The following is a 52139-nucleotide window of genomic DNA, read 5'->3' as shown; positions in this document are numbered from 1 at the left end:
CGAAGGATCACACGGTGACCGCGCCCACGTTCACAACGGGGCCGGCCACCGAGCGGTTACACCACTATGCGGGACGCCACTCTGCATGGAAGTCAGCGAGACGCTAAAGAAGGCGTGGACCGCGGTCGAGGATGCCGGTCTGCCAGAGAAGATTCAGGAAGTCGCGTTCCGCGAAGCGGTGCGACTGCTGGCCCCTACTCAGGTCGTGGCAGTTGCCCCTGCTACCGCACCGCGTACGTCTGGCCAGACGGGGAAGCCTGGCGCCACGAGCGGGTCCCCCGGGAGCGGCACGAACGGCGGGGACTCCAACGGCGATGGGTCCAAAATCACCGAGGCTGAGAGCACGATCCTCGACAACGTCGAGCAGCACACGGGCGTCTCCCGCGAGAAGCTGGAAGAACTGGTCCACCTCGACAACGGGGTCCTGAAGGTCAGCCTCCCCGGCATCAAGCTGGGCAAGAATAACGCCGACAAGACGCGGGCGATTGCACAGATCCTCACCATCGTGCGCGGTTTCGGTTTGAACGAGAGCGAGACCTCCCTGGAACTCGTGCGGGCCGAGGCCCAGCGACTCAAGTGCTACGACTCGGCGAACTTCTCGTCGCAGATCAAGGCGCTGAACGGCTACCTCATCACCGGTAGCGGCACCAACCGCCACATCCGGGCGAAGTCCGCTGCCATCAACGGGTTCCCCGCTTTCGTGGACAGCCTCCTGGACGAGTCGTGACCGCGCTCGACGATCGCGTCCAGCAGGGCTTCATCGCCGCAGGTATCCCCGCGGAACTGGTGAAGGAATTGCTGGAGGCGTTCACCGAGGCGAAGCGGCGGTTCTACCGCGACGACCTGCGGCCCTCCGAGATCGAGGGTGCTCGCTTCTCGGAGGCCGTGTTCCGGATTCTCGAGTGGGCGACGACACAGCAGTACACGCCGCTCGGCGGCAACCTGCCCAAGGTCCCAACCCTGATGGGCAAACTCGAGCAGGCTACGGCTGCGCCTGAGAGCATCCGCTTCCACATCCCGCGCACGCTCCGTCTGATCTACGACATTCGGAACAAGCGGGACGTGGCGCACCTTAGCGACGGTATCGACCCGAACCAGCAGGACGCCACGATGGTCGTCCGGAACATGGAGTGGGTGCTCGCCGAACTTGTGCGCCTCCACCACAACGTGTCTGCGACCGAGGCGCACGGGATCATTGTCGCCCTGGTGTCGAAGGACGTGCCGCTGATCCAAGTCTTCGACGGCTTCCCACGCGTGCTGAAGCAGTTGAAGGCATCGGACCACATGCTCGCCCTGCTTTACTGGCGCGGTGTCGATGGTGCCAGTTTCACCGAGCTCCACTCCTGGGCGAGGGCAGGGATGCGCGCCAACCTGAAGCGCACCCTGAACGCGCTGGACACCAAGGATCTGATTCACCTCAACGGCGACCGCTACGTTCTGACGCACCTCGGCGAACGGGACGTCGAGCAGCGAAAGTTGCTCGAACCGCAGTAGGTCGTTCCCCGGAGCCCCCTAAGCGAGTCATGCCGAACGTCTCGTGGGCTCCGGCCGTTCAGGTAGCGGGACCGAGTTATGAGCTGGATGTGATGCCCAGCCAGGTCGTTCAACCGCCTGAGTATGTGAGCACTTAGTCAGACAAAGGACCCGGCCGCGCTACTCCCACCGTCAATCGGCTGCACTCGGTGCGTGATTCGGCTGCCCAGGGACGTCGACCGATGTCCAGATCTGCCGCGATCCGCTTCTGAGACTTACACCACACGCCAAGTCGAGCGGCTACCGTCGCGGCATGGCCCAGAAGACCACTGTCTACGACGATCCGATGCTGGAGTGGTCGGACTCGATGTACGCGCTCGACACCGTCATCGCAGGGCTGCGGCAGCATCCAGCTACTAGGGTCAGAGATGGCACCTTGTCTTGCCTGCTCCGTTGGGACCGAGCACGCCGAACACCGTGCCGGCTTCGACCACCAGGTCGACGCCGTCGACAGCGCGGTGGCCGGCGAACGCCTTGACGAGGCCCTCCGCACTGACGGCGGGGGTGGATGCGGTCATGATGCCTCCTTTCCGAGACACCAGGATCCGTCCGGCGCGCTGCCGCGACGCTGTCACGGGCGCAGCAGCGCTGTCACGCTCCTGTCACGGTCGGTGACTCCGGCGCGGGATCAGCCCCCGAGGCGCTCGGCGAGGTAAGCGCGCAGGCCGTCGAGCGGCACGCGCTCCTGGCCCATCGTGTCCCGGTCGCGCACGGTGACCGCCCGGTCGTCGAGCGAGTCGAAGTCGATCGTCACGCACAGCGGCGTGCCGATCTCGTCCTGGCGGCGGTAGCGGCGGCCGATCGCGCCGGCGTCGTCGAAGTCGACGTTCCACGTGCCGCGCAGATCGTCGGCGACCTCGCGCGCGAGCGGCGAGAGCCGCTCGTTGCGCGACAGCGGCAGGACGGCCACCTTGACCGGGGCCAGGCGCGGGTCGAGCTTCAGCACCGTGCGGGTGTCGGTGCCGCCCTTGGCGTTCGGCACCTCCTCCTCCGTGTACGCGTCGATGAGGAAGGCCATCATCGAGCGGGTGAGACCGAACGACGGCTCGATCACGTACGGCACGTACTTCTCGCCGGATGCCTGGTCGAAATAGGTGAGGTTCTGGCCCGAGGCCTCGATGTGGTTGGTCAGGTCGAAGTCCGTGCGGTTGGCCACGCCCATGAGCTCGCCCCAGCCCTTGCCGGGGAAGCCGAACTCGTACTCCACGTCGATCGTGCGGTCGGAGTAGTGCGCGCGCTCACCGTCGGGGATGTCGAGCTTGCGCATGTGCGCCGGATCGATCCCGAGGTCGACGAACCAGTTCCAGCACGCGTCGACCCAGTGCTCGAACCACTCGGCCGCCTCGGCCGGCGGCACGAAGTACTCGATCTCCATCTGCTCGAACTCGCGCGTGCGGAAGATGAAGTTGCCCGGCGTGATCTCGTTGCGGAACGCCTTGCCGATCTGGCCCACTCCGAACGGCGGCTTCTTGCGCGAGGCGGTCAGCACGTTGGCGAAGTTGACGAAGATGCCCTGCGCGGTCTCGGGCCGCAGGTAGTGCAGGCCGCTGGCGTCGTCCACGACACCGAGATAGGTCTTCACCAGGCCGGAGAACGACTTCGGCTCGGTCCAGCGGCCGCGCGTGCCGCAGTCGGGGCACGGGATGTCGGCCATCCCGTTCTCCGGCTCGCGGCCCTTCTTGTCGACGTAGGCCTCGATCAGGTGGTCCTCGCGGTGGCGCTTGTGACACTGCAGGCACTCGACCAGCGGGTCGGTGAACGTCGCGACGTGGCCGGACGCCTCCCACACCTTGGACGGCAGGATGATGGACGAGTCGAGGCCGACCATGTCGCCGCGGCCGCGCACGAACGTCTGCCACCACTGGCGGCGGATGTTCTCCTTCAGCTCGGTGCCGAGGGGCCCGTAGTCCCACGCGGAGCGGGAGCCGCCGTAGATCTCTCCCGCCTGGAAGACGAACCCGCGGTGGCGGGCGAGGCTGATGACCTTGTCGAGGCGGGAGGGCTCGGCCACGGTGGCTCCAATGGTCGCAGGGCGGGAGGGCGCGCTGGTTCGCCGAGGCGCCGCGCGGATGCCTCAATCCTAGTTCCTGCGCGGGACGCTCCCCCTTCGCGCAGTCTGGATCCGCTGCGAGCCCGCTCAGACGATCTCGAGGTCCACGCCGAACTGCGCATAGGTGCCGACCGCGCGACGATCGCATGTCAGGAGAGTCAGGCCGGCCTCGGCGGCGGCGAGCGCGACCAGCCCGTCGTACGCCGCGCCGCCCGCGATGCCGCGCCGTGCGAGCAGGTCCGGCGCGTCGGCCGCCGTCGCTGCGGCCAGCGCGTAGGTCAGAGGGAAGTTCGTCCGGATGATGCGGGCGGCCTCGGGCCCGGAGACCCGCTGCGCCCCCGGAAGGCGGGTGAGGACGGAGTACGTCTCCACTGCGGCGTGCCCGGCGAGGCCAAGACGGACCCCGCGCACCCGCCGGAACACCGCCTCGTGCTTCGTATGGGACGGCTGCACGAGCGCGATCGCGGCGCTCGTGTCCAGCAGCAGCCGAGCGTCGCCGTCGTCCGGTTCACCGCTGGTCGGCAAGCCGCAGCTCCCGCACGTCGTCTGGAGTGAGCGCGGGTCCGTCGTCCGCCAGCACCAGGAGCCCGTCGCGCTCCTCGACCCGGTCGGACGTCGGGATCTCGATCCGGATGCCCGCGCCATCCATCACCATGTCGAGCGGCCCCGGCACCATGCCGAGCCGCTCGCGAATCTCCGCCGGGACGACGATTCGCCCCGCCTTGTCCATGGTCACCCGCATGCCATCAGGATACCATCGCGATGGCATGCCGTCCGGTGGCCTCCTCAGCCCCAGGGCGCGGTGCCCTCGCCGGCTCGGGCCGGCCGGAGCGATGCGGGCGGCGGCCACGGCAGCTCGTACAGCGTGTACGGCACGTCGATCGCCCCGAAGTCCTCCGTCTTCACGACCACGCGCCCGGGCGAGCCGTTCGGCGCCGTGGGCGACACCTCGACGATGCGCACGCGCAGCGGTTCCTCGCCGTCGCGCTCGAGCGCCCACGGCTCCGCGAGCCACGACAGCCCGCGCGCTTCGAGCGCCTCCTCGGCGTCCGTCCATTCCAGCGGCTCGCTGACGTCCGCGCCGAAGAGCGACACCGCGACCCAACGCTCACCCTGGGGCCGGATCCAGCCGAGCAGCTCCCGGTCCTCGGGGCGGCGGTGCGGGATCCAATCGTCCGCGAGCACGGTCAGGCCGACGTGAAGAGGTATCCGCGCGGGGTGTCGAAGCCCGCGATCCGCAGCCCTCGCCCGAGCAGCTCCTCCATCTCGCCGCGAAGCCTGGTGCGCCACTCGTGGGCGGCCGCCGGGTCCTCGACCCGCATGGCCTCGACGTCCGAGGGGATCTCGAGCGTCGCGACCACGTCGGCATCCGCAGGCGGCTGGGCGATGTCGGCCAGCGCCCACTCGACGTCGAGGCGGTCGCTCTCGTCGCCCGCGTCGCCGCCCCCGAAGATCCCGTACTGATTCACGGAGTAGCCGGTGACGCGGGCGCCCAGCACGGTCAGGAAGAAGTGCGCGTTGCGCGCGACGAGCGGGTCGAACGTCCACGTGATGTTGCCGACCTCGCGCGAGAACGCCCACTGCCGCTGGTGCTCCTTGAGCTCGCGCCCCCACCCGCGGCCGCGGTACTCGGGCAGCAGCGCCGTGATGTGCGAGTGCATGGTGCGTCGGGCGGGCACGCCGAAGAACGCGATCGACGCGCCGACCATGACGTCGTCGTCGAACAGGCCGACCACGTAGTTCCCCGACTGCTGCAACGCGCGCAGCGTGCCGGCGTCGATCACGCGCTCCGGGCCGCGGATCGCGTCGAGCACCCCCTGCGCCTGAAGGATCAGTTCGACGGTGTCCAGGTCGCGGATGGTTCGCATGCGTTCAGTCTGCCGCATGCGCTCGGCCGGGCGCGGCGCGGGACGAACGCCCGCGCCGCGCCGTCACAGCTCCAGGACCAGGCGCTTGCCCTTGCAGCGGGACACGCAGATCATCATGACCTCGGACTCCTCCCGCTCCTTGGCGTTGAGCACGGCGTCTCGATGGTCGGGCTCGCCCTCCAGCACGAACGTCTCGCACGTGCCGCAGGTGCCCCCGCGGCACGAGGAGGGCGCGGGAACGCCCGCCTCGACAACCTTCTCCAGGATGGTCTCGCCCGGCTTGACGGTGAGCGTCGTTCCGGTCAGCTCCAGGTGCACCTCGAACTCGTGGTCCGTCTCCAGCGTCACCTCGTTGGCGTTCTCGAACCGCTCGACGCGCAGGTCGGTGTCCTGCCCCGCCGCCTGCTCGAGCGCGTCCAGCAGGCGCGCGGGACCGCAGGCGTAGATCGGCGCGCGGCCGGCCTCCGCGACGATCGCCGGCACCGCCATGCGCTCGCCGCGGCTGCTCGCGTAGACCGTGACGCGCTCGCCGAAGCGGGCCAGCGACTCGCCGAAGGCCATCGTGCCCGGCTCGCGCCCCGCATAGTGCAGGTGCCAGTCGGTTCCCGCGGCCTCGGCGGCGTGCAGCATGGGAAGCAGCGGCGTGATGCCGATCCCCCCGGCGACGAAGACCACCCGCTCGGCCGGCTCGAACGCGAAGTGGTTCCGCGGCGGCGAGACGCGCACGAGCTGGCCCGGCCGAACGCTCTGGTGGATGTGCGCGCTGCCCTCGCCCTGAGGCTCCAGCAGCACCGCGATGCGGTAGCGGGACCGGTCGGCGGGATCGCCGCACAGCGAGTACTGGCGCACGATCCCGGGGCGTCCGGGGCGGTCCAGGTGCACGTCGACGTGCGCGCCCGGGGTCCATTCGGGCAGGGGAAGTCCCTGCGGATCGGTGAGGATGAGCCCGGCAACGCCGTCCGCCTCATCCACCCGCTCCGCCACTTGCAGCGTGAGCACGGGCGTCACACCCCCCTGCGCGTGGCCGGCGCGGGCGAGCGGCGGCCGGAGCGGTAGTTGGTGTGCTTCGCTTCCTGGATGCGCTCGTACACGCGCGTGCGCAGCTCCGCGAACCGCGGCAGGGACCGCGTCGACAGCTGATCGCGCTCCTCGGGCAGATCGATCTCGATCTCCTCCATCACGAACGTGGGGGCGTGGGACAGCACGATGACGCGCTGGCCGAGGTAGACGGACTCGTCGATGTCGTGCGTGACGAACAGCACCGTGACGCCGAGCTCCTTCCACAGACGGCGGACGAGGTCCTCCAGGTCGGCGCGCGTCTGCGCGTCGACGGCCGCGAACGGCTCGTCCATCACGAGGATGTGGGGCTCGTACGCGATCGCCCGCGCGATCGCGACGCGCTGCTGCATACCGCCCGACAGCTGCCACGGGTACTTGCGTCCCGCCTTCTCGAGACCGACCTCCGCCAGCGCACGCGCCACCCGCTCGGCGCGCTCCGCCTTCGCGACGCCCTTCGCCTTGAGCGGCAGCGCCACGTTGTCCTGGACCGACATCCACGGGTACAGGCTGCGCCCGTACTCCTGGAGCACGACGGCCATCCCCGCGGGCGGCTCCGTCACGGTCTCGCCCTCGAGGACGACGCGGCCGTCCGTGGGCGCGAGCAGACCGGAGACGCAGCGCAGGAAGGTGGTCTTGCCCGCGCCGGACGGGCCGACGATGCACACGAGCTCGTTGCGGCCGATCGAGAAGTCGAGGTCCCCGATGGCCTCCACCGCGGTGTCGCCCGTGCCGTACACCTTGCGCAGGTTCTCCACCCGCAGAATCGGGTCGTTGCTGCCTTGAGTCATTGCTACCTCTCCTGGGCCTGCATGCCGAGGTACCAGCGCAGGACGCGCCCCTCGACGAGCTTGAAAAGGGCGTTCGCGAGGACGCCGATGATCCCGAGCAGGACGATGCCCGTCCACATCGGCGTGAACTGGAACAGCCGCTGGAACTGGATGACGTTGAACCCGATGCCGTTCGTCGAGGCGAACATCTCGCTGATGACCATCATGATGATGCCCACCGAGAGCGCCTGCCGAGCGCCGGTGACGATCTTCGGCGAGGCGGCCGGGATCATGATGCCGAACGTGCGGAGCGGCCCCTTCACCCGATACGAGCGCGCCGTGTCGAGCTGCGTCATGTCGATGCCGCGCACGCCCTCGATCGTGTTGATGAGGATCGGCCAGAGGCACCCGAACGCGATCACGGTCACCTGCATGTTGGTGCCGATGCCGGTGATGAGCAGCACGATCGGCACGAGCACGGGCGGCGGGATGGCGCGGAAGAACTCGAAGACGGGCTCCAGGAACATCCGGAGCCGGCGCAGCGAGCCGACCACCAGCCCGAGCAGCACGCCGATCACCAGGGCGCAGACGTAGCCCAGCAGCAGCCGCAGCAGGCTGGGGACGACGTCGTCGACGAGCCGGCCCTCGAGCCACGTGCCGGGGAAGGCCCCGATGATGCGGACCGGCGAGGGCCAGAACATGCTCTGCGAGATCTCGGCCGCGATGGTCCACACCGCGAGGATCACGACGGGGACGAGGAAGGTCGTCGCCGTCCAGCGAAGGGCGGTCCTCATGTCACACACCTTCCGATCGGACGGAGGCGTGCCAGAACAGCACGCGCCGCTCCGCCGCCCGGGTTCCGACGTTGATCGCCACGCCCAGCAGCGCGGTCACGAGCACGAGCGCGTACATCATGGGCGTCGCCGCGGACGCCGATGCGTTCACGATCAGCCGGCCCAGGCCCGGCGATCCGATCACGAGCTCCCCCGTGACCTCGAGGATGAGCGCGATCGACGCGGACAGGCGCAGTCCGACGACGAGGTACGGCAGCATGCTCGGCGTCACGACCGAGCGCACCGTGCGCGCCAGGCCGAGCCGGTAGGTCCTCGCGGTGTCGAGACCGACGCGGTCCACGTCGCGGACGCCGTAGACGACCTGGATCAGGATGGGCCACAGGCTCGCGTAGACGACGAGCAGAAGCGTCGCCTGCAGCGTCGTGCCGAAGAGCATGGCCGCGAGCGGCACGAGAGCGACCGAGGGGATCGGCCGGAGGAACTCGATCGTCGAGGAGAACATCCGGTCGACGATCGGGATGCTGGCCACGACGATCCCCAGCGCGACGCCGAGGACGGTCGCGATCGCGAGTCCGAGCAGCCAGCCGAGGACCGTGCTGCCCAGGGCCGCCCAGAAGGTCTGGGTCTGCACCAGGCCGCCCAGAGCGCCCAGCATCTGGTGCAGGGGCGGGAAGTAGGTCGGGTTGACGAATCCGAGCCGCGGCAGCACCTCGAGCGCGAGCGCGAGCGTGGCGATGCCGGCGGCGCCCCAGCCCACGGGCGCGAAGCGCGGGCCGAACAGGGCCCGTCGCCGCGCGACGACGATGACGTTCGTGGTCGTCACGGGGCCTCCTCCTGGGAGTCGGTGCCCACGGCGGCGAGTCCCTCGAGGAGGGCGGCGACCGCGATGGCGCCCGGATCGGGCGTGCCGATCACGCGATCGCCCACGTAGCTGCTGCGGCCGAGGTTCGCGCTGATCGCAGCGGTCCCCTCGGCGCCGGTGCGCGCCGCGGCGGCGATGTCCCGGATCTCGTGACCCGCCGTGGCGGCGTCGGCGGCGGGCACGAGGGCGTCGACCATCGTGCGGTCTCCCGGTGCCGCCCCGCCGATGTCGCGCAGTCGGGACACGCCGGCCGCGAAAGCACCGGCCCATGCGTCCGCGCCGGGCGACGCCGCGCCCTCGAGGGACTCCGCCATACCGAGCAGGAGGATGCTGTACAGCGGTCCGGATGTGCCGCCCACGTGGTGTCGCACGAGCTGCGACACGGCGCGCAGGTATCCGGATGCGTCGGACTCCGCCTGCAGGTGGGCGCGAGCGTCGAGCACGGCGCGCGCGCCGCGTGCGAGGTTGATGCCGAGGTCGCCGTCGCCGACCCGTCGGTCGAGGGCCGTGAGCTCCTCCTCGGCGTCGATCAGCACGCGCGCCAGTCGCGCGGCGACCTGGTCGAGCGCGGCGACCGCCGCGGGATCGGTGACCTCCCGCTCGGCGCGGTCGGCGAGGGTGGGGGCGGGCACCGCCTCGGGCCGGCCGAGGTCCGTCGCCGGGATCGTGCGGGGGAACGCGGCGACGCCGTGGTCGTCCGTGAGCAGCTCGGCGAGCTCGTCGTCGAGGACGGCGAGCGTCACCGAGGCGCCCGGCATGTCCAGGGAGGTCAGGAACGGTCCCGCCCAGGACAGGCGGGGACGGATCCCGAGGCGCGCGAGCTCGGCGAACACGTCGCCCTGCAGGATGCGCAGCTCGAGGTCCGGGGTGCCGCCGAGAGAGTTCACGAGCACCGCCACCTCGGCGCCCGCGGGGATGCCCCGGTCGGCGACGACACGGGTGACGAGCTCGCGCGCGACCTCGCGCGAGGAGACCAGCGGACCCCGCTCCCGTCCCGGCTCGCCGTGGATGCCCAGGCCCCACTCGACCTCGTCGGCGCCCAGCTCGAAGTTCGCCGCGCTCGCACCGGGCACGTGGCACGGGCCGAGGCCCACGCCCATCGTCGCGGCGCCCTCCAGCAGCCTGTCGAGGACCGCGACGATCCGTTCGATGGGCCAGCCGCGTTCGGCCGCGGCGCCGGCCACCTTGTGCACGAGGACCGTGGACGTCAGCCCGCGGCGGCCCGCGCCCGCGGTGTCTCCGAGCGCGGCGTCGTCCGCGACGACGACCGTCTCGACGCGCACACCGTCGGCGCGGGCCATCTCCGCGGCCAGGCCGAAGTTCAGGCGGTCGCCCGTGTAGTTCTTGACGATCAGGAGCACGCCCGCGTCGGTTGCCACCGCGCGGATCGCGGCGTAGACCGCGTCGACGGACGGCGAGGTGAACACCGGGCCGAGCACGGCCGCGTCCAGCATGCCGGCGCCGACGTAGCCGGCATGCGCCGGCTCGTGGCCCGAGCCGCCGCCCGTGACGAGGGCGACGCGGTCGTTCGCCTTCCGGGTGGAGGAGGACCGGACGACGACCGGCCATCCCTCCACTCGGGCGAGGTGAGGCAGTGCGCCCACAAGACCGTGGATGTAGTCCTCGATCACATCAGTCGGGGCATTGATGATCTTCTTCATTGCACGCGGTCCTTCTCGGCTGATGGCGTGGTGCGCACTGCCTCGGCGCCTTACTGGCTTTCGAGGTAGCGAGCCGCGTTCGCGGCGGCGGTCTCCGGGTCCTCGAGCGAGCCGGCCTCGGCGGCGAGCTCCGCGATGAGGAACAGGTCGTCGTAGCTCAGGCCCCAGTCGAAGTTCGTGAGGATCATCGTCTCGGCGAGCTCGGGGTCGATCTCGGTGAAGTTCCCGAGCTCGGCGCGCACCTCGTCGGGGTTGGCGTTCGAGTACTCGAACGACTTCTCGAGCGCCCGGGTGAACTTCTCAATGAGCTCGGGGTCGCTCTGGATCTTCTCGGAGGCCGCGAAGTAGATCGCGGTGACGAACGCCGGGTCGGCGTCGACGTACAGGCTCGCGATGAGCCTCGCGCCCTGACCCTCCAGCACGCCGAGCCACGGCTCCGAGGTGCTGGCCGCGTCGATCTGACCGCTCTCGAGCGCCGCGCCCATGTCCGGCAGCGCCATCTCGACGAACGAGACCTTCGTCGGGTCGCCGCCCGCCTTCGAAATCGACGCGTACAGGGCCGCCTCGTGCAGGCCGCGCAGCGCGTTGACGGCGACGGTCTTGCCCTCGAGGTCGCCCGCGTCCTGGATCGGGCTGTCGTCGAGCACGAGCAGGCCGCCGTGGTCCTCGCCCTGGACTCCGGTCGTGCGCCCGCCGACGGCGATCGCCTCGATCGGGATGCCCGAGTCGACGGCCTGCAGCACGTTGATGGACCCGCCGTACTGGATGTCGTACTGACCGTTGAGCAGCGCGGGGATCATCGCCGCGGTGCCCTGACCGAATTCGATGTTGAGCTCGAGACCCTCTTCCTCGAAGTAGCCCTGGTCGATGCCGACGTACAGCGCCGCCATGTCGACGACGGGCACGCCGACGACGTTGACGGTGCGCAGTCCGCCGTCGCCGCCGGCGTCGCCGCCGCCGTTCGCGGGCGCGGGGCCGCCGCAGGCTGTGAGGGACAGAGCGAGGGCGGCCGAACCCAACAGCGCCATTGCTGATCGCTTCATTTGTGACTCCTGGTGTGTGAGGGGATGAGCGGCGGACGGGCGCCGACGCTCGAGGGGTTATCGGGTGGTGACCCGCATGGGCAGGTCGGTGAATCCGCGCAGCCAGTTCGAGAAGAACGGCTGGGACTCGCCGATCAGCTCGATCGTGTCGACCTGTCGAGCGAGCGCGGAGAGGAGGCACGTCGCCTCCATGCGGGCCATCATCTGGCCGACGCAGCCGTGGATGCCGGTGCCGAACGCGAGGTGGCCGCTGGTGTCGCGCGCCAGGTCGTACTGCTCGGGACGCTCCCACCGGCGCGGGTCGCGGTTGGCCGCGCCGAGCGCCATGATGACCTTCTCGCCCGCGGCGATCCGCACGCCGCCGACGTCGGCGTCACGCGCCGCGGTGCGGCCGATGTAGGGGCTCGGGGCGTTCCAGCGCAGTCCTTCCTCGAACGCCTTGCGCGCGATCGACGGGTCGGCGCGCAGCGCGGCCCACGCCTCCGGATTCTCGGCGAGCCCCTTCAGCGCGAACTGGATGCCGAAGATCGTCGTGTCGACGCCCGCCGAGAGGAAGGTCCGCACGAGCATCCCCGCGTCCTCTTCGGCGATCTCGCCCTCGTCCACGTAGCCGTAGATCGTCTGCCCGAGACCGCCCGGTGCGAGCGCCTCACGGCGCATCTGCCACGCGACGAACTTCCCGGCGTCCCCGGCCTCCTCGACCGCCCTGTGGTACAGCTCGTTGCGGGGGCCCATCGCGTTGAAGTTGAGGTTCGAGTACGGCAGCAGGTGCTCCCGGCCCTCGGGGCTGATGCCGACGGCGTCGGGCAGCACCGTGAGAGGGTATGCCTCCGCGAGGTCCTTGGCCGCGTTGAACTCGCCTCGCGCGACGACCGATGCCACGAGCTCGTCCGCGGTGCGCTGGAAGTCCTCGGTGAGGCGGCGTACGACGCGCTGGCTCAGCACGGAGGTCATCACGCGCCGGTACTTCGTGTGGCTCGGCGGGTCGTTGTCCAGCAGGAGGCTCGGCTTCCGCCAGTTCTCCTTCTGCTTGATGTTGGTCATGCCGGTGCCCGCCGACGACTCGAAGGTCTCGTAGTCGCGGAAGACCCGCTCGACCACCTCGTAGCGACCGGTGAACCACACGCCGTACTGCGGCAGGAAGACGATGTCCCCCGCCTCGCGGATGGCCTCGTCCACCGCGTGGAAATCGCTCAGGCTCTCGATCGAGAAGGGATCGAGGTCGAGCGCGGCCGCACCGCGCTCCGTCGCCGTTCCGTTCACGTTGACTCCCTTGTCCAGGCGGCCGTCTTCGACCACACCGGTTCAGGTTATATGTGAACTGGGTTAATCGCAATCCGAAGCCGCGCCGGCCAGAACGCCCCGGATCGTGGCGACGGCCGACCGCACCAGCGCCGCCCCGTCCTCATAGGGGGCGCGCCATACCGCGAGGCGATCGGCCATGCCCTCCGGCAGCACCGCGCGGGAGAACGCCTCGAACGCGACGGGGCCCGTGTAGCCTGCGTCGATCGCCGCGCGGATGACGCGCTCGATGTCCGCGGAACCCGATCCGAGCTCGCCGCGCCCCGACTGCCCCAGCTCGAGGAACCCCAGCCGGGGGCCGAGCGCCCGGATCGCGGCGGGCGCGTCCGGCTCCTCGATCATCATGTGGAACGTGTCCGCGTGGATGCCGACGTGCTCCGCGCCGACCTCGTCGAGGAACGCCAGACCGTCGGCGACCGTGTTGATCGCGGAGCTCTCGTACCGGTTGAGGATCTCGATCGTCAGCGGGATGCCCGCTTCCGCGGCGAGCTGCGCCAGCTCGCCCACGCTCGCCGCGGCCCGCGCGCGTGCCGCCGTCGACCACGGAGCGGACAGGCCGAACGGCGCGTACGGCACGCCCGTCAGGTGAGCCGCGCCGAGCTCGCCGGCCACGTCGACCGCCCGGCGCAGCGCGTCGCGTCCCGCCTGCCGCACGGCCGGCTCCTCCGAGGAGGCGTCGGCGTCGGCGCGCTGCACGGCGAAAACCACCGGCGCGAGCCCCGCGGCCCCCAGCGCACCGCCGAGCCGCCGCACGTCCACGTCGGCCGGAAGGGGCGGCAGGCCCACCCAGTCGCAGCCCGCGGCGGCGAGCGCGTCGAGCGCTCCGGGCAGCGCGCGGTCTTCCACCGACGGGATGAGCACATTGAGGTGGCAGCTGATGGGGTGTATCACCGATTCGTCCCCTCGACGCAGGTTGCCGCCGCCGGGAACGGCGGCGGCGGGGATAGGTTTATATGTGAACCATACTCATGACGGAACCGAGGAGTAGCACCATGGTCGGCCATCGCACCCTGGGACGCAGCGGACTGCGCGTCTCCGAACTCGCCTACGGAAACTGGATCACGCACGGATCCCAGGTCGAGAACGACACCGCCGTCAAGACGGTCCACGCGGCCCTCGATGCGGGCATCACGACCTTCGACACCGCCGACGTGTACGCGAACACGGTCGCCGAGGAGGTCCTGGGCGAGGCGCTGCGCGGGCAACGGCGCGAGTCGCTGGAGATCCTCACGAAGGTCTTCTTCCCCATCGGGCCCCAGGGCCCGAACGACTCCGGCCTCGGACGCAAGCACATCATGGAGGGCATCAACGGCTCCCTCCGCCGCCTGGGCACCGACTACGTCGACGTGTACCAGGCGCATCGGTACGACTACGCCACACCGCTCGAGGAGACGATGCAGGCCTTCGCGGACGTCGTCCGACAGGGGAAGGCGCTCTACATCGGCGTGTCGGAGTGGACGGCCGCGCAGCTGCGGGAGGGCCACGCGCTGGCGAAGGAGCTCGGCGTCCACCTCATCTCGAACCAGCCGCAGTACTCCGCCCTGTATCGCGTCATCGAGGGGGAGGTCATCCCGACCAGCCGTGAACTGGGCATCTCCCAGATCGTGTGGTCCCCCGTCGCGATGGGCGTCCTGACCGGCAAGTACCTCCCGGGCCAGCCGCTGCCGTCCGACAGCCGCGCCGCCACCGACCCGACGGGGCTCCGATTCATGAGCCGGTTCCTCACCGACGACACGCTCGTCGCCGTGCAGAACCTCGTCCCCATCGCGCGCGAGGCGGGCCTCACCATGCCGCAGCTCGCGCTCAGCTGGGTGCTCCAGAACGACAACGTCGCCGCGGCGATCGTCGGCGCCTCCCGCCCCGAGCAGCTCGCGGAGAACGTCGCCGCGAGCCAGGTGCGCCTGGACGCCGATACGATGGCCGCCATCGACAAGGCCCTGTGCGGCGTCATCATCGACGACCCCTCGCTCACGGAGCAGTCATCGCCGCGGACGCGCTGAGGGCGCAGGAGCTGCCGCGCGCGCGGCGGAGGGAGCGAGGCATGGTGTCCGGGGCGAACGACGAAGAGCGGACCGTGGTGTCCGACGAGATCGCCGCCAAGGCCCGCAAGCTCGGCCTCAGCACTCAGCGCCTCCCCTTCACGATCGATCGCGACCACTACACGCCCGCGCTCATCGGGCTGCTGTCGAACATCCTCGTGTGGGGCAGCTCGCGCGTCTTCCACCACCTGCACGGGGTCGGCAGCAACGAGTGGCGCATCCTCAGCGCGCTCGGCAACTGGCCCGGGGCCACGGCGAAGGAGCTGTGCGAGATCCTCGGAATGAACAAGTCGATCGCCTCCCGCAGCGTCAACGTGCTGCTCCAGCGCGAGCTCATCGGCGAGCTCGGCGGCGCGCGAGGCTCTCGGCACCTCTTCCTCACACCCGCCGGCGTCGAGGTGCACGACGACTTCATGCCGATCGCGATGCGCCGCATGGAAATCCTCCACGGCGGTCTCACGCCCGCAGAGGTCGAGCAGCTGGACGCGCTCCTGGTCAAGATGCTGGAGTCGAGCGGCGCAATGCAGGAGTACGAGCGCGAGGTGCTCGCCTCCGATCCGCCGACGCGCCGGGGGCGCGGCGCCCGGGCCGACCGGGCGAGCGGACGGTGACGCGCGGGGCGGGGCGGACGCCGCCGCCCGGCCCCGCCGCTCGCCGACTGCGCCCGCGGCGACGGAACGCCGATAGCCTTGCGGGGTGAGGGGCAGAGACGACAGACGAGCACTGACCCGCTCGACGCCCCCCTGGCTGACGGTCTTCGCGCTCGCGTTCACAGGCCTGTGCTCGGCCTACATGTTCACGCTCGTCGTGCCCATCCAGGCGGAGCTGCCGCACCTGCTGGACGCCGACCGCGCCGACACCGCGTGGGTCGTCACCATCACGCTGCTGGTCTCCGCCTGCGCGACCCCGATCTCCGGCCGACTGGGCGACATGTACGGCAAACGCCGCATCGTCCTCGTGCTGATCGTCATGCTGATCCTCGGCTCGGCCGTGGCCGCGCTGTCCGCCACGATCGGCGGCGTGATCCTCGGCCGCGCCCTGCAGGGGGCGACCATGGGCGTGCTCCCGCTGGGCATCGCGATCATGCGCGACGTCCTCCCCGTCGCGCGGCTCGGCACGGCCGTCGCGTTCATGAGCGCGACCATGGGCGTGGGCGGCGCGCTGGGCATGCCGGTCAGCGCGCTGATCGTCGAGCACCTCGACTGGCACATGCTGTTCTGGGCCGCCGCGCTGCTGGGCGTGATCGGCTTCGTGCTCGTGCTCCTCTTCGTGCCGCCCAGCACGCTCCGCACCCCCGCGCGATTCGACTTCGTCGGAGCGCTCGGCCTCGCCGCCGGGCTCGTGGGCGTGCTGCTCGCGATCTCCCGGGGCGCCGACTGGGGATGGACATCGCCCGCGACGCTCGGCTCCGGTCTCGGCGGCATCGCCGTGCTGCTGCTGTGGGGCTGGTACCAGCTCCGTGCGAAGGAACCCCTGCTGGACCTGCGGGTCGCCGCGCGGCCCGCGGTCCTCTACACGAACCTCGCGGGGATCGGCATGGGCTTCGCCCTGTTCGGGACCAACGTCACCCTGCCGCAGATGCTGGAGCTGCCGGGCGACTCGGAGGCCGGCTTCGGACTGAGCATGTTCGTGACGTCCCTGGTCGTGATGCCGTCCGGTCTGATGATGATGGTGATCTCGCCCCTGTCGGGCTGGTTCGAGCGCCGCCTGGGCGCGCGCCTCATGCTCGCGTGCGGCACGCTCGCCGTCGGCGCGGCCTACGGGCTCCTCCTGGTCTGGAACGACGAGGTGTGGCACGTGTTCGTCGCGAACACCATGGTCGGCATCGGCATCGGGCTCAGCTTCGCCGCGATGCCCATGCTGATCATGCGGTCCGTGCCCGCTCACGAGACGGGCGCATCCAACGGCATCAACGCGCTGTTCCGCTCACTCGGCACGGCGAGCGCGGCCGCCGTCATGGCCGCCGTCCTCGCCGCGATGACGGTCGACCACGACGGGATCCCCGTGCCGTCGTCGACCGCGTTCGAGGTCTGCTTCTGGCTGGGAGCGGGCGCAGCCCTGGGAGCGGCCCTGCTCACGGCGTTCATTCCCCGGCATCCGCACGCCGACCGTCCCTCGATCCCCGACCGCGACTGACGCCCTCCCCCGCCTTTCGCTGATCGGAACACGGGCGGTCGGGGGAGGCGGCGGGCGGCTACGGTGCGACCGTGCGCCCTCCGGCGCGCGAGCTCGGCAGCGCAGCGAGGCGCGGATCGAGGAGGACTCATGCAGTTGACGGCCCGGCAGCGCGCGATGGCCGCGGGCGACGAGGGCGAGGCGATCGCCGCCGCCATGCGGGTGCTCGTCCAATACGGCGAGATCATGGCGGCGGAGCGGCTGATCGAGATCTCGAGCGCGGCGGGGGCGAACCTCTACGGTCCGCGGCACTCCCGCCCGCTCGGCAGCGACGACCCGGTGCGGCTGTTCAGCGAGTACTCGCTGAACTCGCCGGGACGGCTCGACGTGCCGCCCGCGCGCGTTCCCTCGTGCCAGCTCATCGGCCCGGTCGACCGGATCCGGGCGGGCGAGGTGCAGAACATGACGCCGGCAGCCGTCGCGAAGGTCGAGGAGAGCCAGACCTACCTGGAGGGGCTGGGCGTCAGCCTGCTGAGCACGTGCACGCCGTATCAGGTCGGGTTCCTGCCGGAGTACGGACAGCACGTGGCCTGGATGGAGTCCTCCGCCGTCGTGTTCATCAATTCCGTCATCGGCGCCCGCACCAACACGGAGGGCCGGGAGTCGGCCGCCGCGGCCATGCTCACGGGCCTGACGCCCGAGGCGGGCCTGCACCTCGACGAGCACCGGCGCGCGGACGTGCGGGTGCGCGTCGAGGCGCCCATCCCGGACACCTTCGGCTGGAACGCGCTCGGCTACTGGCTCGGCTACGCCGTCGAGGACCGGGTGCCGCTGCTGGAGGGGATCGCGACACGGCCGGATCTCGTCCAGCTCAAGCAGTTCGGCGCGGCCGCCGCGAGCTCGGGCGACGTCGAGCTGTTCCACATCCCGGGCGTGACCGCCGAGTGCGCGTCGCCCGAGCAGGTGCTGCGCGCCGACGCCGAGGAGCTCGTCTTCGGCGCGGCAGAGCTGGACGCGGCCATCGCCCGGCTCAATGCCACGCGCACGGGCGACGAGGTCGACTTCGTCATGATCGGCTGCCCGCACGCGTCCTACGACCAGCTGCGGGAGGTCGCCGCCCTGCTGGACGGCCGGCGCGTGTCGCCCGACGTCGCGCTGTGGATCTTCACCCCCGGCGCGCTGCGCGAGCGGGCCCGGGACGAGGGGCTGCTCGCGGCCATCGAGGCGTCGGGGGCGCTCGTGCTCTCCGACACCTGCCCCGCGATCGGGCAGTTCGTCCCGCCGGGAACACGCCGCTTCGCCACGGACTCGGCGAAGCAGGCCCACTACCTGCCCGCGATCATGGGGGTCGAGGGCGCTTTCGCGCCCACGGCCGACTGCGTCGCGGCGGCGCTGTCGGGGAGGCTGCCGTGATCCGCCTCACGGGCCGCACGCTCGTGGCCGGCGCGGCCGCGGGGGATGCCCTCGTGTGCACGGCCGCGATCTCGGGCTGGGGCGGCATCGACCCCCGCCGCGGGACGATCACGGAGGTCACGCACCCGCAGCGGGGCGGCGTCTTCGCCGACCGCGTCCTCGTGATCCCCGGGGCCAAGGGGTCCTCCGGGTGGTCGGGTCAGTTCCACCTCGCACGCATCATGGGCACGGCCCCGCGGGCGATCGTGACGTCGAAGCTCAACACCAAGCTCGCCGTGGGCCTCGTGGCGCTCGGCGTGCCGGCGCTCCTCGTCGACGACCTCACCGCCTTTCCCGCCGACGGCGAGGTCACGGCCGAGCTCCCCGGCGACGGCAGCGTGCTCGTGCACCCGGCGCGGTCCTGACGCTCCCCGCCACGCGTCGCGCCGATGGCAGAGGCGATGGCATAGTGGCTGCGTGAGCAGACGCCGGGTCTCCGCCATCGTGGTGGCGGCGCTCGCACTCGCGCTCGCGGCCTGCGCCACGCCGCCGGAGCCGCGCCCGCAGGCGGTCCCCGTCCCCGCCGTCGAGTGCGGGGACGGCTTCTCCCCGCCGGAGGGTCTCCCCACACCGGGCGGCGTGCCTGCCGAGTTCAGCGCCGTCGCGGCATACCGGTGCGACGCGCTGCGGCACTTCGACGACGAGCACGGCAGCTGGTCGGCCACCGCCCGGGACCGACTGGAGGGCGACCTCGGGCCGCTGCTGGAGGCGCTGGCCGAACCCGACGACCCGCGCTGGCCGGGCGCGTGCCCCGCCATGCAGGTCATCGTCCCCGAGCTGTGGCTCATCGACGCGAGCGGGGACGCGATCCGCGTGGCCTACCCCTCGGACGGTTGCCGCCAGCCCAGGACCGCGCGGGTCGAGGCCGCGCTCGCGGGGCTCGACGTGGTCGAAACCGTGTACGAGAGGCACCGGCTGATCGACTCTGCCGAGGCGCGGCGCGCGGAGTGCCTGGCGAGTCGGCCCGCCACCCCGCTGCGCATCGTCGCGCCGCACGCCCTGCCGGACGGCGCGCTACCGGACGAGGCGTTGTCCGAAGACATGGTCGCGCACCCGCTGCCCCGGCCCGGGATATCGACGCTTCCGGTTCCCGCGCCGTCGCGGGAGGCCGGGGTCGACGGCCTGCGGGTCTGCGTCTACTCGACCGATCCGGCTCACGCGCCTGCGCCAACGGGATCGGATGACACCGCGTTCGCGCCGTCCGACACGGCCTGGTTCACGGGGGCCCGCACCCTGGACGCCGCGACGACCCGGCTGCTGCTCGACGTCATCGAGACCGCCGAGCCAGCCGACGCCCAGTGCGCGTCGGTCCCGCGCACGCTCGTCGCCCTGTATCCGACGCTCGGCGCCCGGGAGGCCGGGGAGTCCTTCGCGGTCGAGCTCGACGGCTGCGAGCGCATCATCCTGTGGGGAGCGATCACGCACGCCGCGCCGGCGGCCGCGCTGGACCTGCTGCGCGCGGCAGTCGCGTCCTGAACGCCTCGCGGGCGCCCGGCGATCCCGTGCCCCAGCGGCGAGTTGAGGCCGCGTCAGAGGTGGCGCAGCTCGGCGTCGATCGCACGCGTCGCGGCGAGGAGCGCCGGGAGGTGCTCGGTGCGCAGGCGCTCGAGCGTGACCCGTCCCGCCGTCGTGGAGATGTTGACGGCCGCGACCACGCGGCCGTCGCGACCGTGCAGCGGGGCCGCGACCGAGCGCAGGCCCGGCTCGAGGCCGGCGTCCACGATCGCCCATCCCTGCGCGGCGACCCGGTCAAGCTCCGCCGTGAACGCCGGGTCCGCGTCCGGCCGGTCCGCCGGCGGCAGCGCGGCGAGCAGCACGCGGCCCATGCTCGTGCGACGAGCCGGGAAGCGCGTGCCGATCGTGATGCCGACGCTCATGATGCGGCGGGTCGGCACGCGTGCGACGTAGACGATGTCGTCGCCGTCGAGCACCGCCGCGGACACGCTCTCGTCGACCTCGCGCGAGAGGCGTTCGAGGTGCGGCTGCACGATCTCCGGCAGCGACAGCGCCGCGAGATAGCTGAACCCGAGCTCCAGCACACGCGGGGTCAGGGTGAAGTCGCGGCCGGTGCTGCGCACATAGCCGAGCTCCTGCAGCGTCAGCAGGAACCGGCGGGCCGCCGCGCGCGTCATGTCGGTGCGCGCGGCGACCTCGCTCAGCGTCAGCCGCGGGTGATCGGCGTCGAAGGCCCGGATGACCGAGAGCCCGCGCGCGAACGACTGCACGAACTCGCGCCCGCCCGCGGCGATCCCGCTCTCGCTCATCCACACACCCTCTCACCGCTCACCGATGTCCCACTTCCTGCCCACCGATGTCCCACTTCCTGCCGGAATGCGCGTGCCAGAGCGACACGAAGTGGGACATGGACTGGCGGGATCACCGCTCGAGCACGACGGCGAGCCCCTGGCCCACGCCGATGCACAGCGTGGCGACGGCCACGCCGCCGCCCCGGCGCTTCAGCTCCTGGGCGGCGTGGCCGATGATGCGGCCGCCGGATGCGCCCAGCGGGTGCCCGATCGCGAGCGCGCCGCCGTGGATGTTGACCTTCTCGGGGTCGATGTCCCACTGCCGGATGCACGCCAGGCTCTGCGACGCGAACGCCTCGTTGAGCTCGACGAAGTCCACGTCGGCCCACGTCTTGCCGGCGCGCTTGAGCGCCTTGTTGGCGGCCTCCACGGGCGCGACGCCGAAGACGTCGGGCTCGTTGCCGTGCACGCCCCGGCCCGCGATTCGCGCGAGCGGCTCGACGTCGAGGGCACCCTCGGCACCCAGCAGAACGGCGGAGGCGCCGTCGTTGATCGACGAGGAGTTGCCCGCCGTCACGGTGCCGTCCTTGGCGAACAGCGCCTTGAGCGTCGCGAGCTTCTCGACCGTGCTGCCGTCGCGGATCCCCTCGTCCCGGGCCAGCTCGTGCCCCTCCACCTGGACGATCTCGGCGTCGTACATGCCGTCGGCCCACGCCTTGGCCGCGAGCTCGTGGCTGCGCACGGCGAAGGCGTCCTGGTCGTGGCGCGAGATGTCGTAGATCGCGGCGAGCTTCTCGGCGCTCTCCCCGTTGGAGATCGTCCACTCCACCGGGAGGGCCTTGTTCGTCATTCGCCAGCCGATCGAGGTGTTCCACATCGTCTGGTTGCCGACGGCGGGCCACGGCTTGGGCGACTTCTCGACCACGTACGGGGCACGGCTCATCGACTCCACGCCGCCGGTCATGACGATCCGGTTGTCGCCGGCCTCGATCGCGCGCGAGCCCTGGATGACCGCCTCGACGGACGACCCGCACAGCCGGTTGACCGTCGTGCCGGGCACCGAGACGGGGAAGCCGGCCAGCAGCGCGGCGAATCGGGCGACGTTGCGGTTGTCCTCTCCGGCCTGGTTGGCGTCGCCGAAGATGACATCCTCGATGCGCTCGGGGTCCAGGCCCGTGCGCTCGACGGCGGCCTTCATGACCACCGCGGCGAGGTCGTCGGGCCGCACGCCCGACAGCGCGCCCGCCGCCCGCCCGAACGGCGTGCGGACGGCGTCGTAGATGAATGCACTCATGTTCGTCCTCCGGTTCAGTCCTGCTGCGTCAGCCCTGCAGCTTCAGGCCCGTGAGCTCCTCGAGCCCCTCGACCGTGTTGTCGCCGAACAGCTCGCGCACGCGGAAGCCGCCGTCCGCGACGTCGAACACGGCGTGATCGGTGTACACGCGGGTGACGCAGCCGACGCCAGTGAGGGGGTACGTGCACTCCGCGACGAGCTTCGACTCGCCCTGCTTGGTCAGCAGATCCGTCATGACGAAGACCTGCTTGGCGCCGATGGCCAGGTCCATCGCGCCGCCGACCGCGGGGATCGCGCCGGGGGCGCCGGTCGACCAGTTGGCCAGGTCTCCCGTCTGCGACACCTGGAAGGCCCCGAGCACGCACACGTCGAGGTGGCCGCCGCGCATCATCGCGAAGGAGTCGGCGTGGTGGAAGTAGGCCGCACCGGGCTGTGCCGTGACGGGCTGCTTGCCGGCGTTGATGAGATCGGGGTCGATCCTGTCGGCGGGGGGCGCCTCGCCCATCCCGAGCAGGCCGTTCTCGGTGTGCAGGATGATCTCCTGGTCGTCGGGGAGGAAGTTCGCGACGAGCGTGGGGGCGCCGATGCCGAGGTTCACGTACGAGCCCTCGGCGATGTCGGCGGCGATGCGCGCCGCGAGGTCGTTGCGGCTGATCCGGGTGGTCACTGCTGTCCCTCCTTGCTGTCCTTCTGCGCGGCATCCGTCTGCGCGGCCGGGCCGGCGTCGTCGGCGGCCTCCAGCGGACGGCCCTCGATGTCGACGCCGCCGACGAACTCGCCGTCCTTCAGCCAGCGGCGCTCACCCACGGCGACCACGCGGTCGACGAAGATCCCGGGGGTGACCACGGTCTCCGGATCCAGCGAGCCCAGCTCGACGGTCTGGTCGACCTGGACGATCGTCGTCGTGGCGGCGGTCGCCATGATGGGCCCGAAGTTCCGAGCAGTCTCCCGGAAGACGAGGTTGCCCCAGCGGTCGGCCTTGAGCGCGCTGACGAGCGCGAAATCCGCCTTGATGGGGTACTCGAGCACGTAGCGACGGCCGTCGATCTCGCGCTCCTCCTTGCCCTCCGCCAGCTGCGTGCCGACGCCGGTGGGCGAGAAGAACGCGCCGATGCCCGCGCCCGCCGCGCGAATCCGCTCGGCCAGATTGCCCTGCGGCACGAGCTCGAGCTCGATCTCACCGGCGCGGTACAGGCCGTCGAACACCCACGAGTCGGACTGCCGGGGGAACGAGCAGATGATCTTGCGCACGCGCCCCGCGGCGAGCAGCGCCGCGAGCCCGGTGTCGCCGTTGCCCGCGTTGTTGTTCACGATGGTCAGGTCACCCGCGCCCTGCGCGATGAGCGCGTCGATCAGTTCGACGGGCTGGCCCGCGCGGCCGAACCCTCCGATCATGATCGTCGCGCCGTCCTCGATCCCGGCCACGGCGTCCTCGACGCTCGCGACGGTCTTGTCGATCATCCGGCCTCCTCGCTGGCATGTTCGCAGTGCGAACGTGTGTGCGTATCGCGAATAATCCTACGTGCGTCCTTCGCCGGGCACAACGCCATCGCTCCCGGCCACGCGATGTCAAGGCGGTTCCGGGCACCGGCCCCAAACGGGTGGAATGCCGGCATGAGCACCGAACCAGGAACGTTCCAGCCCCAGACCGCGATCGTGACCGCGTCGGACTCCGGGATGGGCAGAGCGACGGCCGTCGCGCTCGCCCGCGCCGGGATGGACATCGGCGTGACGTGGCACACCGACGAGGAGGGCGCGCGGGAGACGGCGCGCCTGGTCGAGGCCGAGGGCCGCCGCGCGGTGGTGACCCGCCTCGACGTGACCGACATCCCCGCGTGCGGCGACGTGATCGACCGTCTCGCCGAGGATCTCGGCGGCGTCGACGTGTTCATCAACAACGCCGGCACGGGAGAGAGCGTGCCGTTCCTCGAGGTCGACCTCGAAGGCTGGCGCCGCGTGGTCTCGACCGACCTCGAGGGCGCGTTCGTCGTCATGCAGCGCGCCGCGCGGCGCATGGTGCAGGCGGGACGGGGCGGCCGCATCGTCGGCGTCACCAGCGTGCACGAGCACCAGCCGAAGGTCGGATCCTCGGCGTACGACGCCGCCAAGCACGGCCTCGGGGGCCTGCTCAAGACCATGGCGATCGAGCTCGCCGAGCACGGGATCACCGTGAACGCGGTCGCGCCCGGTCTCATCGCGACGCCCATGACCGGCATCGAGGCCGAGGAGGCCACCGACACCCGCCGCCCCGGGATCCCGATCGGGCGTCCCGGCGTGCCAGAGGAGGTCGCCGCGGTGATCGCGTTCCTCTCCTCGCCCGCCGCGTCATACGTCACCGGCGCGAGCTGGCCGGTCGACGGCGGGATGTTGCAGATGGGCCCGATGGCGGGGGCGAGCCTCGAGAGCGACGACTGGCGCCGCGTCTGATCCGCCGCCGGCGGTCCGGTCGACGTCAGTCGGCGTCGAAGAGGATGACCTGGCGCACGGCGCGCCCGTCGGCCAGCTCGTCCATCGCCTCGTTGATCTCGTGGAGCGAGATGGTGCGGCTGATGAGCCGGTCGACCGGCAGGCGGCCCGCGCGCCACCACTCGGCGAAACGAGGGATGTCGCGAGCGGGCACGGACGAGCCCAGATAGCTGCCGATGATCGTGCGCGCCTCGCCCGTGATGCGCAGCGGCGAGATCGAGGCGCGCGCCGCGGGGTCCGGCAGGCCCACGGTCACGGTCCGGCCGCCCGGGCGCGTGGCCTCGAACGCCGTCTCGAAAGCCCGCGGATGCCCCGCGCACTCCATGACGTGCGTGGCGGTAATGCCCTGCTCGGCGACCTCGGCCGGCGTGTAGGCGGCGGACGCGCCGAGCTCGCGCGCGAGTTCCAGCTTCTGGGGCACGTTGTCCACGGCGATGACGTCTCCCTTGCCCTCCGCGATCGCCGCGAGGAGAGCGGCCATGCCGACGCCGCCGAGGCCCACGACCATGATGCTGTCGCCCTCCTCGGGCTGCACGGCGTTGAGGAGGGCGCCGCCGCCCGTGAGCACGGCGCATCCGAGCACGGCGGCGACGGCAGGAGGGACGTCGCCGTCGACGGGCACGAGCGAGGCGCGGTCGACCACCGCGTGGGTCGCGAAGCCGGAGACGCCCAGGTGGTGGAAGAGCTGCTCGCCGTCCCGCGAGAGCAGTCGCGAGCCGTGCAGGAGCGTCCCGGCGCTGTTCGCGGCGGTCCCCGGGATGCAGGGCAGGCGGCCGCCGGTCGCGCACCCCTCGCAGTCCTCGCACCGGGGCAGAAACGCCATGACGACGCGACGGCCGGGCTCGAGGTCGCGCACCGCGTCGCCCGCCGCCACCACGCGGCCCGCGGCCTCGTGCCCGAGGAGCATGGGCACGGGGCGCACCCGGTTGCCGTCGACCACCGAAAGATCGGAGTGGCACAGACCCGCGGCCTCGATCCTGACGAGGACCTCGGTCGGACCCGGCTCGCCCAGTTCCAGCTCGCCGACGCTGATGGGGCGCGACCGGGCGTAGGGACGGCTCCGCCCGATCTCCTCGAGCACCGCTCCGGTGATCCGCATCATGCTCCTCTCGTACCGGCGCAAGCGCGAGCCGGGACGCGTCGCGGCCCGGCTCGTTCCGGGGCGTAAACGAACGTAGTGATGCGCCCCCTTCTCCGCCTACGTCCTCGAGAACACTGATGGTGCATGATTGTGTGATGGAGCACACTCCCGCGAGCGCCGACGGAGGCACGGCGCGCGCACGACCTCGCGGGGAGCTGCTGCAGGTGCTCCTCGACACCGCGACCGACATCACCGCGCTGCGCGATGTGGAGGCGGTGCTCCAGGCGATTGTCCGGCGCACGCGCGTCCTGCTGGGCACCGACATGGCCTACCTGAGCCTCACGGACGTCGAGCGGGGCGAGACCTACATCCGGCAGTCGGAGGGTGTTGCGACGAGCGCGTACCGCACGCTGCGGCAGCCCCTCGGGACAGGCGTACTGGGGCAGGTCGCCGGCGGCCTCGCCCCCTACCAGACGGCCGACTACCTGCGGGATCCCGCCCTGATCCACGTCCCCGAGATCGATGAGATCGTGCGCGCGGAGGGCGTCCGCGCCATCATGGGCGTACCGCTGACGGTCGCGGGACGGGCGCTCGGTGCGCTCGTCGTCGCGGAGCGGCGGGCGCGCACGTTCACGCCCGAGGAGATCACGGCGGTCGACTCGCTCGGCAAACACGCGGCGGTCGCCCTCGACAACTCGATGCGCTTCGAAGCGCTGGAGCGCCTGGCCGAGGACCTCGTCCGGCAGCAGCAGCGCAGCGCCGAGGACCTGGCGTTGATCACGCGCGTGCTCGAGCTCGACGACCGCCTCATGGACGCGGTCATGGTGACGCCCGACGTGGACCGGGTGCTCGCCGTCGGCCAGAGCGCGCTCGCGTGCGGCCTGCGCCTGCTCGATCCGGACGGGGCCCTCCTGAGCGCGGCGTCGCCGCCGGAGCCGCGGGACGATCCCAGCGCGGGCGAGGATCCCGCCGAGGCCGCTCCCCCGGCCTCGGTGGCCGTGATGGCGGGGGGCGAGCGGCTGGGCTCGCTCGTGGCGGATCGAGAGCTCGACGCGCCGGCGCTCGCGCTGCTCGAGCGCGTCGCGGTTCACGCCGCCCTCGCGATGCTGTTCGCGCGCGCCGAGGAGGACGCCGACCTGCGTCTGCAGTCGGAGGTGCTGGACGACCTGCTGGAGCGCCAGGACGTCCCGCGCGAGCGGCTGGAGCGCCGGCTGCAGCGGTGGGGCCTGCAGCCGGGCGAGCCGCTGTGGGCCATCGCGATCGAGGCTCCCGAGGCCGACCGACGGCGCCGCCTCCAGGCGGTGCGCGGCCTGGGCACCCGCTCCGTCATGATGGCGACGCACCACGACCACCTGTGCCTGGTCACGGCCGATCCGCACTGGGAGCGGCCGCTGCGAGCCCTGTTCTCGACGCGGGGATGGCGGCTGCGCGCGGGTCTCGGCGGCCCCGTCGACGACGTCCGGAACCTGGGAGACGCTCACCGCCGCGCCGAGCTCGCCCTCGGGTCGCTCGCCGCGCTCGGGCGCGACGGCGTGCTCGACGGCGCGGAGCTCGGCCTGCTCGGCGCGCTGCTGGACCTCGCCCGGCGCGGCGATCTGCCGCAGAGTCTCACGGCAGCGGTCGATCCCCTGCGCGACTATGACCGCGCCCGCGACGCGGAGCTGACGCGCACGGCCTACCTCTACCTCGAGAGCGACGGCAACGTGGCGCGCGTCGCCGACGTGCTGCACCTGCACCGCAACACGGTCCGCCAGCGGCTCGAGCGCATCGGCGCACTGCTGGGCCCCGGATGGGACGTCTCCCCGCGGCGGCTCGAGACGCATCTCGCGCTGCGAGTGCTGGAGGCGCAGGGCGCCGTGTCGTGACCCTGCGAGCCGCGGACGTCCCGCTCACAGGACGGACGTGACGCCTGATGCCACACGAGGCTGACGAGGTCGCGCGCACGGGAACGCGCCTGCATCCGGGACAGCCGATCCTGTAAGCGGTACGGCGCGCGCCTCGCCGTGGGCGTCAAGTCCTCGAAGGGCGGCGAGCGCCTTCCTAGACTCGTCGAGACGGCGCGACCTCGCGCGCCAGGACGGAGGACGGTCGCGCGGTGACCACGAGAGGGGCGAGGTTCCGCTCGCTGACCGGCCTCCTGCGCCTCGCGGGGGCCGCGCTGTGCGTCATCGCCCTCGTCCACCGGCTGCTGTGGGGCCTGAGCTCGCAGACGATCGCGGGCCAGAACTTCCTCGCATACCTGACGATGCAGTCGAACATCATGTTCGCGGTCGTGTGGGCGATCGCGGGCGTCTCGGCGCTCGTGACGCTCGTCGACAGGCCCTGGATCACCGCGGCGCGCGCCGTCGTGCTGAGCTGGACGACGACCGCCGGGATCGTCTTCGCCTTCCTCGTGTGGCAGGCCGGCGAGCGCGCGATCCGGATCGACGTCCCCTGGTCGGATCAGGTGCTGCACTTCTGGCTGCCGGCCCTCGCGGTGCTGGACTGGGTCTTCGCGCCCGGCCGCATGCGCGCGCCGCGCCGCGTGATCCTGATCGTGATCGCGTACCCGGTGCTGTGGGGCGGCGTCACGATGTGGCGCGGCTCGCTCATCGGCTGGTATCCGTACTACTTCCTCGACCTGCGGCAGGTGTCGGGCCCGCTGGAGTTCCTGCTCACGACGGGCGCCGCGCTGAGCATCTTCCTCGGGGTCGCCGCCGCGCTCGTCTGGGTGAGCCGACGGCGGATCACGGCCGTCGCCGAGTACGCCGCCGCTCGCACCGGCACCACCGCTCGCACCGGCACCGTGGCTGCGCGCAAGCGGGTGCGGCCGGATTGACCGCACCGGGCCCGCCGCGAAGTCGCGACGGGCCCGGTGGGAGCGCCGGCTCAGCTCGCCGTGCGGCGGCGGCGGAGCATCAGGGCCAGGCCGGCGACGAGCATCATGCCGGCGATGGCCGCGGTCCCACCGGCCTCGCCGCCCGTGGTCGCGAGTCGACCGCCGGGGCCCGCCGCGACAGGCGGCACCTCCGCCCACGCCACGAGCTCGGTGCCGTGGAACAGTGCGACGTGGTGGCGTTCGGTGCGCGACAGGCTCGAGATGTCGACCGAGACCGAGCCGCCCTGGACCGTCACGCTGCCGAGCCATGTCGCGCGCGAGTAGCCGTACGCCTCGAGCACCGTGCCGTCGGGCAGATCCAGGCCCCGGAAGATGAGCCGGTCGCCGTCCACCACGGCCGTCACGCGCTTGTCCGCGTGCTCCAGGAGCGCCTCCGTGTCCGCGGGGACGTGGGCGGGGATCCCGCCCGTGCCCGGCAGCCCGTCCGTCGGGGGCAGCTCGCCGCCGGATCCCGGGGGCTGCTCGCCACCCGCGGGCGGCTGCTCGCCCCCGCCCGGGGGCTGCTCGCCGGGCGCCGCGGTGACCTCGAGCGGGACGCGCACGACGGTGCCCGACGGGCTCGCCGTGACCGTCAGGGTGTGCGCGCCCACCGAGACGCCCTCCGGGAGGCGCGTCGCGATCGTCGCGGTGCCCGCGGTGACGGGGAAGGAGCCGAGCGCATGCTCGCCCAGGGCGACCTCCACCTCGGTGTTCGCGGGAGAGCCGAGGCTCGTCAGGTCCAGTCCCGTCACCTCGAAGGCGACCGTCCCGCCCTGCGCGACGGGTCCGGGCAGGGCCGGGACCACCGCGCGGGTGCGGGCGAAGCTGGGGCTCAGGGGCGAGTTCTCGGTGATGTAGGCGATCCACGCGTCCCGATCGACCAGGCCCGAGTCGCTCGGGTCCGCCCCTTCCGTGAAAATGCGGAAGTTGTCGCCGCCCGTGGCGAGGAACGAGAACGTGGCGATGCGGATCTCCTCGTCCGGCTGCACGAGCCGGCCGTCGATGTAGATCGCGGCGACGTTGTCGCCGGGCGTCGCGTTGCCGTCCGCCGTCTTCGCGACCCAGGTGACGTTGTCCGACAGGCCCAGCGCCAGGTACGGGCGCGAGGGTCGCGTGCCGTCGGGCGCGGTCTGCCACTGCTGCTCGAGCAGCGTCTTGAGCTGGCTGCCCGTGAGAGTGACGGTCCACAGGTTGTTGACGAACGGCAGCACCTGGTTCGCTTCGGCGTAGGTGATCACGCCGTCCTCGCCGTAGTAGAGCTCGTCGCGCAGGCCGCCCGGGTTCACGACGCCGATCTGCGCGCCGCCGAGGCGCTCCTCGGTGAGCGTGTCGCGCAGCGCGTTGGCCACGAGATTCCCGAGCGTCGACTCGGAGGCGCGGTCGTCGCGGGCGCTGCCGGCGAACGCCGTCGTGATGTCCGCCGTCACGGATCCGATCGGCTGCCCGCCGATGACCTCCGCGTAGGCGAGCGCCTCGTCGACGATCGCCTTCACCTCGGCCAGCACAGGGCTCGCGGCGATCTCCTCATCCGTCGGCACGTCGCCGCGCTCGACGTTGTCGATCTCGTACGCGACGACCTCGTGCGTCTCGGGGTCGATCACGAGCGTCGTGTGGCCGACGAACTCGCCGTAGCTGCCCGTCTGGAGGATGGGCCGCGTGCGGTCGGTGCCCGGGATGGGAGCGTCCCACGCGTACTGCTTGTGCGTGTGGCCGGTCAGGAACGCCGCGACGCGCGGGTCGGTGTCGAGCACGAGCGACGCGAACGGTCCCCCGGCGGCGAGCTCCTCCTCGATCGTCGAGCCGTCGGGCGTGCCGGCACCCGCTCCGTCGTGCGCCAGCACGACCACGATGTCGGCCTCGCCGTTCGACGGGTCGCCGTCGAGCAGCTCGTCCGTGACGCGGTTGATGGCCGTCACGGGATCGCCGAACTCGATGTCCTCGATTCCGGCGGGGGTGACGAGCGAGGGCGTCTCCTCGGTCACGACGCCCACGAAGCCGACGTCGACGCCCGCGATCTCGATGACGTCGTACTCCGGCAGCGCGGGGTTCGTCGTGCCCTTCTCGTAGACGTTCGCGCCCAGGATGCTGAAGTCCGAAGCCTCCATGACGCGACCGATCAGGTCGTCGTATCCGAGGTCGAACTCGTGGTTGCCGACCGCGGAGGCCTGCAGGCCGAGGGCGTTGAGCACGTCCATCGTCGGCTGGTCGTCCTGTACCGCGGAGACGAACGGCGACGCGCCGATGTTGTCGCCCGCCGATACGAAGGCCGTCGCCCCCGGGTTCTGCGCCCGGAGGTCCTCGACCGTCTTGGCGAACGCGAGGGTGTCGTCCTCCGCGATGCGGCCGTGGAAGTCGTTGATGTTGATCAGGTTCAGCTCGATGAGCCGGGGCTCGAGCTCCAGTCCCACGACGACAGGGTTGTGGTCGCTGGACCGGTACGGGGACTCGTCGTAGAACAGCGTGCCGTGGTAGTTGAACCGGCTGTACTCGAGCGCGATGGACTCCTCGGCGTTGATCTCCCAGGCGTCCGCACCCGTCGCCTTCGCGAGGGCGGCCTCGTTCAGCAGGATGTGGTCGAGCGATCCCGACAGTCCGCCGAACGAGTAGGAGAACTGGTTCTCGGCCAGTTCGGTCACCGCGTTGGCGTATCCCGCCTCGGCGAAGACCCGCATGGGGTCCTCGTGCGTGTAGGCGTTGAAGTCGCCCGTGAGCGCGACCGCGTCGCCCTCCTCGGTGATCGACTCGACCCACGCGGTCAGCGCGGTCGCCTGGCGCACGCGCGACGCGTTCCAGGCACCCTGCCCGTCGCCCTGGTCCGCCTCGGCGCCGGAGGCGGACCCGGCGCTCTTCGACTTGAAGTGGTTGACGACGACGAGCACGCTGTCGCCGCCCGCCGCGGGCGCGAAGGCCTGCGCGATGGGCTCGCGCGCGTTCTCGAACGGGCGGCCCGCACCGCTCTCGGTGCCGAGCGCCCGCGACTCGCCCACGGGCGTCACCTTGGCCGGCTGGTAGATGATCGCGTTCGTGATGACGTCCTGGAGCGACACATCCGGCAGCTCGTCCGACGAGGGCACGTACGCCCACTTCTCGAAGCCCGCGGCCTCGTTGAGCGCGGCCACGAGCGCGCCGAGAGCCTCGTCGGCGGCCTCGCCGAGCGCCGCCGAGTTCTCGATCTCGAGCAGCCCCACGACGTCGGCGTCGAGCGCCTCGATCGCGGCGACGATCTTCACCTGCTGGCGCGCGAAGCTCGTCGCGTCCCACGCGCCGCGCGGCCCGGTCGACGAGTTCACCGTGATGCCGTTGCCCGCACGATCGCGATACGCCGTGGGGGTCGGCGTCCAGTCGACGCCGAGCGTCGTGAAGTAGTTGAGCACGTTGAACGTCGCGACCGTGACGTCACCGCCGACCGCCTCGGGGGCGTCCGTGCGGGTGTTCTCGAAGCTCACGGGGGCGGGCTCGCCCGCGACGTGATGCGACGTCGGGTTCAGCTTCCACGCGTTGTTGCGGTAGTCGACGATGACGGGCTCGTCGAACGTGACCGCCGCGCCGACGCGCACCGGCTCCTCGAGCGAGATGTACGGCGGCGTCAGCGACGAGTTGCCCGAGTTCAGGAAGTTGATCGTGCTGCCGTCGTCGAGGACGACCGCGCGGGCCGCGTTGTCGGCGACGACCGCCGCGGCCTCCGCCGAGCCGGCGGGCGCGACGTCGGTGGGCTGCCGCAGCGGCAGGCTGCCCGCGGCCAGACCGACCTCCCCGTACTGGTTCGTCGCATACGTGTTCGTCACGGTGAAGTCGCCCGTCGGCAGGAACAGCATCGACTCGAGCGCCTCGCGCTCGGCGTCCGTCGCCGGCCAGGGTCCCTCGACGGGCGTGACGCTGCCGGTGCCCAGCACGGTCAGCCCCTCCGTGCCGGTGACCGTGATCTCGGTGAGGCCGTGGAACTCGCTCACGGCACCGGTGACGCGCACCAGGTCGCCCACGGCGACGCGTGCCGCGGTCGTCGGGGAGAAGATGAAGATCGCGTCCGAGCGCCCGGGGGTCGCGTCCTCGGCGCCGCCGGAGCCCTCGGTCTGGATCACGTAGCCGTTGAAGCCACCGGTGGGGTACGCGGCGGTGACCACTCCCTCGGTCGTGACCGTGCGGCCGACGAGGGGCGACGCATCGCCGGAGCCCTGGATGTCGGCGATCGGGACGACGGTCGGCTCGCCGGGCGCCGTCGGCTCGGGCGAGACGGTGGGCTCGGGCGAGACGGTGGGCTCGGGCGAGACGGTGGGCTCGGGCGAGACGGTGGGCTCGGGAGAGGCCGTCGGCTCGGGAGAGGGCTCGGGGCCGGGCTCACCGGACGATCCGGAGTTCTCGGGGGTGGGAGCGCCCGCCGTGAAGTCGGCGGCGTTGTCCGCCGTGTTGGTCCGCGCGGCGTCGCGCGAGACCGATGTCGAGTTGCCCGTGCCGGGCGCGGGGCCCGAACCGGCGAAGCGGTTCGCGGCGCCCCAGCCGACGTAGTCGACGACCGTCGCTCCCGCCGGGTCGCCGTCGATCGCGGCGAGGGAGCTCACGAGCGCGACCTTGCCGCCCGTGCCGCTGAGCATCATGGTGCCCTCCTCGTCGGGGGCGGGCAGCTCCGGGAGCCCGACGTTGGTGCCGAACGCCTGTCCCACGAGGTAGGTGCTCTGCGCCGGGATCGTCCCGGTCAGTGCGTGCTGATTGTTGAAGTTGCCCGTCGCGCCGGCGTACTGGAGGGTCCAGCCGGACAGATCGATCGGTTCGTCCGTGGTGTTGTAGAGCTCGATGAAGTCCTGGCGGTAGAGGCCATCGTTGTTGCCGCCCCCGCCGTAGACCTCGTTGATGATGACGGGCGCGTCGGGCGATGCGGCGGCGTGCGCGGGCGCGACGCCGGCGATCGCGCCGGCGATGCCGACCGCGAACGCGGTCAACGCGGCGCCGATGGAGCGGAGCGGGGCCGGTGCGGACATGACGGTCTCCTGATGGCTCATGTGGGTGCTGCCCCGGCGATCCGCCGCGGGCGTTGTCACCCTCCCATCCCGCGAGCCCGCCCCGCGTGTCGCGGAGGTGAACACTCCGTTGCCGGGGGCAGAAGTCCCCATGTCGGCCCGTGTGCGGGTGGCGGGCCCCGGCGACGGGATCAGCCCGGGGTCGCGTCGCGTGCGAAGACCGCGAGGGACGCGAGCGCGCGCTCGAGCACGCCCTCGTCGTCGAGCTCCGCGAGCTCGCGCGCCGCGTCGCCGCCGACGCAACCCACCAGGACGGGCTGCCCCGTGGCGGGTTCCAGATTGATCCAGGTGCGGATCGGCGCATCCCCTCCGACGACGTGCCAGACCGCGGCGGCGCCCGCGGGTGAGCCGGTGTCCCAGAAGGGCTCGTCGAACCGGAGCCACACGTTCTCGGCATCGCCCATCGCGAGCGCCGAGATCGCGCCCCGGTGCGTGAACGGCAGCACGGGCTCGAACTCGATGCCGCCCTCCTTGAGCACGCCGAGGGGCACCGTGAGGACGACGCGATCGACCGACAGCGCCTCCCCCGTGCCGAGGCGGAGGCTCACGCCGGAATCGTCATAGGCGACACCGACGACGGCCGTCGAGCGCGCGACCTGCAGCCCCTCCAGCGGCATCCCCGCGAGCGCTGTCAGGTCGCCCGTCGCAGCAGCGAGCGGTCCGCCCGGGAGCGGCGGCGCGAACCAGCTCGAGAGCTCTTCCGCGTCCGCACCCGACACCGCGGCGATCGCCGCGAGCACGGCCGCAAGCGCGGGATCCTCGGGGTCGGCGCCCGCTTCCGCCAGCGCGTCGGCGAGCGAGGCGTCGGCCGGCTCGAGCGCCGCGTGCTCCAGCACCTCGCGCACACGGTCGATCGAGGGCACGTCGGTCTCCCCCTCGTCCGACGCGGCCGCCTGCCCCTCGAGCTCGACCGAGCCGAGCCCCAGCGTGGCCAGCCTCGCGGAGATCTCGGAATCGGCGTCCGTCAGCAACCAGGGCCCCAGCTGTGGCAGCACGGCCTCGTCCAGGTCATCCTCGCCGGCCCACGCCTCGTCGGGGACGGTCTGCACGCGCCCGCCGACGCGGTCCCGCGCCTCGACCACGGTCACCTCGTACCCCGCGTCCGCCAGGCGCCGCGCCGCTGTCGCTCCCGCGAGCCCCGCCCCGACGACGGCGATGCGCTCGCCCTCGTCGGCGACCGCGATGACGTCCCGGGCGACGCGCTGTCCCGAGTGATACGCGCCGCGCAGCGTGCCGGGCGCCTCCGCGTCTACGGCTTCGCCCGCGAAGAACACCCGCTCCCCCACCGGCTCGCCGAGCGCATCACGATCGGCGGGAGACGCTCCGGGAGGCGTGAAGCTCATGGCGCCGCGGCTGAAGGGGTCCGTCGCCCACGCGCTGCGCACGAACGCCGCAGGCGTCGGCACGCCCCCGGTGGGCGTCGGCGTGCCCAGGCCGCCCGTCGGGGAGGGCGCGGGAGAGGACGTCCGCGGCGGCGCGGGCTCGCCCGTGCACGACGCGAGCAGCACTGCGACGGCGCTCGCCCCGGCGCCGACGAGGAAGGTGCGACGCGTGGTCCTCATCGTTTCGCCACCCTATCCCGGCCATGGCCGTGCGTCACGGTGCGGCGCGGCCCGCGCCGCCACTGCCTGAGGCTCCTCACCCGGCACGGCCCAGGCGCAGGAAGCGATCACGGTGACGATCGCGGCGCGACGACGCGTGGGCGGCCGGACCCGTCGCGCCCGCCACACTGAGGATGGCGCGCGCGAGGACCTCGTCGGGCTGGCTGCGCCGCGCGCTGTCGTCGGCGCGCATCTCCACCAGCGCCGCGACCTCCGACTCCGCGCGCGCCGCGATCGGGAACCAGGGCAGCGCCTCCCGCCACGCCTTGAACGCGACGAGCAGCACCTCGTGCCGCTCCTCCACGTGCGCGCGCTCGTGGGCTATGACGGCCGCGAGCTCGTCCGCGTCGAGGCGGTCCAGCAGGCCCTGCGACAGGACCGTGACGGATCCGATGCCCCGCGGGAGGCAGTAGGCGACGGGCGCCGCGTCGTCCAGGACGCGCGTCGCCTCGCGCGTGGGGTGCGGGGAGGACAGCAGCTGCAGCAGCGCCAGGTGACGGCGCCGCTGACGTTCGAAGGCGACCACCGTCCGCACGAGGTGCACGAGCAGGTAGCAGGCCAGGGCCGCCGCGGGCAGCGCGGCCAGGAGCGGCCGACCCGGAAGCAGGACCAGTCCGAACAGCCACAGCGCGCCGATCATGGACAGTCCGCCGGCGATGGCGATGAGCTGCCACAGCACGAGCGCGGTCGCCGGCGCGCGGGCGGGCCAGGCGGCGCGCGACAGCAGGATCGGCACGGGCCACGCGAGCGCCACCGCCACAGCGGTCAGCGCGATGGCCTCCGCCGCCAGCGCCGGAGCGCCCACGTCGGTCAGACCGCGCCGGCGAGGAGTCGGCGCAGCACCTCGGCGTCCTCGGCGGACACGCCGCCCACGAAGCGCGCGAGCACCGCGCTGCGGTCGCCGGCGTCCCCCAGCACCTCGTGCATCAACTCGGCGACGTGGTCGACGCGGCTCGCCGTCGCCTGATAGCGGTGCGGCCGGGCCGAGCGGTCCGACGAGACGAAGCCCTTCTTCTCCAGGCGCGAGAGCACGGTCAGCAGGGTCGTGGCCGCGAGCTGGCGCGCCTGCACGCGTTCGAGGTGCTCCTGCACGTCGTATGCGGTGAGGGCCACGGCGTCCGCATCCCACAGCACGTCCATGACCGCCCGTTCGAGCTCTCCGAGGCTGCCCACAACCCCACCCCCTCCGGCCTGGTCAGACATCCAGGGTAGCACTTCTATGGGATGTCGAACTTTTTCGATCCATGGTAGAAGTAGTTCTACACGTCGTAGAATTACGGCGACGCGCGCCGGCCGCCGGGCCGACGCCCCTGTGAGGAGGCCCCGCGTGGATCCGCTCGACATCGCCCGCTGGCAGTTCGGCATCACGACCGTCTACCACTTCCTGATGGTCCCCCTCACGCTCGGCCTGGGCGCGACGGTCGCCGTCCTCCAGACCGCCTGGGTCCGCACGGGCGACGAGCGCTGGCTCCGGATGACGAAGTTCTGGGGGAAGCTCTACCTCATCAACTTCATCCTCGGCGTGGCCACGGGCCTCGTGCAGGAGTTCCAGTTCGGGATGGCGTGGAGCGAGTACTCGCGCTTCGTGGGGGATGTCTTCGGTGCCCCGCTCGCGCTCGAGGGCCTGCTCGCCTTCTTCGTCGAGTCGACGTTCCTCGGCGTGTGGATCTTCGGATGGGGACGCCTGCGCAAGGGCGTGCACCTGGCCGCGCTGTGGCTCGCGGCCGGCGCGAGCTGGGTGTCCGCGTACTTCATCATCGTCGCGAACTCATGGATGCAGCACCCGGTCGGCGTCGAGCTCGTCGACGGACGGCCCGTCATGGTGGACGTCTGGGCCGTGCTCACGAACAACACGGCGATCGCGGCGTTCACGCACGCCATCGCCGGCTCGCTCATGGTGGCCGGCATGTTCCTCGTCGGCATCGCCTGGTACCACCTGTGGCAGCGCCGCAAGGACGGCATCGACACGGTCCGCCCGGACGGGACGGTCGTCGTGGGCTCGCATCCGCTCGTGCCGGGGCGGGACGAGCGGGACCACTCCGTGTGGCTGCGCTCGCTGCGCATCGGCGCGGTCGTCGCGATCGCCGGGTTCGGCGCCGTCGCGATCACGGGCGACGTGCAGGGGAAGCTCATGTACGAGCAGCAGCCGATGAAGATGGCGGCGGCCGAGGCCGCGTGCCACAGCGGATCGTCGTTCTCGGTGCTCTCGATCGGCGACCCCGGTGCCGCGGACTGCAGCTCGGTGGTCACGCTCATCGAGATCCCCGGGATCCTGGGCTTCCTCGGCGCGGGGGACTTCAACGCCGAGATGCCGGGCATCCTCGACCTCGAGCCGATGTACGTCGACCGCTACGGCGAGCGGCTGCCCGACGACCCCCTGTACGGCGACCGGGCCGGCAGCGAGATCACGTACGTGCCGACCATGTGGATCACCTACTGGGGCTTCCGGCTCATGATCGGGCTGGGCGCCGTGTCCGCCTTCGGCGCGGTGGTGGCCCTGTGGCTCACGCGCAGGGGAACCGTGCCCGCCTCGCCGCGCATCATGAAGCTCGCGATCGCCGGGATCACGGCGCCGTTCGCGGCGAACACCGCGGGCTGGATCTTCACCGAGATGGGGCGGCAGCCGTTCGTCGTCGCCCCCAACCCCGACCCCACGGGAGTCGACGGCGTGTTCATGTTCACCGCGGCCGCCGTCTCGCCGGGCGTCACGGTCGGCGAGCTGCTGTTCTCGGTCATCTCGCTCACGGTCGTCTACGCCGTGCTGCTGGTCGTGGAGATCTTCCTGCTGGTGCGCTACGTGCGCGGCGGCGTGGCCAGCGCGATGCCCGAGCTCGCGCGCACCCCGCACGAACCCGGGGACGACGACCCCGACGCGGACCGCCGCCAGGACGTCCTCGCGTTCGCCTACTGACACCCCGCCCGCATCGTCCCCGCCTGATCGGAGCCCCATGGAACCGCTGCCCGTCGTCTGGTTCGTCGCGATCGCCGTCCTGTGGCTCGGCTACCTGCTGCTCGAGGGCTTCGATCTGGGCGTCGGCATGCACATGGTCTTCAGCGCCCGGAGCGAGAACGACCGCCGGGTCATGCTCAACACGATCGGCCCGGTGTGGGACGGCAACGAGGTGTGGCTCATCACGGCCGGCGCGGCGATGTTCGCCGCGTTCCCGCACTGGTACGCGTCACTGTTCTCGGCCCTGTACGTACCGCTCGTGCTCGTGCTGCTCGCGCTGATCCTGCGGGCCGTGGGCATCGAGTACCGCGGCAAGATGACGGACCCGCGGTGGATCCGCGTCTGGAACACCGGCATCGGCATCGGCTCCCTCGTGGTGGCGTTCGGGATCGGCGCCGCGCTCGCGATCACCTCCACCGGGCTGCCGCTCAACGCGGCCGGCAACCGCGTCGGCGGTCCGTTCGCGTGGCTCACGGTGCCGGCCGTGCTCGGCGGTCTCGGCCTCGTGGGCTTCGCGCTCGTGCACGGTGCGACGTTCCTCGGCCTCAAGGCCGACGGCCCCGTGCGCGAACGGGCGGGCCGCTTCGCCGCGCGCTGGGCGCCCATGTGCCTCGTGCCCGCCGTTCTGTGGACGCTGTGGGTGCAACTGCAGTTCGGCGGCTCGGCCTGGTCGTGGACGGTCGCCGCGCTCGCGGTGGCGGCGGCCGCGTTCGGCTGGGGCGCGGCCCGCGCACGCCGCGAGCGTCGGGCGTTCCTCGGCTTCGCGTCGTGCGGCGCGTTCCTCGCGGCCTCCGTCTTCACGGGGATGTTCCCGCGCGTGCTGCCCTCCACGATCGACGCCGCGCACGACCTCACGGTGTGGACCGCGTCGAGCAGCCCGTACACGCTCGGCGTCATGACGGTCGTGGCGTGCGTCGGCCTGCCCATCATCGTGGCGTACCAGGCATGGAGCTACTGGGTCTTCCGCGCCCGTGTGACGCCCGGCTCCATCCCGTCGGCGCACGACGTCATCCCCGCGGTGCTGAGGGCCAGGGAACGATGAGCGGCCACGCCGCCCTCGCCGGGCCCGCTCCCGCGGCGCCGGAGGTGGATCCCTGGGTCATCGAGGCCGCCCGCCCCGCCCCGCCGGCGCCGCGCCCCGAGCTCGGACCCGTCCGTCCCGCCGCGGTGCTCGCGCTCGGCCTGCTGGCGGCGGCCCGGGCCCTCGGTCTCGTGCTCGTGGCCGGCGCCGTCGCGGCGGGCATCGCGGGCATCGCCCGCGGTGACGTGGACGCCCGCGAGGTGCTGCTGCTGGGCGGGGCGGGAGCGATCCTGCGGGCCGGCGCCGCGTGGGGCAGCGACGTCGTCGCGCGGCGCATCGCGATCGCGGTCAAGCAGACGCTGCGAGCGCGACTGTGGCGGCGCATCGCGAACGGCGACGCCCGCGAGGCCGAGGGCGGGCTCGTCGTGCTGGCGACCGACGGACTCGACGCCCTGGACGACTACTACGTCAAGAGCCTGCCCGCCCTCGTCTCCGCGGTCGTCGTACCAGCGGTGGTGGGCCTGCGGATCCTCGGGGCGGACTGGGTGAGCGCGCTCGTGGTGGTCGTCACGGTGCCGCTCGTGCCGTTCTTCATGGCGCTCATCGGCCGGCACACGCAGGCCCGCACCGATCGCGCGCTCGCCGCGCTGTCCCGCCTGGCGGATCATCTCACCGAGCTGGCGCGGGGTCTGCCCGTCCTGGTCGGGCTGGGCCGCGTCGAGGAGCAGGCCGCCGCGCTCGCCGGCATCCAGCGCGAGTATCGCGAGCGCACGCGGGAGACGCTCCGCTGGGCCTTCCTGTCCGCGCTCGCGCTCGAGCTCATCGCGACCCTGTCCGTCGCCATCGTCGCCGTCTTCCTCGGTCTGCGGCTGATGCAGGGCACGGTCGGCCTCGAGACCGCGCTGCTGGTGCTCGTCCTCGCGCCCGAGTGCTACTCGGTGCTGCGCGACATCGGCGCCGCCTTCCACTCGTCGCAGGACGGACTGGGAGCGCTGACGCGCGTGAAGGACGTGCTCGCCCGCCCGGCCCGCGCGGACGTCCGGCGCCGCGGCGACGCGCCCGTCGCCGTCCGCGGACTGTGGGTGCGTCATGCCGGGCGCGTCCGGCCCACGCTGGAGGGGGTCGAGGCCCGACTGTCCGGGATCACCGCGGTCACGGGGCCCAGCGGGTCGGGGAAGTCGACGCTGCTCGCCGCGCTGGCGGGCGCGCTGCCCGCGGACGCCGAGGTGACCGGCTCGATCGACATCGATCCCGAGCGCGTCGCCTGGGCACCGCAGGCGCCCCGCGCGTTCGCCGCGACACCGAGGGAGGAGCTCGCGCTCGCGGGGGCGTCCGACCCCCGGGCCGCCCTCGCGGAGCTCGGGCTCGAGCACGTCGCGGACGCGCGGATCGCGGAGCTCAGTCCGGGCGAGCTGCGTCGCCTCGCCGTGGCCCGTGCGCTCGCACGCGTCGACCGGGGCGCGGACGTGCTCGTGCTCGACGAGCCGACCGCGCACCTCGACCAGGCCGCGGCGGACCGTGTGCGCGCGGCCATCCTCGCGAGGGCTGCGCGGACCACGGTCGTGCTCGCGACGCACGAGCCCGAGACCCTCGCGCTCGCGGACGCGACACTCCCGATCGGCTCGCACGGCCTCGGCCCTCGGGACGCCCGCCCGGCCGCGGAATCCGCGTTCGTCGAGCGAGGCGACCGCTCGGTCGCATCATCCCCGTCCTCCGCGCCGCCGGCCGATGCGCGCCCGCTCCCCCGGGGACACGACGACGCCGCGCGCGCCAAACCGAGCCCTGGCCCCGGCCCCGCGTGGCTCCTCGGCGTCGTCCTGGCGTTCGTCGCGGCGGGAATGGGGCTCGCGCTGAGCGCGGTCTCGGGGTGGCTCATCGTGCGCGCGAGCGTCGAGGAGCACATCATGTACCTCCTCGTCGCGATCGTGGGCGTGCGCTTCTTCGGCATCGGGCGGGCGGTCGCCCGGTACGCGGAGCGGCTCGCGACGCACGAGGCCGCGTTCCGGATGGTGGACGCCCTGCGCCTGCGCCTGTGGCGATCGATCGCCGCGCGCGGGGCGGGGTCCCGCCGTCTGCTCGAGGGCGGCGCTCCGGTGGACTATCTCGTGACGCAGGTCGGCGAGCTGAGGGATCTGCTGCCGCGCGTCATCCCGCCCCTCGCGGCGGGGGCGCTGGCGATCGCGGGGATCGTGACGACGACCGCGCTCGTGCTGCCCCCGGTGACGGTCCTCGTGCTCGTCGCACTGGTCGCCGCGGCGCTCACCGGAGCCGGCCTCGCGGCCGCTGGTGCCCGGCGAGGTCAGCGGGCGCGCGTGCGCGAACGCTCCGGGCTCGTCCGCGCCACGGCGGCCCTCGTCGCGGCCGCGGACGACCTGCGCGGCAACGGCCTCTCCGGCCGAGCGGTCGCCCGGCTCGAGGCGGCCGGCGAGCGGCTGTCCCGCGCCGAGCGCCGCGTCGCGTGGGAGGCGGGGCTCGGGTCCGCGGTCGTCGTGCTCGCCACGGCCGCGCTCGCCGTGGTCGTGCCGGTCCTCTCCCCCTCCGCTCCCGCCGAGCTGGTGTGCGTGATCGCGCTGCTGCTGCTCGCGGCGCTCGAGCCGCTGGCGGAGCTCGTCGCCGCCGCCCACCGCGCGCCCGCGCTGCGGGAGACGCGTGCCCGTCTGGAGCCGCTGCTGGCGGATCCGCCCGCCGGCAGGCCGGGCACCGCGCACCCCTGCGAGGCGGTGTGGGAGCTGCGTCTGGACCGCGTCGCCGCCCGCTACGGCGACCGCACCGTCTTCGACGGCATCAGTGGCGCGGTCCGGACCGGCGAGTGGCTGGTCGTCTCCGGACCGAGCGGATCCGGCAAGTCGACTCTGCTGTCCCTGGTGATGGGCGCCCTGCCGGCAGCCTCGGGCACCGTGCGCGTCGACGGCGTCCCCCTGAGCGAGCTGGATCCCGCCGCCTGGCGCGCCCATGTGGCGTGGTGCCCGCAGGACGCGTACGTGTTCGACTCGACGCTCCGCGGCAACCTGATGCTCGCCCGGCCGCGACACGACGCCCCCTCTGAGCAGGAGCTGCGGTCGGTCCTCGCCCGCGTCGGGCTCCGCCCCCTGCTCGAGCAGCTGCCCGGCGGTCTCGACACCCGCGTCGGCGCCGGCGGCTCCGCTCTGTCGGGCGGCGAGCGCCAGCGGCTCGCGGTCGCGCGGGCGCTCCTCACGCGCGCCGACGTGATCCTGCTGGACGAGCCGACCGCGCACCTCGACGCACCGACCGCCGCGGCCATGATGTCGGACATCCGAGCCGCGACCGACGACCGTATCGTCGTGCTCGTCTCCCACCGCCGCGCCGACGTGACCCCGCAGGACCGCGTCGTCCGGCTCGGTCCGGACCGCGCCGGCGCGCGGGCGGACGGCGAGGGTCAGTCGGAGGAGCCGAAGACCTCGTTCGCGATGCGGAACGCCGTGTTGGCGGCGGGGACGCCCGAGTAGATCGCCGACTGCAGGATGACCTCGCGGATCTCGTCGATCGTCAGGCCGTTGCGGATCGCGGCACGGAAGTGCATCGCGAGCTCCTCGTGATGGCCGTGCGCGATGAGCGACGACAGCACCGCGACCGAGCGCGAGCGACGGTCGAGACCGGGACGCGACCAGATGTCGCCCCACGCGACGCGGGTGATGAAGTCCTGGAAGTCGGCCGACAGCGCCGTCTGGTTCGCCGTCGCGCGGTCGACGTGTGCATCCGACAGCACCTCGCGGCGCACCGCCATGCCCTGGTCGTAGCGGCCCTCGTCGGTCAGGCCCTCCCCCATCGGACGGCTCATGCCCGTGCCCCGAAGAAGTCGTTCAGCACGACCGCGACCTCGTCGGGGCGCTCGGCCGGCGCGAGGTGCGACGCGTCGTCGATGCGCACGTACCGTCCCTGCTGCACGCCCTCGGCGATCGCGCGCGCGTCGGCCTCGGGCGAGACCGCGTCGTGCTCGCCGTAGATCGCGAGCACGGGCGTCGCGATCTCCCCCAGTCGGTCGCGGACGTCGTAGCGGGCGAGCGCCTCGCAGACCAGCGCGTAGCTGGCGTCGTCCGCGTCGCGCAGGCTGTGCAGCAGTCGCCCGGTCAGTTCGGGGCGGCGCTCGATCGACCCGGGCGCGAACCAGCGCTGAGCGGAGCCGACGACGAGCGAGCCCGTTCCCTGCGTGCGGACCTGCTCGGCGCGCTGGGTCCAGAAGGACGGGTCCCCGAACCAGGGCGAGGAGCACACGATCGCGGCGGCCGAGACGACGTCGGGGTGCCGCAGCAGGAGCTCGAGGCCCGTCGCGCCGCCGACCGAGACGCCCGCGTACAGCGCGGGGGCGCCCAGCTCGCGGATCCCGTCCGCGACGGCGTCGGCGAGCTCATCGAGCGTGAAGGCATCGGTCGCCGGCTTGGCCGTGCCGTGCCCCGGGAGATCCCAGCAGGAGACCCGGAAGCGCGCCGTCAGGGCCGGGAGCACGTCCTCCCACAGGATCGTGGACGTGCCGAGCGACGGCCCGAGCACAACGAGCGGCGCGCCGTCCGGACCGACCGGGGCGGTGAATGCGAGCGGGGGGCGTGTCATGGACGTTCCTCCTTGCCGTCGAAGGGGTCGGCGAACGGGTCGAATCCCCGCCGCGCCGGACGTTCCGGGAGTCGGGACCCGTCGTCGAAGGGGTCGAAGGGGCCGGGCGGCTCCTCCGGCGGGGGTGCCGTGGGGTCGATCACCTCCACGTGTGGCGCGCGGGAGAGGTCGCCGTCCACGAGACGCGCGGCCAGTCCCGTGTAGGCGGCCGGATCCAGCAGGTCGTCGAGCCCGGCGGGCACCGCGCCGTTCGCGGCCTGCAGCGCGTTGTAGACGAGCAGGCCGAGATCGCCGCCGAGCCCCGCCGCGGAGACGATATCGGACACGCGCTCCGGCCCCAGGATGGGCCCGAGTGCGATCGAGAGCCGCTCGGAGACGATGAGGCCGCGGGTCGCCTCGAGGTTGCGTGCGACGGCCTCCGTGTCGACACGGAGCCCCTCGACCAGGTCCGCCGCGTGGGCGCTCGCGCCGAGCGCGAGCCGCAGCAGCTCGCGGAGTGTCGGCCACTCGACGTGCCACGCCCCGTCGGGGCGCTCGTCGACCGCGAGCGCGGCGGCCGTGTGCAGCGCGGCGGCGAGGTGGGGCGCTCGCAGCGCGGCCGAGCGGATCAGCACGGAGCGCGCGGGGTTCTGCTTCTGCGGCATGGCGGACGAGCCCCCGCCCGTGCCCTCGGCGAGCTCGCCGATCTCGGTGCGCGACAGCGTCGCGACGTCCGCCGCGACGACGCCGAGCGCGTCGAGCGCCTGCACGAGCGCGTCGCCGAGCTCGGTCACGGGCCAGCGCGCCGTGTGCCAGGGCGCGTCCGGCGCTGCCAGCCCCGTCGCCTCGGCGAAGGCGCCGGGCAGCTGAGCGGCGCGATCTGGCCCGAGGATCTCGACGAACGAGGCGAGCGTGCCGCCGGCGCCTCCCAGCTGTGCGGGAAGGGCGTCGCGCGCGTCCGCGAGCCGCCGCCGCGCGCGCGTGACGCCGCGGCGCCAGTTGGCGGCGCGCGCGCCCACGGTCGTCGGCACGGCGTGCTGCGTCAGCGTGCGGGCGGCCGCGACCTCGTCGCGGTGCTCGCGCGCGAAGCGGTCGAGCGCCGCGGCGGCGTCGTCGAGGCGGCCCAGCACCGTGCCGGTCGCGCTCTTGGCGACGATCATCAGCGCCGTGTCGAGGATGTCCTGACTCGTCGCGCCGCGGTGCACCCACGGCCGGACCGCCGGTCCGGCGTCGCGGCGCAGCCGCTTGACGAGGGGGATGACGGGGTTGCCTCCCGCCACGCCCGCCAGCGCGAGCGCGCGGACGTCATCGGCCCTCAGGTCGCGTGCCTGCTGGACGATCGCCGCGCGCTCGCCGGGCGCGATCTGCTCGAACGCACCGACGGCGGCGTACGCCTCGACCAGGGCCGCCTCGGCCGCCACGAGGGCACGCAGCACGATCTCATCCGAGACCGGTGCCTCGTGCCCCGCCGTGACGGGCGAGAGGAGCCCTCCGTCGAACTCGCCGGACGCCGCGTCCCGCGCCTCCGGCGAGAACGTCGAGTCAGAATGCAACGCTGCTCCTCGGGGGTTTTCCGGCGACAGCCACACCCTAGCTGAACGCGACGAAGGCGGTCTCCTTCTCGCCCTGCAGGTGGATGTCGTGGCGCAGGTAGCCCTCGGGCGTGCGCGTCGCGATCACCGTGGCGCGCTCCTCCTCGGTCAGCTGCGCGAGGAAGGGATCCGTCTCCCGCAGCTCCTCGTGCTCGGGCAGGTAGATGCGCGTGTGCAGCTTGTCGGGCAGGCCACGCGCGTAGACGACCGCCGCGAAGAACGGCGCCTTGCCTCCCACGGGGCCGGGGTTGCGGGTCCAGAACTCGTAACGTCCCTCGTCGGTCGTCATCGAGCGGCCGAAGCCCGTGAACGTGTGGCCGTCGCGGTGCAGGGTTCCGCGCGCATCCGGGATGCTGCCGTCGGTGTCCGCGCCGAAGATCTCCACCACCGAGTCGGGGATCGGCTGGCCGTCGCCGTCGTACACGACGCCCGTGAGCACGATCGCGCCCGGGCTGTGCGGGAACGCGACCTCGTGCATGTGCGGGTATTCGAGGCCGAACTTGAAGAACGGGCCGATCGTCTGGCCCGGAGTGGGCTCGAGAACCTTCTCGTGTGCCATGTCAGTGCTCCCCTTCCTCGGGCTCGAACCAGGTGGCGTCGGGACCGTCGACGACGATGTCCCAGCGGTAGCCCATCGAGAACTCGGGCACCGTGAGGTCGTGGTCATAGGTCGAGATCAGGCGGTCGCGATCCTTCTGGCTGCGGATCGAGTTGTAGATCGGGTCGAGGGGGAACAGCGGGTCGCCCGGGAAGTACATCTGCGTGATGATGCGCTGCGTGAAGCCGGAGCCGAACACCGAGAAGTGGATGTGGGCGGGGCGCCACGCGTTCAGGTGGTTCTTCCACGGGTACGGGCCGGGCTTGATCGTGGTGAACGTGTACTCGCCGTTGTCGTTCGTGATCGTGCGGCCGGCGCCCGTGAAGTTCGGGTCGAGCGGCGCCGGGTGCTGGTCGCGCTGGTGGATGTACCGGCCGGCCGCGTTCGCCTGCCACACCTCGATGAGCTGGTTGCGGATCGGACGCCCCCAGCTGTCGAGCAGGCGACCCGTGACGGTGATCCGCTCGCCCTGGGGCTCGCCGCGGTGCTGCAGCGTCAGATCCGCCTCGATGGCGGCGACGTCGCGCTGCCCGAACGCGGGCGAGTACAGCTCGATCGTCTCGGGGTCCACCAGGCGCGGGTTCTTGGTGGGGTGGCGCAGGATGCTGGAACGGTACGGCGGGAAGTCCCGGATGGTGGCGGGCAGCTGCTCGCCGTCCGCGACGCGTCGCTCGTACTCGCTGTGCAGCTGCTGGATCTCTGCGGTGATCTGCGACTGCGGCGGGAAGTCGTGAGACTTGAGGAGCGACTCGGGCGCAGCCGCCTGGGGCGCGGTGTCTGTCATGGCGTCTCCTTCGACGGATGGGGAGGGTTCCAGGCTGGCATCCGCCCGCCCGAGAGCCCCGCACTCCTCCCGCTGACTGGGAATCTGCCCGTGCTGCGGTATCTGCCGGTCAGAACACGTCACCCGCGATCGTCCGCACCGCATCCGTCGCGAGCCGGAAGAGGACGGCGAGCGCGGCGGTCGAGAGGCAGGCTGCGCCGGCGAATCTCGTGACGGCGGGGGCGCCCCTGCCGCGGGGCGCGAGGGCGGGGACCACGATCAGCACCACGGCGGCGGCCGCCAGCGCGCTGATGAGCGCGTGCGGGGCCCCGGTGTCGGCCGTCGCACCCCAGTCCGCGTGCGCCCAGGTGGCACCGGCGTGCGTCACGAGGTCGGGCAGATACGCGATCGCCGGAGCCAGGCAGACGCCGAGCCAGACGCCCGACAGGACATCCCCGAGCGGGGATCGCTGCCGCGGCACGGTGCGAGCCAGGACGCCGAGGACGGCGCCGCCGACCGCGGTGGCCGCGATCCACGCGGCGGCCACCAGCAGGAAGCGCAGCCCGGCCGGCGACCCCCATCCGGCGCCGTGCGGGTCCGGGGACCCGAACGCCCAGGGCTGCAGGAAGACCCAGCGCAGCGTGTAGTAGACGGCCGTCACCCCCGCGCCGAAGACCGCGGCGGCAACTCCTGCTCGTAGGCGCGATCCGGCCAGGTATCCGACGACGGTCGCGCCGAGCATCCAGGTCGATGCCGAGCTCACTGCGCCGAGCACCACCGCGCCGAACGGCCCGCGGAGCCCGTCGGCGAAGAAGGCGAGGGCTCCGACGAGCGCACCGGCGATCGCGACGAGCGGCACGAACGCGCTCCGACTCGAGTCGGGCGGGCGCATCGCGGCGGTGTGCGTCACTGTCCGATTCTGCCCGGCGCTGCGGTCAGGCCGAGCGCAGCGCCCTTCCCAGCTCGGCCGCGGTCTGGGTGACGAGCGCGCCCAGACGGCGGGTGTCGGCGCCGTCGATGTGGGTGACGACGCCGATCGCGGTGGGCGGCAATCCCGCCACGGTGCCGACGGGCGCCGCGACCGACACGTTGCCGAGCGTCATCTCCTCGCGGGTCGTCGCGTAGCCGCGCGCGCGGGCCCGTTCGATCTCGGCGCGCACCGCGTCGGGCTCCGTGATCGAGTGGAGCGTCTCCCGTTCGAGCGGTCGCGCGAGGAAGCGGTCGATCCAGTCCTCGCTCTGCATCGCGAGCAGGGCCTTGCCGACGCCCGTCGTGTGCAGCGGCTGCCTGCCCCCCATGCGGCTGAGCGTCGGGATCGACGTCCGGCCCGTGAGGCGGCCGACGTAGAGGGCGGTCGCCCGCTCCGGCGCCGGCGCGTCGAGCACGGCGAGGTGGACGTTCTCACCCGTGGCCTCGTACAGCCGCGACATGTGGGGCAGCGCCGTCTCCCGCAGCCGCAGTGCCAGCGGCGACAGCTCTCCCAGCTCCCACAGGCGCACGCCCACCGCGTAGCGGCGCCCCGGCGCGCGGGACAGCAGCCCCAGCTCGAGCATCTGCGTGAGGATGCGGTGCAGCGTGGACGAGGACAGGCCCGTGAGTCGACCGAGGTGGGAGGCGGACAGCTCGGGGTCGTCCGCCGTGAAGCACGCGAGGATCCGCATGGTCCGCGCGAGCATCCCGTCGGCCTCGGGCTCCTCGCCCGCGCCGCCGCTTCCTTCCCACGCCCCGGCCGTCATGATCAGCGCGGGTACCGGACCGGCTCCCGCCGCGGCGTGATCCGGTGCGTCTCGGTGAGCACCTCGACAGATCGCCGTGCGTCGGCGGAGGCGGGTGCGGAGAGCGTCATGGATCGAGCCTACCCACGCCGTCTGCCGACGGGCGAGCGGCGCACGGCGGTGCCCGAGCGCCGTCGACGATCGCGTGACAGGCTGATGCCGTGGCCAACTCGAGTTCGGGTGAGTCCGTCGCGGAGCGGATCGTGCGCGTGCTGCGGACGTTCGACGCCGACCGCACGGCGCAGACGCCGTCGCAGATCGCGCGGCGGGCGAACCTGCCGTCGTCCACCGCGCACCGGCTCGTCGGGGAGCTCGTCGCCACGGGCCTGCTCGATCGCGACGAGGGCGGCCGGGTGCAGCTCGGCATGCACCTGTGGGAGCTCGCGCAGCGCGGCTCGCGCGCCCTGCGTCTGCGGCAGGCCGCCATGCCGTTCATGGAACGGGTGCAGGCCCGCCTGCGCGAGCACACTCAGCTCGCGGTGCTTGAGCGCGGGGAGACGCTGTTCCTCGAGCGTCTGTCCCATCCGCACGCGGTCTCGAACATCACGCGCATCGCGGGGCGTCTCCCGCTGCACGCCTCCTCGTCCGGTCTCGTGCTGCTCGCGTTCGGCGACCCCGACCTGCGCCGCCGTGTCCTCGCCGCGCCACTGGCGGCGGTCACGCCCGACACCCCCACCGACCCCGCCGAGCTGACGGCGCTGCTCGAGCGCGTCCGCGCCGAGGAGGTCGTGGTCGCGCGAGGCTTCGTCGAAGCCGTGTCCACCGGGATCGCGGTGCCGGTCCGCGAGAATCGCCGCGTGATCGCCGCGCTGTCCGTCGTGCTGCCGCGCGAAGCTCCGACGGCCGGCGCGATCGATGAGCTGCGGCGTGCGGCAGCCGGGATCTCGCGCGCGCTGGAACGCGCTCCCTGACGATCCCCGTTCAATGGGAAACGACTCGCGCGACCGCTCCGCCCGCTCCAGACTCGGACCGGCGGCGACATCGCCGAGACAGCGACGTCGAGGAAGAGGGAGTTCTCATGGGCGAGCGCACGCGCGTGGCCATCGTCGGAGCGGGACCCGCGGGCCTGCTGCTGTCACATCTGCTGGATCGCGTCGGCGTCGACTCCATCGTGATCGACGCGCGAACGCGCGAGCAGATCGAGACGACCATCCGGGCCGGCATCCTCGAGCAGGGCACCGTCGAGGTGTTGCACGACACGGGCGCCTCCGATCGCGTGCTCACGGTGGGCGGCCGCCACGACGGCATCGAACTGCGCTTCGACGGCGAGGGCCACCGCATCGACTTCGCCGCGAGCGTCGGGCGCGCCGTGTGGCTGTACCCGCAGCACGAGGTGCTGAAGGACCTCGTCGCCGCGCGGCTGTCGGCAGGGCAGGACCTCCGGTTCGGCGTGACGGCCGAGGCGGTGGAAGACGTCGACTCGGACCGTCCGCGCGTGCTCGCGACGGGACCGGAGGGCGAGCGGATCGAGATCGAGGCGGACGTCGTCGTGGGAGCCGACGGCTCGCGCGGCGTCACGCGCGCCGCCGTCACGGGCGCGCATGGCGGGTTCTTCCGGGAGTACCCCTTCGCGTGGTTCGGCGTGCTGTGCGAGGCGGCGCCCAGCGCCCACGAGCTGATCTACAGCAACTCCCCCGAGGGCTTCGCGCTCATCAGCCAGCGCAGCGCGACGGTGCAGCGCATGTACTTCCAGTGCGATCCCGAGGCGGATCCCGACGCGTACTCGGAGCGCGAGCTGTGGGACATCCTGCAGGCGCGCGTCCCGGGCACCACGCTCAACGAGGGGCCGATCTTCCAGCGCGACGTGCTGCGCTTCCGCAGCTTCGTCGCCCACCGCCTGCGCCGCGGCCGAACGGTCCTGGTCGGCGATGCCGCGCACACGGTGCCCCCCACGGGCGCGAAGGGCATGAACCTCGCCGTCGCCGACGTGCTGCTACTCGCCGATGCGCTCGAGGCGCTGCTGCGCCGCGGCGACGAGAGCGGCTTCGACGCGTACGCCGAGCGCGCGCTGGGCCGCATCTGGAAGGCGCAGCACTTCTCGTGGTGGATGACGAACATGCTCCACGTCGCGCCCGGCGCGAGCGACTTCGACCGCCGCCGACAGGTCGGCGAGCTGCGGTCGGTCGTCGAGTCCGAGCACGGCCGCGCGTTCCTCGCCGAGGCCTACACCGGCTGGCCGCTCGCCCGCTGAGCGCCCCCGCCCGTCCCGTCCGACGGGTCGGAGGGACGGGCGTGCGCATGTCGGCCACGGGCACGCGCACCAGCACCACAGGCCCGTCAGACGGCACGACGCGCTCACTCCCACTCAGCGGGAGGCGCCAACCGGCGCGATGAGAGGGCTCCGCGATAGAGTCACGCCTCGTGAGCAGCGACGACGCGCGGGCGCCCCTGGCACCCACCCACGACGGGCGGGTGAGCCTCGGGCTCCTCCTGGTGACGCTGTGCCTGATCGCCGTCAACATGCGCGCGACGATCACGGGCATCGGACCCCTGCTCGAGCAGATGACCACCGACACCGGCGTGTCGATCGCGGTGCTGAGCGGCCTGACCTCGGTGCCGCTCATCGCGTGGGCCGTATGCTCCCCGCTCGCGCACTCGACCGCGCAACGCTACGGGATCAACCGCGTCCTGACGGTCTCCCTCGTGCTGCTGACACTCGGGGCTCTCGTCCGTTCGCTGCCGGGTCCGGTGGCGGGCGTGTGGATCGGCACGGCGATCATCGGGATGTCCCTCGCGGCCGCCAACGTGCTGCTCCCCGCCGTGGTGAAGCAGTCGTTCGGCACGCGCGTGCCCGCCGTCACGGCGCTGTACACCGCGCTCTTGGCGGGGTGCGGCGCGATCGCCTCGGGGCTGGTCGTGCCGCTGTCGCACATCGCCGTCCGGGGCGAGCAGTGGGGCTGGCGCCCCGCCCTCCTGGCGGTGTGCGCGACGCTGCCGATCGCGGTCCTGCTCTGGGCCCTCCACCATCGCCGCGCGGGGAACGGCGCCGTCCGCACGCGTCCGAAGGGGACGCCGCGCGGCCCCAGCATGTGGGGCGATGCGGTGGCCTGGCAGGTGGGCATGTACTTCGGCGTGCAGGCGTCGATGTTCTACGTGCTGCTGACGTGGCTCGCGCCGATGGCCCTGTCGATCGGCCGCAGCGAGACCCAGTCGGGCGTCGACGTCATGATGTTCCAGCTCGCGGGTGTGCTCAGCTCGCTCGCGCTGCCTCTCGCGCTGCGCGGAAAGCTCGAGCGATGGGCGCCCGCGCTGCTTCCCGCGCTCGCCCTCGTGGGAGTCGCGGGCCTGATCCTCCTCCCCGACGGCATCCTGGTGTGGGGCATGCTGGGCGGACTCAGCAGCGGCGCCTCGCTCGCGATGTCGCTCACGCTCATGGCCTCGCGGGCCCGCGACCATCACGCGGCGTCCGCGCTGTCCGGGATGGCCCAGTCCGTCGGCTACGCGTTCGCGGCCGTGCCGCCCGTCGTGTTCGGCGTGCTCCATACCGCGACGGGCGAGTGGATCGCGTCGCTGGCCTTCCTCGCGGCGCTGCTGTGCACCCAGGCGCTGCTCGGCGTCCTGGTCGGCCGCGACCGGTACGTGCTGGAGCGCGCCCGCCCCGCTGCCCCCACCGCCCCGCCCGCCCCGTGACCCGTTCGGCCCCACCCGGCCGTTGACTAGCCTCCGTGCGGTTTACTAGCGCTCCCCGCGCTAGTAAACCGCACAAGCGCTAGTTGTAGTTCCCCGACACGTTGTGAACGTGTGAGCTGAGGCGAGGGCCTCCGGGGACGATGTGGGTTACCACACTCAC

General features: G+C 72.4%; 46 protein-coding genes and 1 pseudogene. 17 read left to right on the top strand and 30 right to left on the bottom strand.

The genetic code is table 11. The annotated features are described in order from the left end of the window. Window positions 1–85 precede the first annotated feature (85 nt). Window positions 86–727, top strand: coding sequence for a hypothetical protein (locus IEX37_RS13970; RefSeq protein WP_188756895.1), 642 nt, complete (start codon window positions 86–88; stop codon window positions 725–727). Beyond that, entirely contained in the window at window positions 724–1494 is a 771-nt protein-coding gene (locus IEX37_RS13965) for a hypothetical protein (protein ID WP_188756894.1), read from the top strand. Before IEX37_RS13970 ends, IEX37_RS13965 begins: the two co-directional genes overlap by 4 nt. A gap of 416 nt (window positions 1495–1910) precedes the next feature. On the opposite strand, the pseudogene IEX37_RS13960 reads toward IEX37_RS13965, so the two are convergent. The 14 genes and pseudogenes from IEX37_RS13960 to IEX37_RS13895 form a co-directional block, all read right to left on the bottom strand. Beyond that, window positions 1911–2051: pseudogene (locus tag IEX37_RS13960) on the bottom strand (daunorubicin/doxorubicin resistance ABC transporter ATP-binding protein DrrA); the annotation flags it as partial. A gap of 110 nt (window positions 2052–2161) precedes the next feature. Beyond that, the gene (locus IEX37_RS13955) at window positions 2162–3544 is read right to left on the bottom strand and encodes a glycine--tRNA ligase (protein WP_188756893.1); all 1383 of its coding nucleotides are present in this window, start codon (window positions 3542–3544) and stop codon (window positions 2162–2164) included. Between the two features lie 126 nt (window positions 3545–3670). Then, window positions 3671–4108, bottom strand: a complete 438-nt coding sequence (locus tag IEX37_RS13950) for a type II toxin-antitoxin system VapC family toxin (protein WP_229663283.1) — start codon at window positions 4106–4108, stop codon at window positions 3671–3673. Beyond that, entirely contained in the window at window positions 4092–4325 is a 234-nt protein-coding gene (locus IEX37_RS13945; protein WP_229663282.1) for an AbrB/MazE/SpoVT family DNA-binding domain-containing protein, read from the bottom strand. Before IEX37_RS13945 ends, IEX37_RS13950 begins: the two co-directional genes overlap by 17 nt. 44 nt (window positions 4326–4369) lie before the next feature. Continuing rightward, entirely contained in the window at window positions 4370–4768 is a 399-nt protein-coding gene (locus IEX37_RS13940) for a hypothetical protein (RefSeq protein ID WP_188756892.1), read from the bottom strand. Between the two features lie 2 nt (window positions 4769–4770). Next, entirely contained in the window at window positions 4771–5451 is a 681-nt protein-coding gene (locus IEX37_RS13935) for a GNAT family N-acetyltransferase (protein WP_188756891.1), read from the bottom strand. 63 nt (window positions 5452–5514) lie between these two features. Further along, complete coding sequence (locus IEX37_RS13930) at window positions 5515–6450, bottom strand: PDR/VanB family oxidoreductase (RefSeq protein WP_229663281.1); 936 nt, start codon at window positions 6448–6450, stop codon at window positions 5515–5517. Window positions 6451–6455: 5 nt separating this feature from the next. Next, window positions 6456–7298: an ABC transporter ATP-binding protein gene (locus IEX37_RS13925; protein WP_188756889.1), complete on the bottom strand. Its 843-nt coding sequence runs from the start codon at window positions 7296–7298 to the stop codon at window positions 6456–6458. 2 nt (window positions 7299–7300) lie between these two features. Further along, window positions 7301–8071 carry an ABC transporter permease gene (locus IEX37_RS13920; protein WP_188756888.1) on the bottom strand — a complete coding sequence of 257 codons (771 nt, stop codon included), beginning with the start codon at window positions 8069–8071 and terminating at the stop codon, window positions 7301–7303. A 1-nt stretch (window position 8072) separates the two neighbouring features. Continuing rightward, complete coding sequence (locus tag IEX37_RS13915; RefSeq protein ID WP_229663280.1) at window positions 8073–8894, bottom strand: ABC transporter permease; 822 nt, start codon at window positions 8892–8894, stop codon at window positions 8073–8075. Further along, entirely contained in the window at window positions 8891–10594 is a 1704-nt protein-coding gene (locus IEX37_RS13910; RefSeq protein ID WP_188756887.1) for a dihydroxyacetone kinase family protein, read from the bottom strand. Before IEX37_RS13910 ends, IEX37_RS13915 begins: the two co-directional genes overlap by 4 nt. A 50-nt stretch (window positions 10595–10644) precedes the next feature. Continuing rightward, on the bottom strand, window positions 10645–11637 hold the full coding sequence (locus IEX37_RS13905) for an ABC transporter substrate-binding protein (RefSeq protein WP_188756886.1): 993 nt from the start codon (window positions 11635–11637) through the stop codon (window positions 10645–10647). Window positions 11638–11694: 57 nt separating this feature from the next. Next, complete coding sequence (locus IEX37_RS13900) at window positions 11695–12900, bottom strand: cytochrome P450 (protein ID WP_188756885.1); 1206 nt, start codon at window positions 12898–12900, stop codon at window positions 11695–11697. 63 nt (window positions 12901–12963) lie between these two features. After that, window positions 12964–13830: a sugar phosphate isomerase/epimerase family protein gene (locus IEX37_RS13895; RefSeq protein ID WP_188756884.1), complete on the bottom strand. Its 867-nt coding sequence runs from the start codon at window positions 13828–13830 to the stop codon at window positions 12964–12966. A 101-nt stretch (window positions 13831–13931) separates the two neighbouring features. On the opposite strand from IEX37_RS13895, the gene IEX37_RS13890 reads away from it, so the two are divergent. The 6 genes from IEX37_RS13890 (at window position 13932) to IEX37_RS13865 (ending at window position 20021) form a co-directional block, all read left to right on the top strand. After that, window positions 13932–14939 carry an aldo/keto reductase family protein gene (locus tag IEX37_RS13890; RefSeq protein WP_188756883.1) on the top strand — a complete coding sequence of 336 codons (1008 nt, stop codon included), beginning with the start codon at window positions 13932–13934 and terminating at the stop codon, window positions 14937–14939. Between the two features lie 41 nt (window positions 14940–14980). Then, window positions 14981–15589, top strand: a complete 609-nt coding sequence (locus IEX37_RS13885) for a MarR family winged helix-turn-helix transcriptional regulator (protein WP_188756882.1) — start codon at window positions 14981–14983, stop codon at window positions 15587–15589. 85 nt (window positions 15590–15674) lie between these two features. Continuing rightward, entirely contained in the window at window positions 15675–17114 is a 1440-nt protein-coding gene (locus IEX37_RS13880; protein WP_188756881.1) for an MFS transporter, read from the top strand. Window positions 17115–17243: 129 nt separating this feature from the next. Continuing rightward, the gene (locus IEX37_RS13875; RefSeq protein WP_188756880.1) at window positions 17244–18506 is read left to right on the top strand and encodes an aconitase X; all 1263 of its coding nucleotides are present in this window, start codon (window positions 17244–17246) and stop codon (window positions 18504–18506) included. Continuing rightward, the gene (locus IEX37_RS13870) at window positions 18503–18910 is read left to right on the top strand and encodes an aconitase X swivel domain-containing protein (RefSeq protein WP_229663279.1); all 408 of its coding nucleotides are present in this window, start codon (window positions 18503–18505) and stop codon (window positions 18908–18910) included. Before IEX37_RS13875 ends, IEX37_RS13870 begins: the two co-directional genes overlap by 4 nt. Before the next feature lie 52 nt (window positions 18911–18962). Continuing rightward, on the top strand, window positions 18963–20021 hold the full coding sequence (locus IEX37_RS13865; RefSeq protein WP_188756879.1) for a hypothetical protein: 1059 nt from the start codon (window positions 18963–18965) through the stop codon (window positions 20019–20021). A gap of 53 nt (window positions 20022–20074) precedes the next feature. On the opposite strand, the gene IEX37_RS13860 is transcribed toward IEX37_RS13865, so the two are convergent. From IEX37_RS13860 to IEX37_RS13845, 4 genes are all read right to left on the bottom strand, one after another. Next, the gene (locus IEX37_RS13860) at window positions 20075–20809 is read right to left on the bottom strand and encodes an IclR family transcriptional regulator domain-containing protein (RefSeq protein WP_188756878.1); all 735 of its coding nucleotides are present in this window, start codon (window positions 20807–20809) and stop codon (window positions 20075–20077) included. 112 nt (window positions 20810–20921) lie between these two features. Next, entirely contained in the window at window positions 20922–22085 is a 1164-nt protein-coding gene (locus IEX37_RS13855) for a thiolase family protein (protein ID WP_188756877.1), read from the bottom strand. Between the two features lie 28 nt (window positions 22086–22113). After that, on the bottom strand, window positions 22114–22752 hold the full coding sequence (locus IEX37_RS13850; protein ID WP_188756876.1) for a 3-oxoacid CoA-transferase subunit B: 639 nt from the start codon (window positions 22750–22752) through the stop codon (window positions 22114–22116). Continuing rightward, the gene (locus IEX37_RS13845; protein WP_188756875.1) at window positions 22749–23546 is read right to left on the bottom strand and encodes a 3-oxoacid CoA-transferase subunit A; all 798 of its coding nucleotides are present in this window, start codon (window positions 23544–23546) and stop codon (window positions 22749–22751) included. The genes IEX37_RS13850 and IEX37_RS13845 overlap by 4 nt, the downstream gene beginning before the upstream one ends. Window positions 23547–23699: 153 nt before the next feature. Here IEX37_RS13845 and IEX37_RS13840 point away from each other — a divergent pair, with 153 nt between their 5' ends. Next, window positions 23700–24512 (top strand): SDR family oxidoreductase, encoded by an 813-nt coding sequence (locus tag IEX37_RS13840; protein WP_188756874.1) that lies wholly within the window; start codon window positions 23700–23702, stop codon window positions 24510–24512. Window positions 24513–24537: 25 nt separating this feature from the next. On the opposite strand, the gene IEX37_RS13835 is transcribed toward IEX37_RS13840, so the two are convergent. Next, window positions 24538–25650: an alcohol dehydrogenase catalytic domain-containing protein gene (locus tag IEX37_RS13835; RefSeq protein WP_188756899.1), complete on the bottom strand. Its 1113-nt coding sequence runs from the start codon at window positions 25648–25650 to the stop codon at window positions 24538–24540. 137 nt (window positions 25651–25787) lie between these two features. Here IEX37_RS13835 and IEX37_RS13830 point away from each other — a divergent pair, with 137 nt between their 5' ends. After that, the gene (locus IEX37_RS13830; protein WP_188756873.1) at window positions 25788–27497 is read left to right on the top strand and encodes a helix-turn-helix domain-containing protein; all 1710 of its coding nucleotides are present in this window, start codon (window positions 25788–25790) and stop codon (window positions 27495–27497) included. A gap of 230 nt (window positions 27498–27727) precedes the next feature. Beyond that, on the top strand, window positions 27728–28450 hold the full coding sequence (locus IEX37_RS13825; RefSeq protein ID WP_188756872.1) for a Pr6Pr family membrane protein: 723 nt from the start codon (window positions 27728–27730) through the stop codon (window positions 28448–28450). Window positions 28451–28500: 50 nt separating this feature from the next. Here the strand turns inward: IEX37_RS13825 and IEX37_RS13820 are convergent, their stop codons facing one another. The 4 genes from IEX37_RS13820 to IEX37_RS13805 form a co-directional block, all read right to left on the bottom strand. Beyond that, a complete protein-coding gene (locus tag IEX37_RS13820) occupies window positions 28501–33462 on the bottom strand; it encodes an ExeM/NucH family extracellular endonuclease (RefSeq protein WP_188756871.1) in 4962 nt (1653 codons plus the stop codon). Window positions 33463–33632: 170 nt separating this feature from the next. After that, window positions 33633–35063 (bottom strand): flavin monoamine oxidase family protein, encoded by a 1431-nt coding sequence (locus tag IEX37_RS13815; protein WP_188756870.1) that lies wholly within the window; start codon window positions 35061–35063, stop codon window positions 33633–33635. A gap of 76 nt (window positions 35064–35139) precedes the next feature. Then, window positions 35140–35907: a M56 family metallopeptidase gene (locus IEX37_RS13810; protein WP_188756869.1), complete on the bottom strand. Its 768-nt coding sequence runs from the start codon at window positions 35905–35907 to the stop codon at window positions 35140–35142. Window positions 35908–35912: 5 nt separating this feature from the next. Continuing rightward, a complete protein-coding gene (locus IEX37_RS13805; protein ID WP_188756898.1) occupies window positions 35913–36275 on the bottom strand; it encodes a BlaI/MecI/CopY family transcriptional regulator in 363 nt (120 codons plus the stop codon). Window positions 36276–36429: 154 nt separating this feature from the next. Here IEX37_RS13805 and IEX37_RS13800 point away from each other — a divergent pair, with 154 nt between their 5' ends. Genes IEX37_RS13800 through cydC form a run of 3 tightly spaced genes read left to right on the top strand, consistent with a single transcriptional unit; the run spans window position 36430 to window position 42540 of the window. Continuing rightward, window positions 36430–38013, top strand: coding sequence for a cytochrome ubiquinol oxidase subunit I (locus tag IEX37_RS13800; protein ID WP_188756868.1), 1584 nt, complete (start codon window positions 36430–36432; stop codon window positions 38011–38013). Between the two features lie 37 nt (window positions 38014–38050). Beyond that, window positions 38051–39094 (top strand): cytochrome d ubiquinol oxidase subunit II, encoded by a 1044-nt coding sequence (gene cydB / locus IEX37_RS13795; protein WP_188756867.1) that lies wholly within the window; start codon window positions 38051–38053, stop codon window positions 39092–39094. Next, window positions 39091–42540, top strand: a complete 3450-nt coding sequence (gene cydC / locus IEX37_RS13790) for a thiol reductant ABC exporter subunit CydC (RefSeq protein ID WP_188756866.1) — start codon at window positions 39091–39093, stop codon at window positions 42538–42540. Before cydB ends, cydC begins: the two co-directional genes overlap by 4 nt. Here the strand turns inward: cydC and pcaC are convergent. From pcaC to IEX37_RS13755, 7 genes are all read right to left on the bottom strand, one after another. Continuing rightward, window positions 42471–42872: a 4-carboxymuconolactone decarboxylase gene (gene pcaC, locus IEX37_RS13785; protein WP_229663278.1), complete on the bottom strand. Its 402-nt coding sequence runs from the start codon at window positions 42870–42872 to the stop codon at window positions 42471–42473. The two genes, cydC and pcaC, sit on opposite strands and share 70 nt — an antisense overlap. Further along, entirely contained in the window at window positions 42869–43642 is a 774-nt protein-coding gene (locus IEX37_RS13780) for an alpha/beta fold hydrolase (protein WP_188756865.1), read from the bottom strand. The genes pcaC and IEX37_RS13780 overlap by 4 nt, the downstream gene beginning before the upstream one ends. Further along, complete coding sequence (locus tag IEX37_RS13775) at window positions 43639–45174, bottom strand: lyase family protein (RefSeq protein WP_188756864.1); 1536 nt, start codon at window positions 45172–45174, stop codon at window positions 43639–43641. Before IEX37_RS13775 ends, IEX37_RS13780 begins: the two co-directional genes overlap by 4 nt. Window positions 45175–45211: 37 nt before the next feature. Beyond that, the gene (pcaG, locus tag IEX37_RS13770) at window positions 45212–45772 is read right to left on the bottom strand and encodes a protocatechuate 3,4-dioxygenase subunit alpha (RefSeq protein WP_188756863.1); all 561 of its coding nucleotides are present in this window, start codon (window positions 45770–45772) and stop codon (window positions 45212–45214) included. Between the two features lies 1 nt (window position 45773). Continuing rightward, complete coding sequence (pcaH, locus tag IEX37_RS13765) at window positions 45774–46595, bottom strand: protocatechuate 3,4-dioxygenase subunit beta (RefSeq protein ID WP_188756862.1); 822 nt, start codon at window positions 46593–46595, stop codon at window positions 45774–45776. Window positions 46596–46704: 109 nt separating this feature from the next. Beyond that, window positions 46705–47484 carry a hypothetical protein gene (locus tag IEX37_RS13760; RefSeq protein ID WP_188756861.1) on the bottom strand — a complete coding sequence of 260 codons (780 nt, stop codon included), beginning with the start codon at window positions 47482–47484 and terminating at the stop codon, window positions 46705–46707. Between the two features lie 25 nt (window positions 47485–47509). Further along, on the bottom strand, window positions 47510–48310 hold the full coding sequence (locus IEX37_RS13755; RefSeq protein WP_188756860.1) for an IclR family transcriptional regulator: 801 nt from the start codon (window positions 48308–48310) through the stop codon (window positions 47510–47512). 200 nt (window positions 48311–48510) lie between these two features. Here IEX37_RS13755 and IEX37_RS13750 point away from each other — a divergent pair, with 200 nt between their 5' ends. The 3 genes from IEX37_RS13750 (at window position 48511) to IEX37_RS13740 (ending at window position 51979) form a co-directional block, all read left to right on the top strand. Next, a complete protein-coding gene (locus tag IEX37_RS13750) occupies window positions 48511–49260 on the top strand; it encodes an IclR family transcriptional regulator (protein WP_188756859.1) in 750 nt (249 codons plus the stop codon). 107 nt (window positions 49261–49367) lie between these two features. Continuing rightward, the gene (locus IEX37_RS13745; protein ID WP_188756858.1) at window positions 49368–50540 is read left to right on the top strand and encodes a 4-hydroxybenzoate 3-monooxygenase; all 1173 of its coding nucleotides are present in this window, start codon (window positions 49368–49370) and stop codon (window positions 50538–50540) included. 170 nt (window positions 50541–50710) lie between these two features. Next, complete coding sequence (locus tag IEX37_RS13740; RefSeq protein WP_229663277.1) at window positions 50711–51979, top strand: MFS transporter; 1269 nt, start codon at window positions 50711–50713, stop codon at window positions 51977–51979. The last annotated feature ends 160 nt before the right edge of the window (window positions 51980–52139 follow it).

Origin of the sequence: Microbacterium album (assembly GCF_014643695.1) — a bacterium.
In the GTDB taxonomy this organism is placed as follows: domain Bacteria; phylum Actinomycetota; class Actinomycetes; order Actinomycetales; family Microbacteriaceae; genus Microbacterium; species Microbacterium album.
This window is presented reverse-complemented; position numbering and strand designations above follow the sequence as displayed.

Coding starts and splice junctions, on each gene's coding strand:
- IEX37_RS13970 (WP_188756895.1), top strand. CDS start 86: ATGGAAGTCAGCGAGACGCTAAAGAAGGCGTGGACCGCGGTCGAGGAT.
- IEX37_RS13945 (WP_229663282.1), bottom strand. CDS start 4,325: ATGCGGGTGACCATGGACAAGGCGGGGCGAATCGTCGTCCCGGCGGAG.
- IEX37_RS13935 (WP_188756891.1), bottom strand. CDS start 5,451: ATGCGAACCATCCGCGACCTGGACACCGTCGAACTGATCCTTCAGGCG.
- IEX37_RS13925 (WP_188756889.1), bottom strand. CDS start 7,298: ATGACTCAAGGCAGCAACGACCCGATTCTGCGGGTGGAGAACCTGCGC.
- IEX37_RS13920 (WP_188756888.1), bottom strand. CDS start 8,071: ATGAGGACCGCCCTTCGCTGGACGGCGACGACCTTCCTCGTCCCCGTC.
- IEX37_RS13910 (WP_188756887.1), bottom strand. CDS start 10,594: ATGAAGAAGATCATCAATGCCCCGACTGATGTGATCGAGGACTACATC.
- IEX37_RS13905 (WP_188756886.1), bottom strand. CDS start 11,637: ATGAAGCGATCAGCAATGGCGCTGTTGGGTTCGGCCGCCCTCGCTCTG.
- IEX37_RS13890 (WP_188756883.1), top strand. CDS start 13,932: ATGGTCGGCCATCGCACCCTGGGACGCAGCGGACTGCGCGTCTCCGAA.
- IEX37_RS13885 (WP_188756882.1), top strand. CDS start 14,981: ATGGTGTCCGGGGCGAACGACGAAGAGCGGACCGTGGTGTCCGACGAG.
- IEX37_RS13875 (WP_188756880.1), top strand. CDS start 17,244: ATGCAGTTGACGGCCCGGCAGCGCGCGATGGCCGCGGGCGACGAGGGC.
- IEX37_RS13860 (WP_188756878.1), bottom strand. CDS start 20,809: ATGAGCGAGAGCGGGATCGCCGCGGGCGGGCGCGAGTTCGTGCAGTCG.
- IEX37_RS13855 (WP_188756877.1), bottom strand. CDS start 22,085: ATGAGTGCATTCATCTACGACGCCGTCCGCACGCCGTTCGGGCGGGCG.
- IEX37_RS13845 (WP_188756875.1), bottom strand. CDS start 23,546: ATGATCGACAAGACCGTCGCGAGCGTCGAGGACGCCGTGGCCGGGATC.
- IEX37_RS13840 (WP_188756874.1), top strand. CDS start 23,700: ATGAGCACCGAACCAGGAACGTTCCAGCCCCAGACCGCGATCGTGACC.
- IEX37_RS13835 (WP_188756899.1), bottom strand. CDS start 25,650: ATGCGGATCACCGGAGCGGTGCTCGAGGAGATCGGGCGGAGCCGTCCC.
- IEX37_RS13830 (WP_188756873.1), top strand. CDS start 25,788: ATGGAGCACACTCCCGCGAGCGCCGACGGAGGCACGGCGCGCGCACGA.
- IEX37_RS13820 (WP_188756871.1), bottom strand. CDS start 33,462: ATGTCCGCACCGGCCCCGCTCCGCTCCATCGGCGCCGCGTTGACCGCG.
- IEX37_RS13815 (WP_188756870.1), bottom strand. CDS start 35,063: ATGAGGACCACGCGTCGCACCTTCCTCGTCGGCGCCGGGGCGAGCGCC.
- cydB (WP_188756867.1), top strand. CDS start 38,051: ATGGAACCGCTGCCCGTCGTCTGGTTCGTCGCGATCGCCGTCCTGTGG.
- cydC (WP_188756866.1), top strand. CDS start 39,091: ATGAGCGGCCACGCCGCCCTCGCCGGGCCCGCTCCCGCGGCGCCGGAG.
- pcaC (WP_229663278.1), bottom strand. CDS start 42,872: ATGAGCCGTCCGATGGGGGAGGGCCTGACCGACGAGGGCCGCTACGAC.
- IEX37_RS13780 (WP_188756865.1), bottom strand. CDS start 43,642: ATGACACGCCCCCCGCTCGCATTCACCGCCCCGGTCGGTCCGGACGGC.
- pcaG (WP_188756863.1), bottom strand. CDS start 45,772: ATGGCACACGAGAAGGTTCTCGAGCCCACTCCGGGCCAGACGATCGGC.
- pcaH (WP_188756862.1), bottom strand. CDS start 46,595: ATGACAGACACCGCGCCCCAGGCGGCTGCGCCCGAGTCGCTCCTCAAG.
- IEX37_RS13755 (WP_188756860.1), bottom strand. CDS start 48,310: ATGACGGCCGGGGCGTGGGAAGGAAGCGGCGGCGCGGGCGAGGAGCCC.
- IEX37_RS13745 (WP_188756858.1), top strand. CDS start 49,368: ATGGGCGAGCGCACGCGCGTGGCCATCGTCGGAGCGGGACCCGCGGGC.